Source organism: Photobacterium gaetbulicola (assembly GCF_003025515.1).
Classification (GTDB): Bacteria; Pseudomonadota; Gammaproteobacteria; order Enterobacterales; family Vibrionaceae; genus Photobacterium; species Photobacterium gaetbulicola.
The window spans coordinates 1-57671 of the sequence record NZ_PYME01000034.1 but is presented as its reverse complement, the minus strand read 5'-3'; the positions used below and the strand labels follow the sequence as shown (position 1 = coordinate 57671).

At 52.8% G+C, this 57671-nt stretch carries 48 protein-coding genes, 3 tRNA genes and 2 pseudogenes (1 of these 53 running past the window's edge); 16 read left to right on the top strand and 37 right to left on the bottom strand.

Translation table 11 applies throughout. The annotated features are described in order from the left end of the window. Nucleotides 1–1050: the final stretch of a type I restriction endonuclease subunit R gene (locus C9J03_RS22760; protein WP_044622085.1), read on the top strand. Its footprint begins 2178 nt before the window's first position; only the last 1050 of its 3228 coding nucleotides appear in the window; its start codon lies beyond the left edge, outside the window; it ends in the stop codon at nucleotides 1048–1050. A 3-nt stretch (nucleotides 1051–1053) separates the two neighbouring features. Continuing rightward, complete coding sequence (locus C9J03_RS22755; protein WP_044622084.1) at nucleotides 1054–1785, top strand: M48 family metallopeptidase; 732 nt, start codon at nucleotides 1054–1056, stop codon at nucleotides 1783–1785. Nucleotides 1786–1790: 5 nt separating this feature from the next. Here the strand turns inward: C9J03_RS22755 and C9J03_RS22750 are convergent, their stop codons facing one another. The 17 genes and pseudogenes from C9J03_RS22750 to C9J03_RS22675 all read right to left on the bottom strand — a co-directional run bounded on the left by C9J03_RS22750 (nucleotide 1791) and on the right by C9J03_RS22675 (nucleotide 16140). Continuing rightward, complete coding sequence (locus C9J03_RS22750; RefSeq protein WP_052260592.1) at nucleotides 1791–2159, bottom strand: hypothetical protein; 369 nt, start codon at nucleotides 2157–2159, stop codon at nucleotides 1791–1793. Nucleotides 2160–2207: 48 nt separating this feature from the next. Next, nucleotides 2208–2342, bottom strand: a pseudogene (locus tag C9J03_RS27330) (HGGxSTG domain-containing protein); the annotation flags it as partial. A gap of 197 nt (nucleotides 2343–2539) precedes the next feature. Next, nucleotides 2540–2851, bottom strand: a complete 312-nt coding sequence (locus C9J03_RS22745) for a hypothetical protein (protein WP_146149105.1) — start codon at nucleotides 2849–2851, stop codon at nucleotides 2540–2542. Between the two features lie 197 nt (nucleotides 2852–3048). Further along, entirely contained in the window at nucleotides 3049–3381 is a 333-nt protein-coding gene (locus tag C9J03_RS22740; protein ID WP_052829703.1) for a hypothetical protein, read from the bottom strand. 71 nt (nucleotides 3382–3452) lie between these two features. Next, nucleotides 3453–3674, bottom strand: coding sequence for an AlpA family phage regulatory protein (locus C9J03_RS22735; protein ID WP_044622082.1), 222 nt, complete (start codon nucleotides 3672–3674; stop codon nucleotides 3453–3455). A gap of 86 nt (nucleotides 3675–3760) precedes the next feature. Next, a complete protein-coding gene (locus tag C9J03_RS22730; RefSeq protein ID WP_044622081.1) occupies nucleotides 3761–4372 on the bottom strand; it encodes a hypothetical protein in 612 nt (203 codons plus the stop codon). Nucleotides 4373–4490: 118 nt separating this feature from the next. Next, nucleotides 4491–4787, bottom strand: a complete 297-nt coding sequence (gene fis, locus C9J03_RS22725; protein WP_005372656.1) for a DNA-binding transcriptional regulator Fis — start codon at nucleotides 4785–4787, stop codon at nucleotides 4491–4493. A gap of 22 nt (nucleotides 4788–4809) precedes the next feature. Further along, entirely contained in the window at nucleotides 4810–5775 is a 966-nt protein-coding gene (dusB, locus tag C9J03_RS22720; RefSeq protein WP_044622080.1) for a tRNA dihydrouridine synthase DusB, read from the bottom strand. Between the two features lie 149 nt (nucleotides 5776–5924). Beyond that, the gene (prmA, locus tag C9J03_RS22715) at nucleotides 5925–6809 is read right to left on the bottom strand and encodes a 50S ribosomal protein L11 methyltransferase (protein WP_044622079.1); all 885 of its coding nucleotides are present in this window, start codon (nucleotides 6807–6809) and stop codon (nucleotides 5925–5927) included. Nucleotides 6810–6915: 106 nt separating this feature from the next. Beyond that, nucleotides 6916–8373: a sodium/pantothenate symporter gene (panF, locus tag C9J03_RS22710; protein WP_044622078.1), complete on the bottom strand. Its 1458-nt coding sequence runs from the start codon at nucleotides 8371–8373 to the stop codon at nucleotides 6916–6918. Beyond that, the gene (locus tag C9J03_RS22705) at nucleotides 8366–8647 is read right to left on the bottom strand and encodes a YhdT family protein (RefSeq protein ID WP_039458683.1); all 282 of its coding nucleotides are present in this window, start codon (nucleotides 8645–8647) and stop codon (nucleotides 8366–8368) included. The genes panF and C9J03_RS22705 overlap by 8 nt, the downstream gene beginning before the upstream one ends. A gap of 186 nt (nucleotides 8648–8833) precedes the next feature. Beyond that, nucleotides 8834–10177, bottom strand: coding sequence for an acetyl-CoA carboxylase biotin carboxylase subunit (gene accC, locus C9J03_RS22700; RefSeq protein WP_044622077.1), 1344 nt, complete (start codon nucleotides 10175–10177; stop codon nucleotides 8834–8836). A gap of 12 nt (nucleotides 10178–10189) precedes the next feature. Further along, a complete protein-coding gene (gene accB, locus C9J03_RS22695) occupies nucleotides 10190–10651 on the bottom strand; it encodes an acetyl-CoA carboxylase biotin carboxyl carrier protein (RefSeq protein ID WP_044622076.1) in 462 nt (153 codons plus the stop codon). Between the two features lie 19 nt (nucleotides 10652–10670). After that, a complete protein-coding gene (aroQ, locus tag C9J03_RS22690; protein WP_044622075.1) occupies nucleotides 10671–11126 on the bottom strand; it encodes a type II 3-dehydroquinate dehydratase in 456 nt (151 codons plus the stop codon). Between the two features lie 352 nt (nucleotides 11127–11478). Further along, entirely contained in the window at nucleotides 11479–13428 is a 1950-nt protein-coding gene (gene acs / locus C9J03_RS22685; protein WP_044622074.1) for an acetate--CoA ligase, read from the bottom strand. 255 nt (nucleotides 13429–13683) lie between these two features. Further along, nucleotides 13684–14313 (bottom strand): 3'-5' exonuclease, encoded by a 630-nt coding sequence (locus C9J03_RS22680; RefSeq protein ID WP_044624332.1) that lies wholly within the window; start codon nucleotides 14311–14313, stop codon nucleotides 13684–13686. Nucleotides 14314–14337: 24 nt separating this feature from the next. After that, nucleotides 14338–16140, bottom strand: coding sequence for a putative nucleotidyltransferase substrate binding domain-containing protein (locus C9J03_RS22675; RefSeq protein WP_044622073.1), 1803 nt, complete (start codon nucleotides 16138–16140; stop codon nucleotides 14338–14340). 204 nt (nucleotides 16141–16344) lie between these two features. Here C9J03_RS22675 and C9J03_RS22670 point away from each other — a divergent pair, with 204 nt between their 5' ends. Next, nucleotides 16345–17529, top strand: a complete 1185-nt coding sequence (locus C9J03_RS22670; RefSeq protein ID WP_044622072.1) for a 3-phenylpropionate MFS transporter — start codon at nucleotides 16345–16347, stop codon at nucleotides 17527–17529. Between the two features lie 134 nt (nucleotides 17530–17663). Then, nucleotides 17664–21137, top strand: coding sequence for a hybrid sensor histidine kinase/response regulator (locus C9J03_RS22665; RefSeq protein WP_044622071.1), 3474 nt, complete (start codon nucleotides 17664–17666; stop codon nucleotides 21135–21137). Nucleotides 21138–21195: 58 nt separating this feature from the next. Here the strand turns inward: C9J03_RS22665 and C9J03_RS22660 are convergent, their stop codons facing one another. The 7 genes from C9J03_RS22660 to aspA form a co-directional block, all read right to left on the bottom strand. Further along, nucleotides 21196–22899, bottom strand: a complete 1704-nt coding sequence (locus C9J03_RS22660) for a sodium:solute symporter family protein (protein ID WP_039458662.1) — start codon at nucleotides 22897–22899, stop codon at nucleotides 21196–21198. Nucleotides 22900–22910: 11 nt separating this feature from the next. After that, complete coding sequence (locus C9J03_RS22655) at nucleotides 22911–23177, bottom strand: DUF4212 domain-containing protein (RefSeq protein WP_039458659.1); 267 nt, start codon at nucleotides 23175–23177, stop codon at nucleotides 22911–22913. Between the two features lie 209 nt (nucleotides 23178–23386). After that, nucleotides 23387–24022, bottom strand: coding sequence for a response regulator transcription factor (locus C9J03_RS22650; RefSeq protein WP_044622070.1), 636 nt, complete (start codon nucleotides 24020–24022; stop codon nucleotides 23387–23389). Nucleotides 24023–24282: 260 nt separating this feature from the next. Further along, complete coding sequence (locus C9J03_RS22645) at nucleotides 24283–26145, bottom strand: protein-disulfide reductase DsbD (protein WP_044622069.1); 1863 nt, start codon at nucleotides 26143–26145, stop codon at nucleotides 24283–24285. A gap of 130 nt (nucleotides 26146–26275) precedes the next feature. Then, nucleotides 26276–27181 carry a LysR family transcriptional regulator gene (locus tag C9J03_RS22640; protein WP_231580694.1) on the bottom strand — a complete coding sequence of 302 codons (906 nt, stop codon included), beginning with the start codon at nucleotides 27179–27181 and terminating at the stop codon, nucleotides 26276–26278. 554 nt (nucleotides 27182–27735) lie between these two features. Then, complete coding sequence (locus C9J03_RS22635) at nucleotides 27736–29043, bottom strand: anaerobic C4-dicarboxylate transporter (protein ID WP_039459785.1); 1308 nt, start codon at nucleotides 29041–29043, stop codon at nucleotides 27736–27738. A 103-nt stretch (nucleotides 29044–29146) separates the two neighbouring features. Beyond that, complete coding sequence (aspA, locus tag C9J03_RS22630) at nucleotides 29147–30610, bottom strand: aspartate ammonia-lyase (protein ID WP_044622067.1); 1464 nt, start codon at nucleotides 30608–30610, stop codon at nucleotides 29147–29149. A gap of 459 nt (nucleotides 30611–31069) precedes the next feature. Here aspA and C9J03_RS22625 point away from each other — a divergent pair, with 459 nt between their 5' ends. Next, entirely contained in the window at nucleotides 31070–31624 is a 555-nt protein-coding gene (locus tag C9J03_RS22625) for an FxsA family protein (protein ID WP_044622066.1), read from the top strand. A 108-nt stretch (nucleotides 31625–31732) separates the two neighbouring features. Here the strand turns inward: C9J03_RS22625 and C9J03_RS22620 are convergent, their stop codons facing one another. Then, the gene (locus C9J03_RS22620; protein ID WP_044622065.1) at nucleotides 31733–33124 is read right to left on the bottom strand and encodes an MATE family efflux transporter; all 1392 of its coding nucleotides are present in this window, start codon (nucleotides 33122–33124) and stop codon (nucleotides 31733–31735) included. Nucleotides 33125–33332: 208 nt separating this feature from the next. On the opposite strand from C9J03_RS22620, the gene C9J03_RS22615 reads away from it, so the two are divergent. The 4 genes from C9J03_RS22615 (at nucleotide 33333) to C9J03_RS26790 (ending at nucleotide 38261) form a co-directional block, all read left to right on the top strand. Then, nucleotides 33333–33623, top strand: coding sequence for a co-chaperone GroES (locus tag C9J03_RS22615; protein ID WP_036832752.1), 291 nt, complete (start codon nucleotides 33333–33335; stop codon nucleotides 33621–33623). A 41-nt stretch (nucleotides 33624–33664) separates the two neighbouring features. Next, on the top strand, nucleotides 33665–35311 hold the full coding sequence (gene groL / locus C9J03_RS22610) for a chaperonin GroEL (protein ID WP_044622064.1): 1647 nt from the start codon (nucleotides 33665–33667) through the stop codon (nucleotides 35309–35311). A gap of 1013 nt (nucleotides 35312–36324) precedes the next feature. Beyond that, on the top strand, nucleotides 36325–37983 hold the full coding sequence (gene ltrA, locus C9J03_RS22605) for a group II intron reverse transcriptase/maturase (protein ID WP_044622063.1): 1659 nt from the start codon (nucleotides 36325–36327) through the stop codon (nucleotides 37981–37983). A gap of 32 nt (nucleotides 37984–38015) precedes the next feature. Further along, nucleotides 38016–38261 (top strand): MarR family transcriptional regulator, encoded by a 246-nt coding sequence (locus C9J03_RS26790; protein ID WP_044622062.1) that lies wholly within the window; start codon nucleotides 38016–38018, stop codon nucleotides 38259–38261. Nucleotides 38262–39192: 931 nt separating this feature from the next. Here the strand turns inward: C9J03_RS26790 and C9J03_RS22600 are convergent. From C9J03_RS22600 to epmB, 3 genes and pseudogenes are all read right to left on the bottom strand, one after another. Continuing rightward, a pseudogene (locus C9J03_RS22600) lies at nucleotides 39193–39666 on the bottom strand (MgtC/SapB family protein); the annotation flags it as partial. 101 nt (nucleotides 39667–39767) lie between these two features. Then, a complete protein-coding gene (gene rimK, locus C9J03_RS22595; protein WP_039459779.1) occupies nucleotides 39768–40670 on the bottom strand; it encodes a 30S ribosomal protein S6--L-glutamate ligase in 903 nt (300 codons plus the stop codon). Nucleotides 40671–41286: 616 nt separating this feature from the next. Continuing rightward, a complete protein-coding gene (gene epmB, locus C9J03_RS22590) occupies nucleotides 41287–42309 on the bottom strand; it encodes an EF-P beta-lysylation protein EpmB (RefSeq protein WP_039459775.1) in 1023 nt (340 codons plus the stop codon). 33 nt (nucleotides 42310–42342) lie between these two features. Here epmB and efp point away from each other — a divergent pair, with 33 nt between their 5' ends. Together efp and C9J03_RS22580 are read left to right on the top strand one after the other, a co-directional pair. After that, the gene (gene efp / locus C9J03_RS22585; RefSeq protein ID WP_039459773.1) at nucleotides 42343–42909 is read left to right on the top strand and encodes an elongation factor P; all 567 of its coding nucleotides are present in this window, start codon (nucleotides 42343–42345) and stop codon (nucleotides 42907–42909) included. Nucleotides 42910–43105: 196 nt separating this feature from the next. Next, the gene (locus C9J03_RS22580; RefSeq protein ID WP_044622061.1) at nucleotides 43106–44497 is read left to right on the top strand and encodes an SPFH domain-containing protein; all 1392 of its coding nucleotides are present in this window, start codon (nucleotides 43106–43108) and stop codon (nucleotides 44495–44497) included. A gap of 65 nt (nucleotides 44498–44562) precedes the next feature. On the opposite strand, the gene frdD is transcribed toward C9J03_RS22580, so the two are convergent. From frdD to frdA, 4 genes are read right to left on the bottom strand one after another with little or no spacing between them, the layout of a single operon-like run. Next, nucleotides 44563–44925 (bottom strand): fumarate reductase subunit FrdD, encoded by a 363-nt coding sequence (frdD, locus tag C9J03_RS22575; RefSeq protein WP_039458945.1) that lies wholly within the window; start codon nucleotides 44923–44925, stop codon nucleotides 44563–44565. A 10-nt stretch (nucleotides 44926–44935) separates the two neighbouring features. Next, nucleotides 44936–45319: a fumarate reductase subunit FrdC gene (gene frdC, locus C9J03_RS22570; protein WP_039458941.1), complete on the bottom strand. Its 384-nt coding sequence runs from the start codon at nucleotides 45317–45319 to the stop codon at nucleotides 44936–44938. 2 nt (nucleotides 45320–45321) lie between these two features. After that, nucleotides 45322–46062, bottom strand: coding sequence for a succinate dehydrogenase/fumarate reductase iron-sulfur subunit (locus tag C9J03_RS22565; protein ID WP_039458938.1), 741 nt, complete (start codon nucleotides 46060–46062; stop codon nucleotides 45322–45324). After that, on the bottom strand, nucleotides 46062–47876 hold the full coding sequence (frdA, locus tag C9J03_RS22560; protein ID WP_044622060.1) for a fumarate reductase (quinol) flavoprotein subunit: 1815 nt from the start codon (nucleotides 47874–47876) through the stop codon (nucleotides 46062–46064). Before frdA ends, C9J03_RS22565 begins: the two co-directional genes overlap by 1 nt. Nucleotides 47877–48425: 549 nt before the next feature. Here frdA and epmA point away from each other — a divergent pair. Continuing rightward, nucleotides 48426–49397, top strand: a complete 972-nt coding sequence (gene epmA, locus C9J03_RS22555; protein ID WP_044622059.1) for an elongation factor P--(R)-beta-lysine ligase — start codon at nucleotides 48426–48428, stop codon at nucleotides 49395–49397. 427 nt (nucleotides 49398–49824) lie between these two features. Here the strand turns inward: epmA and C9J03_RS22550 are convergent, their stop codons facing one another. From C9J03_RS22550 to rsgA, 5 genes are all read right to left on the bottom strand, one after another. After that, nucleotides 49825–50550 (bottom strand): carbonic anhydrase, encoded by a 726-nt coding sequence (locus C9J03_RS22550; protein WP_044622058.1) that lies wholly within the window; start codon nucleotides 50548–50550, stop codon nucleotides 49825–49827. Nucleotides 50551–50773: 223 nt separating this feature from the next. Next, nucleotides 50774–52657 carry a methyl-accepting chemotaxis protein gene (locus tag C9J03_RS22545; RefSeq protein WP_044622057.1) on the bottom strand — a complete coding sequence of 628 codons (1884 nt, stop codon included), beginning with the start codon at nucleotides 52655–52657 and terminating at the stop codon, nucleotides 50774–50776. Nucleotides 52658–52898: 241 nt separating this feature from the next. Next, nucleotides 52899–54314 (bottom strand): SLC13 family permease, encoded by a 1416-nt coding sequence (locus tag C9J03_RS22540; protein WP_044622056.1) that lies wholly within the window; start codon nucleotides 54312–54314, stop codon nucleotides 52899–52901. A gap of 143 nt (nucleotides 54315–54457) precedes the next feature. Continuing rightward, a complete protein-coding gene (asd, locus tag C9J03_RS22535; RefSeq protein ID WP_044624330.1) occupies nucleotides 54458–55330 on the bottom strand; it encodes an archaetidylserine decarboxylase in 873 nt (290 codons plus the stop codon). 143 nt (nucleotides 55331–55473) lie between these two features. Continuing rightward, nucleotides 55474–56526, bottom strand: a complete 1053-nt coding sequence (gene rsgA / locus C9J03_RS22530; RefSeq protein ID WP_044622055.1) for a small ribosomal subunit biogenesis GTPase RsgA — start codon at nucleotides 56524–56526, stop codon at nucleotides 55474–55476. Nucleotides 56527–56663: 137 nt separating this feature from the next. Between rsgA and orn the strand changes: the two genes are divergently transcribed. The 4 genes from orn (at nucleotide 56664) to C9J03_RS22510 (ending at nucleotide 57622) form a co-directional block, all read left to right on the top strand. Continuing rightward, complete coding sequence (gene orn / locus C9J03_RS22525; protein WP_044622054.1) at nucleotides 56664–57209, top strand: oligoribonuclease; 546 nt, start codon at nucleotides 56664–56666, stop codon at nucleotides 57207–57209. A gap of 132 nt (nucleotides 57210–57341) precedes the next feature. Further along, nucleotides 57342–57418 (top strand) — tRNA-Met (locus C9J03_RS22520). A gap of 18 nt (nucleotides 57419–57436) precedes the next feature. After that, a tRNA-Gly gene (locus tag C9J03_RS22515) sits at nucleotides 57437–57512 on the top strand. A 34-nt stretch (nucleotides 57513–57546) separates the two neighbouring features. Continuing rightward, nucleotides 57547–57622: transfer RNA gene (locus C9J03_RS22510), tRNA-Gly, on the top strand. Nucleotides 57623–57671 lie beyond the last annotated feature (49 nt).

Below are 57671 nucleotides of genomic sequence, written 5' to 3'. Positions count from 1 at the left end.
AACCGTACCTACAAGGGCAAGCGTTGTGGTTATGTGGTGGATTACTACGGTTTGGCTACCCATCTCACTGAAGCGTTGGAGCTGTTTAGTAGTGAAGATGTAGATGGTACTTACCAAAGCCTTAAAGACGAATTGCCTAAGCTGAAAGCCAAACACACTTTGGCCATGTCATTCTTCAAGCACGTCAAAAGTGATGATATTGATGACTATGTGCTGGCTCTGAAAAGTGAAACGGTACGGGCGCAGTTTGATATGGCGTTCAAGCAGTTCGCCAAACAGTTCAACGTGATTCTGCCAGACCCTTCCGTTGCCCCTTATATCCCGGATATGAAGCTGCTGGGTAAAATCCACAATGCAGCAAAGACTAAGTACCGCGACGAAGGGCTGGACATGCGTGATATCGGCGAGAAGGTGCGCCAGCTGGTGGATGAGCATATCCTCAGCACAGGGGTAGACCCAAAAATCCCGCCAATTGACCTGCTGGCAGCCAATTTCAAAGAGAGCATCAAGCCTGCCAAATCTGATGAGTCCAAAGCATCGGAGATTGAGAGTGCCATCAAGCACCATATCACCATCAACATTGATGAAGATCCGGAGTATTACCGTTCACTGAGCTTGCGCCTGCGCGACATTATCGAGAAGACTCACGGCCAATGGGAGCAACAGCTTGAGTTACTGCTGGAGATGACCGATGACATTAAAACCGGCCACCAGCAAGCCGCGCAGGATGTTGGACTATCTGAAACGGAGTTTGCCTTCTACAACATTCTAATGGCTGAGGTAGTGCAGGTTAGCGATGGCGATGTGATTGATGAAGCCACGCATGAGTCTATCAAAGATACGACGCAAACCTTGGTGCAGATGCTGGATGAAGCGACTAAGATAATCGACTTTTTCAATAAGCCAGACGAGATAAAGCGGATGAAGAAAGAGATTAAACGCACCGTGCTCGATCAGTCTTTCGGCAAAAGAGAACTGGTTAGTGTGTTACAAGAGCGTTTTATGGACTTGGCGAAAATCAAGTTCAGTCATCAGGCGGCAGGCTTGTAATCAATGAGCGTGAATACAAAATCATCAGATAGGCTAACGCAGGTAGTGCAGGGCGATGGATATGATGTGGTTATCGAGCGTTCATCTCGTCGCAAAACGGCTGCTTTGAAGATTGACGGTGGTTTGGTGACATTAGTAGCTCCCCGTCAGTTGCCGATAGAGCGTATCGAGCAGCTGGTGGCGGATAAACATCGCTGGATAATCGAGAAGCTGGCTCATGCGGCTCTCGCCAAGCCTGCTAGTAGCAATCAATTCGTATCTGGGGAGGCTTACCCTTACTTAGGGCGTAACTATCGCTTAAAAGTCCTTACAGGCGATTTGATTGCGCCAAAACTGGTAAACGGCAGAATTACGGTTACCGTACCAGCCCCTAAACAGCAACCTCACTACATTCGGCGCTTGCTGCAAAGCTGGTACAAGCGCAATGCAGACCGTAAGATCCGAGAGAAAGTTCGCCGCTATCGCAAGCTGGTGGGAGTTGAAACTGGTGTGGTTCGCATTAAGGATTTCAAAAGCCGCTGGGGCAGTTGCACGCCGTATGGCGACTTGGAGTTCAACTGGGTGATTGTGATGGCACCCAACCGAGTGGTGGACTACGTTGTTGTCCATGAGCTGTGTCACTTGCTGCACCATGACCACTCAACGCAGTTCTGGAAGGAAGTTGAAAGAGTTATGCCCGACTACAAAGAGCACCGGGAGTGGCTCAAGCAGCGCGGGCATGGGTTGGTAGTGTAGTATTACTAACCTTCCCAAGGGGCGGGGCGTTTCATCAGCCACTCGGTCAAATGGTCGCTTTGTGTTTTTGTGTAGCCACGTGCAAACTTCGAATAGGGCATTACAAGCTGGTGAATATGAAATTTCAGATGCTGGCTAGCCGTTTCTTTGTAATACTCGTCAAGGGCGCTCTGGATTATTAATAATGCGTCTTGGTCTTCGATTTCAAAGATTGAGTACTTAACAGATTCCAAGGCCATCCGATCTCGCTCTATGACACGAAATACCTTGTTCCATTCTATTTTCGGCTCTAGCATCAAGCGTTTGATAGAAAAGTAAGCGGCTCTTGCTTGCTCTACTATCCGCATATCATGCCGAACCTCAAACATCGTCATTGGCGGCTCTTTTCGAGCATTTTGCCGTGAGGCTAGCTTTCCTTCTTTGGTTCTTGGCCCCGTAGAGCCACCTCCGTGTAGTTTGCAACGTCCGTTATGTTTGTTACCTCTACGATTGCAAGGTGAACCACTGCGAGTTTTTGCCCCACAGAGGGGCAGAGTGTCTAGGTTGAATCTGGTCATTTAGTTTTGTCTATCACGTTGCGTAACTTGTTCAAGATGATCCATTAGTGCGACATGTAAGAAATTACCCTTTACTCAAAACCGCAGCTAATATCTTGTTAACTATGGCTTTAATGTCTTTTTCAAGAATTGCGCACTTTTCGGTTCATGGGGTTGGTTTCAGCCCCGAGAGGATTTCTGCGCAATAGCGACATTCTTTATCGGTGAGGTAGACGGTTTACTAGTTCTGTCACCATGATATCTAGTTGCCCTTCTACCAGCACCTTTGCCTGCTGAGTGGATTCGAGTTCAGCTTGGAGGCTGCTAATGCGCTCTTTTAGTGTTTTGATAACCTTATCTTTGACTCTGGACTCTTCTATGACTTTCGTATCTACAGGGCTTAGGTAGTATTTTATTGACTTGTTCAGTGTACCTAGTGTGATTTGTTCCCTTTCACAGAACGATTTTTTTGTGAGTTTAGGGTATGTTGTTTTCTCATCAAGGAATGCTTTTCCATATTTGTGCATCACTTCTTTACTCCTTTTGTGATACTTGTGATGGTAAATTTCTATAGATGAGGCGGATTTTCCGCCCTTAAATTGGTGCTATAAGGTCGTTTAATAGCGGTTTTTTCGCCATTAAATGACTAAAAGGAAAGGTGTTTGATGTTTTAAGGTTGGTTTTACCGCCCTTAAAGTGTTTTTAATGGTGTTTTTTCTTACCCTGATTATTTTAGTGAGCGTTTTGGATAAGCTTTAGCACCTTCGTCCATACCATCTTTATCGGAGTTGATTTCTTCCCAAGATAAAGCATATCGATAAGGATCTTTGGGGTATCGTGGGACACGAGTGACTCTTAACCAATCTTTGTCTTTTAGTTCTTTTAAGCATGCTTTCAGTCGGTCTTTCTTCCATCCCCATGGTTTTAGAATCTCTAATGTTCCTTTCAACCATCCATTGTTATAGCCGTTGTACTGGCGTGCTATAGTCCACAACAATGACTGTGCAGGGGCAGATAAAGATTGGTAGTCTTTGTGGTCAATAATTGCGTGCAGTGCCATTACAAATCCTCCTTTGGGACCGCGACCATTTGGCCGCATGCCCTTACTGTTTGTCTTTCTGCGATGGTTCACTAACTATTGTCCAGCCACGTCAGAATTTCGCTCAATTTCCACGCAACAGATCTTGGGCCTAGAACCACGCGCTTAGGGAATCGGTCATCTTGTTCAAGCTTGTAGCAATGGCTCCGACTAATAGACGTGATCAGTCGCCGCTCGCGCTCTCGAATGAGCCGATCGGTTTGCACTATTTGGTTTGTGGGTGCAGCGGGCAGGTGTTGAAGTGCTTTTGCCATCAATCTTTCCAGAATGTTGTCTTGAATTGACCTCATTCTGTCTGATTGGGATACCTCAATAAATTGGCTGCTAGTTTATTGGTGGTTTAAACAAGCTGAGAGATGAATACCTCAATAGCTTCATGTTCGGCTTGTCGTGCTCGCCCCTTTCTGAATGCCGTTTTGGGTGCAAAGCCTGCTGTATATTTCATGATGGTATTGAACGCTGGCTTGAGCTTGTCTTTGAATGCGTCACGATTTAAAATTTTGTTGACTAATGCTCCGATCTGACACTCTTTGTGTCTAACTACCTCATAGAAGGTTTTTACCGCCCTTATTATCCAGTCTATTGCTGCATTGGTTTGGCGCTTACTCTTCATTCCCCCATGGATTTTGGCTACTCGATCTTTGACTATATCGTTTAGGAGGCCTTCAGCGATATCGCACTGTTCCAGTTGCTTTATATGACAGTTATCCAAGGCCGCTTTGATCAATCTTTCTAGATATTCCTTGGATTCTTGGCTAGCAATCTCTTGAACTGCCTTGTTCACAGCCTTGGCTACTGCATTTAGTGGGAAAATGTCAGTGAGCTGAGAAAGTTCGGTTGAATGTAAAGTATCCAGCCCTTCCATTATTTTCTGGAGGCCGCCTAATGGCTGAACCTTTCCTTCGTGTCCTGCAAGTGTTTCTTTGTCGAGCTGAATGATCACTGGTTTCAAAATGCTACTAATCCAATGCGATTTGAGAGTTGGGGTACATGTGGGGGTACATGTATAAAAAAACCGCGAACTCAAAAGTATTGAATTCACGGTTTTTCAATTGTTTACGATAGAACTATCAGTTCATGCCGTATTTTTTCAGTTTCTTGCGAAGAGTACCGCGGTTGATACCCATCATGGTTGCCGCGCGCGTTTGGTTACCGCGGGTGTACTGCATGATGGTGTCCAGTAGTGGCTGCTCAACTTCAGCAAGCACTAGCTCGTACAGATCATCGACTTCCTGACCGTTTAGTTGAGCCAGGTAGTTTTTCAGTGACGCCTTAACAGAGTCACGAAGTGGCTTCTGTGTGATTTGGTCCTGTGAAGTAACAGTAGTTACTGTCAATGCTTCGGAAGTCAGATTTTGTTCGAACATATTCTGTAAGCTCTTCTCGTATTTATGCAACGTTGTCGAAGTAGCCTTGCAGCGCATCGAGTTGCTGTTGGGCATCCTCGATTGCGTTGAAGGTCCGGCGGAAATCACCTGCTGGGGCATGCTCTTTCAAATACCAGCCCACGTGCTTGCGTGCGATACGCAAGCCTAGGTACTCGCCGTAGAAGCGGTGGAGTTCCTGAACATGGCCCAGCATGATGCTACCAACTTCATCGAATGATGGAGCCGGCAGGTGTTCGCCAGTTGTTAAGTAATGGTGGATTTCCTGGAAAATCCACGGCCGACCTTGCGCAGGGCGGCCAATCATCAAGCCATCGGCACCGGTGTAATCCAGTACAAAGCGTGCCTTCTCCGGTGAGTCGATATCACCGTTCGCAATCACCGGAATCGAGATCGCTTCTTTCACTGCCTTGATGTAATCGTATTCTGCCTCGCCTTTGTACATACAGGCTTTGGTCCGGCCGTGCAGAGCCAGCGCCTGGATGCCACATTGTTCGGCACGTTTGGCAATATCGACACAGTTTCGGTTTTCAAGATCCCAGCCAGTACGGGTTTTGAGCGTCACCGGAACATCAACCGCCTCGACGACGGTGCGAAGGATATCTTCGATCAGTTCGGGATACTGCAGCAGGGCTGAGCCTGCTAGGCGTTTGTTGACCTTCTTGGCTGGACAGCCCATGTTGATATCGATGATTTGCGCACCGTTTTCAACACTGAACTGTGCCGCCTCGGCCATCAGTTTGGGATCAGCGCCAGCGATTTGCACCGAGCGGATCCCCGACTCGCCTTCATGTACCATGCGGTTCTGGGACTTGGACGTTTTCCACAGGTCTGGGTTAGACGACATCATTTCGCTTACAGCCATGCCTGCCCCGTAGCGCAGGCATAGTTCACGAAATGGCCGATCGGTCACACCTGCCATTGGGGCGACTATCAGCTGGTTGTTAAGTTGATAAGGACCGATCTTCAAACGTCTATTCCTGACTATGCCAGTAAGGGCGCGCATTTTACGCATTTTTTCCCCTTCTGAAAAGGCCAATAATTGAGCATTTAGGTTTTGACTTTCAAAACTGTACTTTTTTCAATCAATTGACTGTTAATCGAAGAGGAAAAAGTCGATTATGCTTTGCGCCCAGAGATGCGGCACCACTCTTCGCGGGCGGCAATTGGGTCAAGCGATAGCTCGTCGCTGTAATAGGTCGCGACATCTTCTGCCTGGCTCTCAAGCACGCCGGAGATAGCCAGCAGGCCGTTGTCTTTGACCAGGCTCTTGATCACCGGCGATAGCTCGCGCAGCGGGCCAGCCAAGATGTTGGCGACAACCACGTCAGCCTGGATACCTTCTGGCTGATCCTGAGGCAGGTAAAGCTCGAGGTTATCTGCCACGCCATTGCGTTCGGCATTGTCGCGGGAGGCTTGGATTGCCTGCGGATCGATGTCAATACCGATCACCTTCTTGGCACCCAGCTTCAGAGCGGCAATCGCCAGGATGCCCGAGCCACAGCCGAAGTCGATAATGGTTTTGCCTGCCAGATCCTGGCCGTCCAGCCACTCAAGGCAAAGCGAGGTGGTCGGGTGGGTACCGGTCCCGAACGCCAGGCCCGGATCCAGCATCACGTTTACTGCATCTGGCTCTGGGACTTCACGCCAGCTTGGGCAAATCCACAGGCGACGGCCAAAGCGCATTGGGTGGAAGTTGTCCATCCACTCGCGCTCCCAGTCCTTGTCTTCCAACTGCTCGATCTTGTGAGCAAAATCGTCGGCAATCAGCGGGCTGTTGTTTAGCATCTCCAGGACAAAGTTCATATCCGTTTCTGCATCGTACAGGCCGACCACATCGGTATCGCCCCACAAGCGGGTTTCACCCGGCAGAGGTTCGAATACCGGCGTGTCCTGAGCATCAAGGAAGGTTACCGAGACTGCGCCCGTCTCTTCCATCAGCATGTCGCCGATAGCTTCAGCATTCTCAGCCGTCGCGTTCAGTTTGATTTGAATCCAAGGCATGGTTATTTCGCTTTTAGGTTAGCTAAATTCAAGGATGCGGAGTCTAGCATGATTTTTAGCCAGTTAAAAAAAAGATAGCACCCGAAGGTGCTATCAGTAGGCTGTTTTAGACCTGTTGCAGGGTCTGCTGCGGTACTGGCCTCGCCAGGCTCCCCCCAACGAAGGTGACAAGGCTAATTGCTAGCGTTGGCACGATGGCATGGATACCGCCTAAGTCGGGCTTAAGCAGCGATAGGGCAATATAACAGGCCAATCCGCTGACCATTGAGGCGAAGGCTCCAGTCGCTGAGGCCCTTTTCCAATAGAGGCCCAGGACCAGCGGCCATAGGAAAACTGCCTGCATGCCGCCAAAGGCGAGCAGGTTGAGCCAGATGATCATATCCGGCGGATTGGTGGCAGCGACGAAGACCAGCAGTGAGAAAATGCCGGTGACCCATAGCGATAGCTTCGGGAGTCGGCTTTCCGCTTCTGGTCCGTGAGCGGCTTTCGGGTTGATGTAGTTGAGGTACAGATCCTTGAGCAGGGTGGCCGAGGCCTGGATCAGCTGGGAGTCAATAGTCGACATAATGGCTGCCATCGGCCCGGCGAGGAAGACGCCGGCGACCACAGGCGGCAGCACCGTTATCATCAATGTCGGCATGATCTGATCCGGGCTGGCAATATCCGGCACGATGGCTCGGCCCAGCGCGCCGGCGAGGTGCATGCCGAGCATCAGGAAGGCCACCATGGCGGTACTGATCACCATGCCCTTGTGCAGGGAGTCGGTCGATTTATAGGACATGCAGCGCACCGCCGCATGGGGCAGGCCGATGACGCCGAAACACACCAGCACCCAGAAACTGAGCATGAAAGGTTGGCTGAGGAAGTTGTCAGGGCCGAATGGGGTGATCAGAGCCGGATCGATACGGTGGAGCTCGCCCATCATTTCGCCAATGCTGCCCCCGGCGTGGACGATACCAACCAGCAGCGCAATGGTGCCGATGATCATCATGATCCCCTGCACGGTATCGGTCATGACCACGGCGCGAAAGCCCCCGATAGTGGTGTAGAGGCCGACGGTGGCGGCAAACAAGATCAAACCGTGGTGGTAGGACAGGCCTGTGACGGTTTGCAGCAGGCGCGCACCGCCGACAAACTGCACCACCATGGTGCCGAAGAACGCCAGCAATAGTGCTAGTGAGGCAAAGATCACCACGGCCCGGTTTTTATAGCGGGCATAGAGAATATCGTTCAGCGTCAGGGCGTTGTGGCGGCGCGCCTCGATGGCAAATTTCTTGCCCAGTACTCCGAGGGTCAGCCAGGCGGCCGGTAGCTGGATCATTGCCAGCAGTACCCAGCCGAGGCCCATTTTGTAGGCCGCACCCGGTCCGCCGATGAACGAGCTGGCACTGGCATACGTCGCTGCTAGCGTCATCGCCAGGACAAAGCCGCCCATGCTGCGGTTGCCGACCAGGTATTCGTTGAGAAAGCCGCTGCCACTGCCGCGGTGGCGGCGGGTGTAGATCGCAAGGCCGAACACGGCCATCAGATATAAGACGAGGGGGATCAGCAGTTGGCTATTCATCATCCGCCTCCTGTTCGACTTCAAGCGACATGTCGCGGTAGAGATATTTCACCATCAGGCCACAGAGCACGGTGAACAGGACAGGGCCGATGATACAGGCCAGGAGGAACCATAAAGGAAATCCCCAGTACAGGGTAGGCAGGCTTTCGTCTATGCCGCTAGGGGCAAAAGCATAGGCCGAGATATACCACCAGGCGAAGTAGGCCAAAGCGAGGCCGACTGCCCATTTGGCTTCCTTGTGGGCCTGGCGATAGCGCGCAGACAGCGTTTTCATGGTGTTGTTTCCGGTTGATGGGCAGCGAAGGGGCAATCAAAGGATGCGCCTTTGCTCATTCTTCATACAAATTTAAGGAGGCTATTGTGGCAAAAGTTAGCAGGGAGCGCTAGGAAGTGAGCGAAAATGCGATACAAAGAGATAAAAAAAGCTGCCGAAGCAGCTTTTTCCTTGAAGGTGTCAACCTTATTGCAGGCCGAGTTTCTTCTCGAGGTAGTGGATATTGGCACCACCGTGCTGGAAGTTCTCGTCTGCCATGATTTCCTGCTGAAGGGGAACGTTGGTCTTGATACCGTCGATGATCATCTCACCCAGCGCGTTCTTCATGCGGGCAATCGCCACGTCACGGTTCTCACCGAAGGTGATCAGCTTGCCGATCATTGAATCGTAGAATGGCGGTACACTGTAGCCGGTGTAGATGTGCGACTCCCAGCGTACGCCCATGCCGCCAGGCGCGTGAAAACGTTCGATTTTGCCTGGGCAAGGCAGGAAGCGCTCAGGATCTTCGGCGTTGATACGGCACTCAACCGCGTGGCCTTTGATCTTGATGTCATCCTGAGTGTATGACAGTGGCTGACCCGCGGCGATGCGCAGCTGCTCTTTGATCAGGTCAACGCCGGTGACCATCTCGGTCACTGGGTGCTCAACCTGGATACGGGTGTTCATTTCGATGAAGTAGAATTCACCGTTCTCGTAAAGGAACTCGAAGGTACCGGCACCGCGGTAGCCGATTTCGATACAGGCGCGGGTACAGCGCTCACCGATGTACTTGCGCATTTCCTCGGTGATGCCCGGAGCCGGGGCTTCTTCTACCACTTTCTGGTGGCGGCGCTGCATTGAACAGTCACGCTCACCCAGGTGGATGGCACCGCCCTGGCCGTCAGCCAGTACCTGAACTTCGATATGGCGTGGGTTTTCCAGGAATTTCTCCATGTAAACCATATCGTTGTTGAAAGCTGCCTTGGCTTCGGCACGGGTCATCTGGATAGCTTCGATCAGCTCAGCTTCGCTGCGTACCACACGCATACCACGGCCACCGCCGCCGCCTGATGCCTTGATGATCACCGGGTAGCCGATGCGCTTGGCAAAGGCTTTGTTCTTGGCTTCATCGTTATCCAGTGGACCGTCAGAGCCTGGTACACAAGGAACGCCGGCTTTTTTCATCGAGGTGATCGCAGAAACCTTGTCACCCATTAGGCGGATGGTCTCGGCTTTCGGGCCAACGAAAATAAAGCCAGAGCGCTCTACCTGCTCGGCAAAATCAGCGTTTTCAGACAGGAAACCGTAACCCGGGTGGATTGCCACCGCACCGGTGATTTCTGCCGCACTGATGATGCGCGGAATGTTCAGGTAGCTCTCGGTACTCTTGGCCGGACCGATGCAGATCGCCTCGTCAGCCAGCAGTACGTGTTTGAGATCGCGGTCAGCCGTGGAGTGCACCGCGACCGTCTTGATACCGAGCTCTTTACATGCGCGCAGGATACGCAGCGCAATCTCGCCTCGGTTAGCAATTACAATTTTATCTAGCATAAAAGGCCCCGGTTACTCGATGATAACTAGCGGCTGGTCGAACTCAACGGCATCGCCGTCTTCTGCCAGGATAGCTACAACCGTACCGGCTTTGTCAGCTTCGATCTGGTTCATCATCTTCATCGCTTCGACGATACATAGAGTATCACCGGCATTGACAGTCTGGCCGACTTCAACAAATGGTTTCGCATCAGGGCTAGGCGCACGGTAGAAGCTACCTACCATTGGCGATAGGACCTGGTGGCCAGCAGGCGCGGCAGCAGCGGCCGGTGCTTCGGCAGCAGGAGCTGCGGCTGGAGCGGCAGCAGCTGGAGCGGCAACCGGTGCTGGAGCGGCGATCACCTGAGTCGGCGCTGCTACTGGGGCAGTGGCACGGCTGATGCGAACGGACTCTTCACCTTCAGAGATTTCCAGCTCGGCAATACCAGACTCTTCTACTAGCTCAATCAGTTTTTTGATTTTACGAATATCCATTTATCTTTCTCTTTTATGTTCAGTTGGCGTCTGCTTGCAGGCGGCGAACCGCAGCTTGCAGGGCGAATTCATAACCATCTGGGCCCAAACCGCAGATCACCCCAACAGCCTTATCTGACAGGTAGGAGTGGTGGCGGAATGGTTCCCGGGCATGAACATTAGACAGGTGTATTTCAATGAACGGGATGCTGACCCCCAACAGGGCATCGCGGATAGCAACGCTGGTGTGGGTAAAGGCAGCCGGATTGATCAGGATGAAATCGACCGTGCCGTGGGCCTGGTGGATCGCTTCGATAATCTCGTGCTCCGCGTTCGATTGGATGTGGTCTAGCGTCACGCCTAACTCGGTAGCTTTGGCAGTTAAGTGCGTTACGATCTGTGCCAGTGACTGCTGGCCGTAATGCCCCGGCTCGCGTAAACCCAGTAGGTTCAGGTTCGGGCCATTGATCAGTATAATTCGTTGAACGGTCGACATCTTGACGTTATATCACTTGTATTTGAGGTTTTACTCTAGCAACGTGCAAAAATCTGAAAAGTTGCTTCCCTGTGTTCCGATGTTATCTGCCAAAACATGCTTGATGTGCAATTATAGAGAATTCACCGCAAATCGCAGCAAAATACTGGTCTAATCACCACATTTTAATTTGTACACGTGTACGCTGCTTGGCGCTCGAGGGGGGTGAATGGAATTTGTCGCAGCTGACACTATGCGTGACCTATGGGCAGGAGACAACAGCTAGTTGCGACAGAAGTGTAACTTTTAGCACTGGATCAAAAAAGCCGCCGGCAAGCTGAGCTTGGGCGGCTTTGATTCATTTACAGAGGACTTATAGCACTTTTTGCTTTTCTGCGATCAGTTTCTCCACCACGCTTGGGTCGGCCAGGGTGGACGTATCACCCAGGGTTGCCGTGTCGCCGGTGGCAATCTTGCGCAGGATACGGCGCATGATTTTGCCCGAGCGGGTCTTCGGTAGTGCATCGGTCCAGTGCAGGAAGTCCGGTGTCGCGATTGGGCCGATTTCCTTGCGCACCCAGTCTTTGACTTCTTTGTGCAGCTCCGCCGATGGGATTTCGCCATCGTTGAGGGTGATATAGGCGTAGATAGCCTGGCCCTTGATATCGTGCGGTACCCCGACAATCGCCGCTTCGGCAATCTTGTCGAAGGCCACCAGTGCCGATTCGATTTCAGCCGTCCCCATGCGGTGACCGGAAATGTTCAGTACGTCATCGACACGACCGGTGATCCAGTAGTAACCGTCTTCATCGCGGCGGGCGCCGTCACCGGTAAAGTACATGCCTTTGAAGGTCGAGAAGTAGGTTTGCTCGAAGCGGTCATGATCGCCCCACAGGGTGCGCATTTGGCCTGGCCAGGAGTCGATCATCACCAGGTTACCCTCGGTAGCACCATCAAGGATGTTACCCATGTTATCGACCAATGCCGGCTGAACACCGAAGAACGGACGGGTTGCCGAACCTGGTTTAAGGGCGGTTGCGCCCGGTAGTGGCGTGATCAGAATACCGCCGGTTTCGGTCTGCCACCAGGTGTCGACAATCGGGCAGCGGCTGTCACCGATGGTGCGGTGGTACCACTCCCACGCTTCAGGATTGATAGGCTCGCCGACTGATCCCATGATACGCAGCGATGAACGTTTGGTGCCAGCAATGGCTTCATCGCCTTTTGCCATCAGGGCACGGATAGCGGTCGGTGCGGTATAAAGGATGTTGACGCTGTGTTTGTCGACCACTTCGCTCATGCGGCTGGTCGATGGGTAGTTCGGTACACCTTCAAACAGCAGGGTAGTCGCACCGTTGGCCAGCGGGCCATAGACAAGATAACTGTGTCCGGTGATCCAGCCCACATCGGCGGTACACCAGTAGATATCGCCTTCTTGGTAGTCGAAAACATATTTGAAGGTCATGGTGGCGTATACGAGGTAGCCGCCGGTGGTGTGCAGTACGCCTTTCGGCTTACCGGTTGAACCCGAGGTGTAGAGGATGAACAGCGGGTCTTCGGCATTCATTTCTTCTGGTTCACAGTGGGAAGAGGCAACGGCTGTCGCTTCATGCCACCAGACATCGCGGCTGCTGTCCCACTCAACGCTGCCGCCGGTGCGCTTGAACACAATCACTTTCTCGACGCTGGTGACTTCGTCGTTGGCCAGCGCATCATCGACATTTTTCTTCAGCGGTACCGCACGGCCGCCGCGGATCCCCTCATCGGCCGTGACCACGACCTTGGCATTGGAGTCGGTAATACGGCCGGCTAGGGCTTCTGGCGAGAAGCCACCGAATACAATGGTGTGGACCGCACCGATGCGGGTACAGGCCAGCATGGCAACCGCGGCTTCGGCAACCATTGGCATGTAAAGGCAAACCACATCACCTTTGCGTACGCCTTGGCTCTTCAGGGCATTGGCAAACTGGCACACTTGCTCGTGCAGTTCGTTATAGGTGAGGGTGGCATCATCAGCCGGGTCATCGCCTTCCCAGATAATGGCTGGCTGGTCGCCGCGGGTCGCCAGGTGGCGGTCAATACAGTTGGCTGACACGTTGAGGGTGCCGTCTGCGAACCAGTTGATGCTGACATGGCCGGTATCGAACGAGGTGTTCTTGACCTGGCTGAATGGCTTGATCCAGTCAACAATCTGGCCGTGCTCGCGCCAGAAGCCTTCCGGGTTGATCACAGACTGCTGGTACATTTCACGGTACTGCTCATCGGTAATATGGGCGTTGGCTGCGATGTCCTGGTTTACTGGATACACATGAACCTCACTCATTCTTTTCTCCTTGTGTTCCGTTAATGTCCGTACTGGACCGGATTATTCTGTATGCAGGTTTTGGCTTGCGTGGTTAATAACTTCCGACAGATCGCCGCAGGTCTCAATTAGACTTTAGGATGAGAGTGGGCGGAATGCGGGGAAAAGGCCGGTTTTGCAGCGCTGTTGCAGTCAAAAACTTGCGCTTTATCGCTGATAAAGCGCAAGAGATTAACTTTATAAGGTGTTGATTAGTCAGATTTCTTTGTCGGCCTGTCAGGCTTGTCTGGCAACAGGGTGAGGTAGATCACCGTGTTTTAGCCGAACGTAGATCATTGCAGCGGCAATGGCATCCTGCAGGGCATCGTGGCGCGGCGGTACCGGCAGGTCGAGGTGGCGGCTGATGGCCTCGAGGCTAAGGTCAAAATAGGCATTGGGCAGTTGGCGCTCGAGCTGCTCGTGGTAGAGGTGGCTGACCTCGACGGTCTTGTTGGGCAGCGGGAAACCGAAGTGGCGGCGGAAATAGCGGTCAAGGATCGTTTTGTCATAGCGGATATGGTAGCCGACCAACGGGCGGTTGCCGATAAAGGCCAGCAGCTTTTCCAGCGCCTGGCTTTCTTCCATGCCCTGGTTGAGATCCTGGTGGCGGATGCGGTGGATGGCCACCGAGCCGGCATCGAGGCTGGCCGGTGCGCGCAGGGTCAGGTGGATAGACTGGCTGGTCAGGATGCGGTTATCCTGGATCCGGGTCGCCGCGATGGTGACCAGCTCGGCACTGTGCGGATCTAAGCTGGTGGTTTCGCAGTCGAGCGAGACCAGCTCGGTGCCGCGGTAGCGGGAAAATAGGTCGCGGTACTCACTGTCCTTGAATTTATGGCGGTACCACCAGCGTTTGAGGGTATTGATCATCATTCTGCTCCTTGGCCGGTGCTAATCACGGATCTGGTAGTGGTACCCGAGCCATTCCTTGAATTTTTTCACCACATGCAGGCTATGGCGCAGCAAGTCACGGTCGGCACGGTTGAGCCGCTCGACATTGAGGTGCTGTTGCAAGCCACCGGCAGGAATATCCAGCTGCTGGCGCAGCCGCAATTTGATGAACAGCTTCAGCGCCTCGCTGAGGTTGGAGGCGGTCTCTGTTTCCAATACCTTGTGCTGTGCCAGCTGCTCGAGGCGGGTGAAGGTGTTGTTGTCCTCGATACCGTGCTCCAGCGCCAGCGCCCTCACACCGTGCACAATCGGGAAAATACCGCCACGCTTGATATCCAGCCCATCCTTGCCGGATTTCAACTTGCCGAACAAGGATAGCGGGACGCTAAAGCGCATGGCGGGGCGGGTGAAGGTGGCCAGCAGTAATTCCTGCTCGGCCATTTGCTGATGCAGTTGTTGTTTGATAGGGCGTAGCAGTTCGGGGTTGCCGGCGACGGCATGGCTGTCGGCGAGGATCGCCAAGTCCATCATTTCATTCTCGGTTCCCTTGCGGGCAAAGTCTTTTAGGGTATGTAACCACTCACTTTGGTGTTTGACCCATTTGGGGTTATTGACCATCACCTTGCCCGGGCAGAGCGGGTAGCCCAGCTGGTGCAGGGTGTGGGTCAGGGCTTCCATGGTGTCACCCAGCCCCGGCCATTCGACACCGTCTTCGATGATCAGGGCATTGTCCTGGTCGGTCTTGAGAATTTGCTCGCCGCGCCCTTCCGAGCCCATAACGACTAAGCAGCAGTGGTTCTGCAGTGCCTGCGGCACCACCAGGCGGAAGGCTTTTTCGATAATTTGCTCATTGACCGCCGCGATCAGCTCCATCACGAAACGGGTATGGATGCCGTTGTTGAACAGGGTCGCCACCAGCCGTGATTGGCTGCTGGCCGCCAGCGAGAGCTCCTCGACCGTTGTCGCGCGGGCGATCCGCAATGTCAGGACATGGGAATGGGTGGAAAATAGGCTCAGCACCTGGGTGAGATCCAGCATGCCCACCAGTGCTTCGCCGTCGGTGACGGATACCCGCTTTACCTTGTGCCGGGTCATCGCCAGCATCGCATTGAACAGGTAGTCGCCCTTGCTGATGCTGACTACCGGGCTGGTGGCCACCTCGCCAATCGCGGTGGTGGCTGGCAGATTGTCCAGCATCACCGCATGGAGCAAATTGGTGCGGGTAATTATGCCGTAGGGCTGTGTGTCACCGGCTTCGACCAAGGCGGCATCCATGCCCTGCTGCTGCAGTTTCACTGTCGCGGCGTGCAAATCACAGCTGCGCGGCAGGATCAGGCAAGGTTGGATATTGCTGTTGTCGACCCGAGTCAGGATGAATTCAGCCAAGTTCTGCTGGCGCTGCGCCTCTTCCAGCAACTGCTGGCGGCGGGCCAGGCTGGTATCGAAGTAGGCGGCAAACTGACTGTTGCTGCGGTAGAGATCGAGAAACAGCGGCTTGGGAAGCAGGTAGCACAAGGTATCTTCTAGCGCGGTATAGCGGTGGCGGCAACAAGATTCCAGCTGGGAGCGGACATCGAACAGATCATCGCTGGTGTAATGGGCATAGATTTCACGGCCGTCAGCGGCACTTTCCTCGACGCTTCCTTTGATGATGATGTAAAGCTGCTCGCTCGGTTTGCCGGCTTCGATCAGGATATCCCCGTGGCGGTAATAGGCTACATCGAGCGAGTCGATCAGACGCTGCTGCTGCGCGCTGCTGAGGCGGTCAAAAGGGGGCAGGGAGGTATCAAAGCTGTCTGACATGGCGCTCTCCGGAACGATTGGCACTGTATGCAGTGTCTGCCTGATGGCGCAAAAGCTCCAGACGACTTTAGTCTACTATCGGTAAAAAGGGTGGGCAGCAGGGGCGAAATGGGGGAAAGAAAAAGGGGGGAGAATTTCATTGGGGCGATGTTCCATTAAAGGCATAATAACGCCCAGATTATTTTCAGTACGATAGGACAAGGCATGTTTCGTAGTAGCCCTTACGGTTGGACCTCGCAGTACCTGCTGGGGTTTTTCTTTAATTATGGTGTTTATCTTCCGTTCTGGGCGTTGTGGTTGGCGTACCTTGAGGTCAGTGCCTCCAATATTGGCCTGTTGCTGGGACTGGGCTTTGGTGTCCGTTGCTTGGCTAATCTGGTGCTTACCCCGCGTATCCATAAAGTCGAGCATCTTATTCCTGCCCTGCGCGGCTTTAGTTTGGCGGCGTTGATCAGCTGTATTGCCTATATCTATTGTGGCGGAAGTTTGTGGGCACTTACCATCATAACAGTGATTTATAACATGATGGTCGGGCCGATTGTTCCGCTCTCTGATGCCTTGGCTAACCACTACGCCAAAGAAGGCCACCTCGACTATGGTCGAACCCGCCTGTGGGGCTCGATTGCCTTTATTGCTGGCTCTACCGTGGTGGGATTATTGGCGGCACAGTACAGCCCGGATGTGATCCCTTGGGTGGCGGCCGCGGGTTTGGTCGGGTCTCTACTGCTGGGGATGCGCCAGCCGACTATCCTGCCAGTTTCTGAGCCGGGTAGCCACGACCAGCCGCGTCCGGCACTGATGCAGCTCTTGCGTGATCCGGCGGTACTTCGTTTCCTGACCATTATTGCCTTGCTGCAGGGTAGCCATGCCGCCTACTACAGTTTCAGTGCTATTTACTGGAAGGAAGTCGGCTACAGCGAAGATGTGATTGGTTATCTGTGGAGCTTCTCGGTGGTGGCGGAAGTGGCGGTATTTGCCATGAGCAAACGCCTTTTTGCCGGTTGGTCAGTGGCGGGGATGTTCCGCCTGGCCGCTGTCGGCGTACTGATCCGCTGGGGGATCACTGCCAGTATGACCGAATTACCTTTGCTGATCGCAGCTCAGGCCCTGCACGGTGTGACGTTCGCCGCTTGTCACCTGGCCACTATCCGTTATATCCAGAAAGCACAGAGCAACCAGATGGTTGCCTTGCAGGCATTGTATAACGCCTTGCCGATGGGCGCTTTCATGGCCCTGATGACCGCGTTGAGCGGCTGGTTGTACGGCCTTTGGGGAGCCAATATCTTCTGGCTGATGGCGGCGATGGGGATCCCGGCGCTGCTGATGAAAGTCGAGCCCAAGGCTAGATGCCAGTTTGCCCAAGCGGGTGAAGTGGCCGATAACCAGTAATCCGGGCTTGGTTGTAGCACGCTGCAACCAAGAACTGTGATCCTGCTGATTGGTGAGTGCCGGTGGTTTGGTTACACTGGTGCTCACAATATATTCAAATCATTTGGGTATTATCAATTAGTTGGAGATAACACATGGCACAGGGATGGATTGTCGTGCCGGTCACTTTGGCTTATCTGGGGCTGTTGTTCTGGATAGCTTGGTACGGAGACCGAAAAAAACAGTGGATGTCACGCTGGCGGCCGTGGATTTACTGCCTGTCGATTGCCGTGTATTGTACTTCCTGGACCTTCTACGGCACGGTTGGCCAAGCCAGCCAGAATATCTGGTCCTTCCTTCCAATCTATATTGCACCGATTTTGGTGTTCACTTTCTTCTGGCGGGTACTCGCTAGGCTAATACTGATTGCCAAGCGCGAACATATCACTTCCATTGCTGACTTTATTGCGGCCCGTTACGGTAAATCGCAAGGCCTTGCGGTATTGGTCACGCTGATTGCCGTTGTCGGGATATTACCGTATATCGCCCTGCAGCTGCGTGGGATCACCATGGGGCTGGAGTTGGTTGCACCGGGACTGGGCCAGGATGTGGGTGTTCGCGGTGGGAATCACTCCGTCGATACGGCCTGGGTGGTAACGCTGGCGTTGGCGGTCTTTACCGTGTTGTTCGGGACCCGCCATATCGACAGTACCGAGCACCACCGTGGCATGATGATGGCGGTCGCGTTCGAATCCATTATCAAGCTGGTGGCGTTTTTGGTGGTCGGGGTGTTCGCGGTTGTATTGCTGTTTGATATTCCGGATCTGACAGCGGCCAGCCGCGAGTTGATCCAACCGGTGGCCCCTCATGTCGGCAGTTTGCTGATCCATACCTTGTTCACCATGGCTGCTATTATCTGTCTGCCGCGCCAGTTCCATACCACGGTGGTCGAGAACGAAAGAGCGCAGGACTTGCACCGGGCACGCTGGGTGTTCCCAGGCTACTTGCTGCTGATGGGGATTTTTGTCATTCCGCTGGCGCTGGCCGGGCAGGTTTGGCTGCCCCATATCGCCGCCGATACCTATGTGATTAACTTGCCGCTGCTGCATGGCGCTGAAGGCATCGCCTTGCTGGCCTTCCTCGGCGGAACCTCGGCCGCGAGCGGGATGGTGATTGTCTCGACCATCGCTCTTGCGATTATGGTCTCGAACGATCTGGTGCTGCCGATGCTGCTTCGCCGTATGCGTATCTCCGGCCGTAACCACCACGCCTTTTCGGGGATCCTGCTCAATATCCGCCGTGGTTTGATCTTGCTTCTGTTGTTGGCGGCATGGGGCTTCTACCAGATATTGGGCGAAATCCCATCGCTGTCGGCCATTGGCTTGCTGTCATTCGCGGCGATTGCCCAGTTTGCCCCGGCGCTGCTCGGCGGGATTTATTGGCGCGAAGGTAACCGCAATGGTGTCTATGCAGGCCTGCTCGGCGGCATCGCCATTTGGGGGGTGACCATGATGGGCCAGACCAATATGCTGGCAGGTACGGCGCAGACCAATATCTTGCTGTGGCTGCTCGCACCGCCGAACTGGCCGCTGCTTGGCGAGCTGTCCAGTGTTGACTGGGGCATGCTGCTGAGCCTGCTGGTTAATATCGGTCTTTATGTTAGTGTGTCCTTACTTTCTCGTTCAACCCTGACAGAAAGACTGCAGGCGGCCTCGTTTGTCGGTGCGCCGCTGCCGGAGAGTGGTGACAGCAGTTTGTACCAGACCCGGGTAACCGTGGCCGAGTTGGAGATGCTGGCGGCGAGGTTTGTTGGTCGCAAGCGTATTCGTCATGCCTTCCGTCAGTTTGGTGAGCAGCGCCATGAAGCCCTCCTGCCGCAGCAGCAAGCACCTTCCACCCTGATCCGCCATACCGAACGGGTATTGGCGGGGGTGTTCGGGGCTTCTTCTGCCCGCTTGGTCCTGACATCGGCGTTACAGGGACGCAAAATGCAACTGGAGGAGGTGGCGACGATTGTCGATGAAGCCTCAGAGCTGTTTGATTTCAGCCGCGGTCTGCTGCAGGGGGCAATTGAGCATATCAGCCAGGGCATTGCCGTGGTCGACAAGCAGCTGCGGCTGGTGGCCTGGAATCAGCGTTATACCGAACTGTTTACCTTCCCGCCAGGCTTGATCCAGGTCGGCAGGCCGATTGCCGATGTGATCCGCCACAATGCCGAACTGGGGCTGTGCGGCCCGGGCGATCCGGAAAGCCATGTCGCCAAGCGGGTCGAGCACCTGCAGCGCGGCACGGCACATACCTCTTCGCGCATCCGTCCCGATGGCCAGGTGATTGAGGTACAGGGCAACCCGATGCCCGGTGGTGGTTTTGTGATGAGCTTTACCGATATCACCGAGTTCCGCAATGCCGAGAAAGCCTTGCAGGAAGCCAATGAAACCCTGGAAGAGCGGGTCAGGCAACGAACCAGTGAGCTTGAGCGTCTTAACCGTCAATTGGTCAGTGCCACTCAGCAGGCAGAGCTTCAGGCCCATTCCAAAGGGCGGTTTTTGGCTGCGGTGAGTCATGACTTGATGCAGCCGCTCAATGCCGCCAGGTTGTTTTCTTCCTCGCTGGCGGAAGTCGCGAAAGAACAAGAAGCTGCCAAGTTGGCCCGCCATATCGAGAGTGCGCTCGGCGCGGCGGAAGATTTGATTGGCGATTTGCTGGATGTGTCACGGTTGGAGTCCGGCAAGCTGCAGGTCAATGTCCATGCGTTCCGGATCTGTGAGGTGCTTGATACCCTGAGTGCCGAGTTTGGCGCCTTGGCCCGCGAGCAGGAGATCACGTTCGAGGTCGTGCCCTGTAATGCGGTGATCCATTCAGACCCCAAATTGTTGCGCCGGGCACTGCAGAACTTTCTCACCAATGCGTTTCGCTATAACCCGAAGGGTAAGGTGGTGCTGGGCGTTCGCCGCCGTGGTAGTGAGCTTCAGGTCGAGGTATGGGACAACGGCCCGGGTATCCCCGAGGAGAAACAAGCTCATATTTTCGATGAATTTACCCGTATCGAACGCAGCGGGGTCGATCACGGTCTGGGGCTGGGCCTTGCCATTGCCCGCGGGATCAGCCGGGTGTTGGAGCATACCTTGTCTCTGCGTTCATGGCCGGGCAAGGGCACGGTGTTTTCCCTCGGGGTACGCCGGGGGGTGTTGGTTGAGGCCAAGGCGGCGAAGAAACCGGTGGCGACAGACAAGCCCCCAGCCCCACTGGCTGAGCTCAAAGTGCTGTGCGTCGATAACGAGCCGGATATTTTGCTGGGGATGGAAACCTTGCTGGCTCGCTGGGGCTGCGAAACCCGCCTGGCCGAAACGGTCACCGCCGCGATGCAGCAGTTGGCCGATGGCTGGCAGCCCGATTTTGTCTTGAGCGATTACCATCTCACCGGAGGTGAAACCGGCTTGCAGGTCTTGCAGCAGTGCACCCTGAAACTCGGTAAGTGTTTCCGTGGTGCGGTGATCAGTGCCGATAGAACCGAGGAGACCAAGGCGATGATTGAGGGGCACGGTTTTAGTTTTATCAGCAAGCCGGTCAAACCGCTTAAGCTGAGGGCGCTGCTTAACCAGCACCAGAAGGCGAGCGCTAAAATGTAGGAAAAGAAAAAACGGAGCCATGAAGGTTCCGTTTTTATTTGCTTTTCAGGACGTTTGATTAGTGATCGTGCGCAGCACCGGCACCTTTCGGATAGCGGATGGACTCCACCATATCCTGCACGTCTTTCGGTACTTCAGCGGTGAACTTGTTCACGACAATCGAGACTACGAAGTTCACACACATACCTAGTGTACCGATACCCTCAGGGCTGATACCGAACCACCAGTTTTCAGGGGTGCTTGCCGCTGGGTTAATGAACTTGAAGTAAATGATGTAGCTGGCGGTGAAGGCAATACCTGTCAGCATACCGGCAATCGCCCCTTCCTTGTTCATTTTCTTGTAGAAGATACCCAGGATAATCGCTGGGAAGAAGGAAGCGGCTGCCAAGCCGAAGGCGAAGGCCACAACCTGTGCCACGAAGCCCGGCGGATTGATACCCAGGTAACCTGCCCCCACGATGGCGACAATGGCAGCGACACGGGCGGCGAGCAGCTCCTGTTTGTCGGTCATATTGGGCTTGAAGCCTTTTTTCAGCAAGTCATGGGATATCGAGGTCGAGATCACCAGTAGCAGACCTGCCGCAGTCGATAGCGCTGCTGCCAGACCACCGGCTGCCAGTAAGGCAACCACCCAGTTCGGTAGTTTCGCCAGCTCGGGAGAAGCCAGTACGATGATGTCACGGTTAATGGTCATCTCGTTGCGCTCATCGCCCGAGTAGAACATCTTGCCGTCGCCGTTCTTGTCTTCCCAGCCGACTAGGCCAGTACTTTCCCAGTTTTTATACCAGCTTGGTGCATCTGCCGCAGCAACCCCCTGCATGTCCGGACCATTGATGGTCTCAATCATGTTGACACGGGCAAACGCGGCCACACCCGGTGCTGTGGTGTATAGCAAAGAGATAAACAGCAGTGCCCAGCCAGCAGAGATACGAGCATCACGCACTTTAGGCACGGTGAAGAAACGGATGATAACGTGCGGCAGGCCTGCAGTACCGACCATCAGGGCGGCACAGATGAAGAAGACATCCACCATGCTCTTGTTACCTTCGGTATAGGCGGTAAATCCGAGCTCTTCGGTTAAGCCATCGAGTTTATCCAACAGATAGACGTCGGTGCCCGAGATGGTCGACCCCATACCAATTTGCGGGAACGGATTGCCGGTCATCATGATTGAGGTGAAGATAGCCGGGACAAGGAAGGCGAAAATGAGCACACAGAATTGAGCAACCTGCGTATAAGTGATGCCTTTCATGCCACCCAGTACGGCGTAGAAGAACACAATCCCCATACCGATGATGATACCCAGGTTGATATCCACCTCGAGGAAACGGGAGAACACCACGCCCACCCCACGCATCTGACCCGCGACATAGGTAAAGGAAACGAAGATGGCACAGAAGACCGCCACCATACGCGCGGTTTTGGAGTAGTAGCGCTCACCGATGAAATCAGGCACGGTGAACTGGCCAAATTTACGCAGGTAAGGTGCCAGGCAAAGTGCCAGCAGCACGTAGCCCCCGGTCCAGCCCATCAGGTATACCGCACCGTCGTAACCGACGAATGAGATAATACCGGCCATCGAGATAAATGAGGCCGCCGACATCCAGTCTGCCGCGGTCGCCATGCCGTTGGCGACAGGATGGACACCGCCTCCGGCGACGTAGAATTCACTGGTAGACCCGGCGCGGGCCCAGACAGCGATACCGATGTACAGTGCGAATGTGATGCCGACGAGAATAAACGTCCAAGTTTGAATATCCATGTTCTAAACCCCTAGTCTTCCTGTACGTTGTATTTCTTGTCGAGCGCATTCATACGCGCTACATAGACAAAAATCAGGGCAACAAAGGTATAGATTGACCCTTGTTGAGCGAACCAAAACCCAAGCTTGAAACCGCCCAGTTGAATGGTGTTGAGCGCATCGACAAATAAGATCCCTGCGCAGTAAGACACTACAAACCAGATGGCCAGCAGCGCGCCCATAATTCCCAAGTTTTCCTTCCAGTAGGCTTGAGCATGTTCTGTTGATTCGAACGCCATTGCCTTCTCCTTTCACGTCGTCATAAATCACGTTAATGAAATGTTACGTGTTGACAATAGCAATGAATGGCTAAGGAAACAGTGCAACTTTAGTCGAGCGGAAAACGGCAAAATCGCTGACTTGGCAGCGATTTTGTGAACTCAGGCGGAAATTGAGGATGTTGAGAAAATGTTACGTTAGCCGAAAGTCTAACGGGGCAATGAATAAATTACGGGTTGATATCCATTTGCTGCAGCAAAATGACTGCCTGGGTGCGGTTCTTGACCCCGAGCTTGCGGAAAATGGCGGTCATATGGGCTTTTATCGTGGCTTCGGAGACATTGAGTTCATAGGCGATCTGCTTGTTGAGCAGGCCGTCGGAGAGCATCCCCAATACCTTGTATTGCTGTGGGGTGAGGGCCGCGATTTTATCGGTCAGCTCGCTCAACTCTTCGTTGTCTTCTCCTAGCCCTTCCGGGAACACCGGCTCGCCATCAAGCACCTGGTTGAGCGAACTGATCAGCGCCCGCATATCACTGGACTTGGGGATAAAGCCAAATGCGCCGTGGCTGCGCACCTGACGGATCACGCTGGCCTCTTCGCTGGCGGAAATTACCACGATCGGCAGATCAGGGTATTGGCTGCGGAGCTGGATCAGTCCCGACATGCCGTTGGCTCCGGGCATCTTGAGATCGAGCAGGAGCAGGTCGACATCGTCTTCTTTATCGAGCAGGGTGAGCAGGCTGTCGAGCGAGTCGGCTTCGAGCAGGTTGGCCCCGCTGAACGCCATATGCACGGATTGAAACAGTGCATTACGGAACAGCGGGTGGTCATCGGCAATCACTATCGTGTACTGGGCGTCCATGGCAATCACATCTTGTTGTTTTTAATAACGCTATCACTGCCTTGAGAGTAGATCAATTTGTTAACACTCAAGATCTGAACTGGATCAGACCAGTGTGTCAGTGTTGTGCAACCGGCGCAGCAATAGCGGGAGAGAGAGTGGTGAAATCGGAGGGGTAAGCTGGCGGAGGATGGTACCTGCGATATGATGGGGTAGGGGGTGAGATGCGGTCTCCGGTAGCAAAAACCGCATCGCCAACAGGGCTCGTTAGCCAGACACGCTTAACGGGTCAGCTGGTGGTTGACCAGGTGGGCAAGGAAAGGCTCGGCCTTCATAAAGCCGGTCAGGCGTGCGCCCTCCATCCGGTTGCCATTGCTGTCCCAGAAATCCAGGGTCGGCAAGCCGAGCACATCCATGGCTTGCAATAGCTCGATATCGGCCGGCGAGCTCTGGGTGACGTCGGCCTGCAGCAGGATGAAGTGACCGAGCTGTTTGGCCACGGCCGGATCATGGAAAGTGTACTTCTCGAATTCCTTGCAGGCCACGCACCAGTCGGCGTAGAAATCCAGCATCACCGGCCGTTGCTGGGCTTTGGCTTCTTCAAGCGCCAGAGTCAGATCATCGATACTGCTGACGCGCTTGAATTCGACGCTGACGGCCTGCTCCGTGGCCATGCGCGCCGTGGAGCCTTTTAGCATGAGGTAGAGCGGCTGGACCGAGATAAACAAGCCGACAATCGCCACGACCGCCAGGGTGCTGCTGCGCCACGATACCGCCAGGGTATTTTTGACATGGTAGAGCCAGCCAAAGGCGGCAATACCGAGCAGCGACCACAGGTAGGGCATCAGGTAGCCTGGCAAGATACGTTCAAGCAGGAACAGCGGCACCGCCAGCAGGACAAAACCGAAGAAGGTTTTGACATGGTTCATCCAGTTACCGGCTTTGGGCAGCAGCTTGTTGCCGAACATCGCAGCGAGGATCAGCGGGATCCCCATACCGATAGCTAGGGCGTAAAGGGTCACGGCCCCGGTCAGCAAGTCGCCGCTCTGGGCAACATAGATCAGGGCGCCGGACAGCGGCGCGGTGGTGCATGGCGAGCAGACCAGCCCGGAGATCGCCCCCATGGCGAACACGCCGCCAGAGCTACCGCCTTGCTGCTTGTTGCTCAGGCCGTTGAGCCAGGTTTGGATGCTGCTCGGCAGTTGCAGGGTGTACATGCCGAACATCGACATTGCCAGCGTTACGAACAGCACACTCAGGCCGATCAGGATATACGGGTGCTGCAGGGCGGCTTGGAACTGCATCCCGGCAGAGGCAACCACCAAGCCGAGCAGGGTATAGGTCAGCGCCATGCCCTGGACGTAGATAAAGGCGAGGCGGAAGGCGCGGCCGTGGCTGAGCTGGCCGTTGCCAAGCACGATACCGCTCAGGATCGGGTACATCGGTAGCACGCAGGGGGTGAAGGCCAGACCGATCCCCAATGCCAGGAACACCAGCGGCGTCCACCACCGCTCAGCCAAATCGCTGGCGAGCCTGTCCTGCGTTGACACAGGTGCGACGGTTGCCGGTGAGGAGTCAGTACTTACTATGTTTTCGTCGGCTACCGAGGCGGCCGGCTGGCTTGCTGGCACCTGCAGGGCTGTGTTCGCGCCCGCGGCGACAGCGCTGAGCGGCACTTGGCGGATCTCCGGCGGGTAGCAGAAGCCGGCTTCGGCACAGCCCTGGTAGCGCACGGTCAGGGTATCGTTGTCGTTGGCTTGCTGCACGGGGACGGTCAGGGTCAGCGGCTCGGTGTAGATGTTGACCTCACCGAAGAACTCATCGTGGTAGGGTTTGCCGGCAGGGATGTCGATGCGGCCAAGCGAGGCCGCGTCCGAGCTCACCGAGAGCTGGTGCTGGTAGAGGTAGTAACCGGGTTTGATCTGCCAGTCGAGGTAGACCCGGTCTCCCTGCTGGGTGAAGTTGAAGCGGAAGGCTTCATCGACGGTCACAAAGGTGTTGGGGGCGCTGTTAAAGCCTGTCAACTTGAACGCTGAGGCGGGGAGGCTGAGCACCAGCAGGCTGAGCAAGGCCAGTAGCGACAGGCTCCAAGCTGAAGCTAACCGACCTGCCGCGCGATGGAGTTGTTGTCGTAATCGTGTCATAGATTCTGGCTCGTCGATGAGTTGCCCGGCCAAATAGGGTGGCAGGGAAAGAATAGCAAGTTTGGCGCAGTGAAATCGTGCGCCGTAAAGTAACTATACTCTGTCAGACCGAGTTAATCAGTGTTTGGTTTCACTTGGTTGCTTGTTGAGTGTGCCCGAGTGCATCACGCATGAAATCGGTGAAGATCTGGATGTGGGCGGGAACATAGCCCAAGCGCTGGTAGAGCATGTATATCGGGCGTGGTGGCGAGTACCAGCTTTCCATCATGGGCGAGAGTTGCCCGGAGGAAAAGGCGTCGGCCACCACATAGTTGGGCAGGCTGGCAATCCCCAAGCCTTGGATGGCGGCTTGCTTGATGCTATTGAGATCGGCAATCGCCATTCTGACCGGGGAGTTAATCCAGATGGTTTCCTGACTATTTCGCTTGTTAGTTAGTGCCCACTCGAATTCTGGCACGCTGGCGAGGCGGGCATGGTCGTTGAGCTCGTCGGGATGGGCCGGTGCGCCTTGGCTGGCGAGGTAGGCCGGGCTGGCGACTAGCACCCGCTGCGACTCGCCGATATTGGCGGCGGCGAAACTGGAATCCGGCTGCTGGCCGACCCGGAAGACTACGTCGTACTGTTCAGGGCTGTAGTCATGGTGCTGGTTGGACAGGTGGGTCAGCGACAGGGTGATCTCTGGGTATTGGGCCAGGAACTGGTTGAACAGCGGCATCAGCCGGTAGGTCAGCAGGCCGACCGGTGCAGAGACACGCAGCGCGCCCTGTGGTTGGTTGTGGCTGCTGTCGTGTAACTCGGCAGTCGCGGACTCGAGTTGTGCCAGCAGCGGCTGGCACCGTTCGAAGTAGTCCCGGCCGAGCGGGGTCAGCGACACATTGCGGCTGTCTCGGATCACCAATTGGCTGCCGAGGGTATCTTCCAACCGCTGGAGCCGCCGGCTCAGGGTGGTGGGGGGAATATCTAATGCACTGGCGGCTGCTCTGAAACTTCCGTGTTGGGCAATCGCTATCAGGGTGCGCAGGTCATCTAGCTTCATACCATTTTTGCATCGCTGCATAACACTTTTACCTCTATCACCAAGTGGCCTCAATGGCTACTATTAGCGGGCAGGCTTTCCTGTCTTGGCCTGCTCTGTAGCAAAATGAGACATGAATCCGGTCGGGATGTTGGGATTGACGTCACTACCGGAATGAGCAAATACGTCGGGAATCCGTATCTGCTCTGAGTCTTCGCCCTAGGACGGGGCGGAGACATTAATTACCATTCTAACGCTTCTTCTCGGTTCAAACCCTGAACCAAACATCGCATATTGTTATTTATATCATTTGTCTTGGCTATTGGTGCCGAGTTGCTTTCGTATACCTAAATCTATTCACTGCAAAGTGACGCATTGTTAGCGAATCTATTGCGTGTCAGCGTAAGTAACTATTTACTTTCTGCCTCAAGCCTCAAGCCTCAAGCCTCAAGCCTCAAGCCTCAAGCCTCAAGCCTCAAGCCTCAAGCCTCAAGCCTCAAGCCTCAAGCCTCAAGCCTCAAGCCAATAAAAAAGGCCGCCCGTAGGCGACCTTGATAGGGAGCAATTATCCTTAATTACAGGATGATGCCACCGAATACGAAACCTAGCGCCACAGACGTTGCGATAGTTACCACACCCGGGATGAAGAATGGGTGGTTGAAGACTAGGTTACCGATACGGGTAGAGCCTGTGTCATCCATCTCAACGGCTGCAAGTAGCGTTGGGTAAGTCGGTAGTACGAATAGCGCACTTACTGCCGCGAAAGAAGCGATAGCGGTCAGCGGAGCAACACCGATAGCCAATGCAGCAGGCATTAGCGCGGTAGTGGTTGCGCCCTGAGAGTAAAGCAGCATAGAAGCAAAGAACAGAACCAGTGCTAGCATCCATGGGTAGTCGCTCAGTAGAGAGCCTGCCACTTCTTTGATGCCGTCAACGTGGCCGTTAACGAACGTAGAACCAAGCCATGCCACACCCAGTACACACACACATGCAGTCATACCTGAGCGGAATGTTGGAGCCGCTGGGATTTTCGCTGCATCGATACCGGTAGTGAACACGATAGCCGCTGCTGCCGCTAGCATGAAGGTCATGATCGCTTCGTTACGACCAAGCGCTGGGTTCTCGATCAGGCCAACAGAGCTTGAGATAGCTGCAGCGTAAGCAACAACGATCAGGATTGCACCCAAGAAGATGAAGGTGGCTTTCTTCGCTGACGCTGGGATTTCACGCTTGGTTGAACCCTGTAGCTTGATCAGGCCTTTTTCCAGACGCTCTTGGTAAACAACGTCATCTTTTAGCTCACAGCCTAGGAAGTTAGCGACGAATGCACCCACCATACAAGCAATGAAGGTTGTTGGGATACAGATAGCCAGCAGGGTTAGGTAGCCCACTCCGAGCGGTTCTAGAATGCCAGAGAAGAAGACAACCGCTGCGGAGATAGGCGATGCGGTGATCGCGATTTGAGAAGCAACAACAGCGATAGATAGCGGACGCGAAGGACGGATACCTTGCTCTTTAGCTACTTCAGCGATAACTGGAAGCGTTGAGAACGCCGTGTGACCAGTACCTGCCATTAGGGTCATCAGGTAAGTCACGATAGGTGCGTAGAAAGTAATACGCTTAGGGTTCTTACGCAGGAAGTTTTCGGCTAGTTCAACCAGCCAGTCCATACCACCGGCAACCTGCATAGCAGCGATCGCAGTGATAACAGACATGATGATAAGGATTACGTCAATTGGGATATAGCTTTGGCTTGTTGGCATACCCAACAGCAGGGAAAGCACGATAACACCGGCGCCACCTGCCAGACCAATACCAATACCACCAATTCGGGCGCCCAAGAAAATGAACGCGAGAACGACTAATAGTTCTACACCAACCATATGATTGTCCTGTCTTAAAGTTAAAAAATAAAAGGGGGAAATCTGTAGCAAAAAAGGCGGATCCTCATCCTGAAAATCCGCCGGGTTGTTTCTTGGTTAAGACTTAGTTGTAACGCTTAGCCTTGTATTCTGGGTGCATCAGGTTCTGTACCGAGAAGATGTCGTCTAGCTGCTCTTCAGTTAGAAGGCCACGCTCTAGAACGACTTCACGGACGCTCTTACCAGTTTCAGCACAGATCTTACCTACGATGTCACCTTCGTGGTGGCCAATGAATGGGTTTAGGTAAGTAACGATACCGATAGAGTTGAACACGAAGCTTTCACAGACTTCTTTGTTCACTGTGATGCCGTCGATACACTTGTCACGTAGGTTGATACACGCATTCTTCAGGATGTCGATAGACTCGAACAGTGCCTGGCCGATCACTGGCTCCATAACGTTCAGCTGTAGCTGGCCCGCTTCTGCCGCGAAAGTGATGGTTGTATCGTTACCGATGACTTTGAAGCAAACCTGGTTAACCACTTCTGGCACAACTGGGTTTACTTTTGCTGGCATGATAGAAGAGCCAGCTTGCATTTCTGGTAGGTTAATTTCGTTAAGACCAGCACGAGGACCTGAAGAAAGAAGGCGCAGGTCGTTACAGATCTTAGACAGTTTAACCGCGGTACGCTTAAGTGCACCGTGAACCATGACGTAAGCACCACAGTCAGAGGTTGCTTCGATTAGGTCTTCTGCTGGTACACATGGTAGGCCAGTTACTTCAGCTAGACGCTGAACGGCCAGCTCCTGGTAACCTGTCGCCGCGTTAAGGCCTGTACCGATAGCTGTGGCACCTAGGTTAACTTCTAGAAGTAGCTGAGCGGTGTACTGAAGGTTCTTGATTTCTTCTTTGATAAGTACGCCGAACGCGTGGAATTCCTGACCTACAGTCATAGGTACTGCGTCCTGAAGCTGGGTACGGCCCATTTTCAGTACATTAGCGAACTCTTTGTCTTTCGCATCGAAAGCACCTTTCAGGTACTCAAGTGCTTCAAGCATAGTCATGATGCTGTTGTATACCGCTACACGGAAACCAGTAGGGTAAGCACAGTTAGTAGACTGAGACTTGTTAACGTGGTCGTTCGGGTTAACGATGTCATATTCGCCTTTTTCTTTGCCCATTAGCTCAAGAGCAAGGTTGGCAATAACTTCGTTGGTGTTCATGTTGACAGAAGTACCGGCACCGCCCTGGTAAACATCTGACGGGAATTGATCCATGCACTTACCTGTTTCAAGGATCACATCACACGCCTTGATGATGTATTCGCCCACTTCTGATGGGATCACGCCCAGCTCTTTGTTCGCCATTGCCGCTGCTTTCTTGGTGAAAACCATACCGCGAACGAACTCTGGAACGTCAGAGATAGTCGTGTTAGAGATATTGAAGTTTTCTACTGCGCGTAGGGTGTGGATACCCCAGTAAGCGTCGGCTGGAACTTGGCGTTCGCCTAGTAGATCTTCTTCGATACGAGTAGCAACGTTGTTTGCCATTGCTTCATTTTTTTCTAGATCAATCATCTGAGACATGACGTAGCCTTAGTGGAATCTGCTAATTAAATTCAAATATTGAGCCAATTCTGAAACTTTAGAATCCATTCCGCAGAGAGTTTGGCTAGATGATCGTACCTGACACCTATTGTCTGCTGCCGATAATACTCCCCTTTAGGGGTAAAAACATAACCCAGATCACTTTTTTAAATGGACTGAAAACATTTGCACAGGAATGAGATCTTGCTCACAAATACTGTTAATAACTATTCTGTGCTTTATGATTAAAGATGACCAAATATGACAAAATGTGAAATCAGTGTTGGATCAACCGCAGTCGTCTTATTGTAATCAATCGTTACACTGAAACCCCACAGAAAAGAGTTGAAAAACGCCTATCAGCTCCCAATATTATCTAGAAGCGAGAGATATTTTGTGGTGTGGTCAAAACGTGCCACACTCAGGCTCTCATTATTGCTCACCAGCAAGGGGAAAACCGTGTTTCCGATTTTACTTTTTTTGTTTATCGTTGTGCCGATTGTTGAAATAGCGCTGTTCATCCAGGTCGGCGGCTTCCTCGGCCTGTGGCCGACCATGGGGCTGGTGCTGGTCACGGCGGTAGTGGGGGCTTCGTTGGTCCGCAGCCAGGGTATTGCCACGCTGATGTCGGTGCAAAATCGGTTGCAGCAAGGTGAGTTGCCTGCCCAGCAAATCGTAGAAGGGGTGATGCTGGCGGTATCGGGCGTGTTGCTGCTGACCCCGGGATTCATGACCGATGCCATGGGCATGGCGGTACTGCTGCCGGGCCCGCGTGCCTGGCTGGCCAAGCAATTGATGAGCCGGGTCAAGGTGCACGGGGTGTCATCCGGTGCCGGATTCAGTGCTGGCTTCGGTCCGGGCCAAGGGTTCGAACAACATGACCCGTTCAACCAGCAACGTGACCCGTTTAGTGGTAGTGAGCAAGATCGCCAGCAGGGTGGTGATGTGTTTGACGGCGAGTTCGAACGCAAAGACGACAAGAAGAATGACGACGACTCACCACGTCTTCATTAAGCGCGATAACGCATAGCAATAATAGACATAAAAAAGACAGCCTCGGCTGTCTTTTTTTGTTAATGCTGTTCATATTTGTTGCGGCATGTAAATGCGCTACAAAGTGAACTAGGAAATGGGTTCTGCATGCCAGCGCCGACGCAGCCGAACTGCATACAGGTAGGCAGTCAATCCGCTCACTGCATTGGCCACGGCAATACCGACAAATAGGCCTTTGGTGCCGTGAAGGGTACTGCCCAGCCAAGCCAGCGGTAGCAGCAGGGCAAACAGGCGCAGCAGGTTCCAGATCAGGGCATCAACCGGGCGGTGCATGGCGTTGAGGGCACTGATCAATAGCATGCAGACCGCTTGCAGGCCATAGCTGGCCGGGACCAACACTAGATAGTGCCACAGCTGTGACTGAACCGCCGGGTCTTGGCTGAACAGCGAAGACAGTGGCCAACTCAGCGGTACCATCATAATAAAGATCAGCAACTGAAATAGGATGGCAAAGCGCATGGCGGTAAACAAAGCGGCAAACGCGCGCTGGGGTTTATCGGCCCCGAGATTTTGTGCCATGAACGGCATCAGTGCCGATCCCAGCGCCATCATCACGGTGATTAGAATCGACTCGATCCGCATTGCCGCCCCGTAGGCGGCGACCGACGCCGTGCCCTGGATAGCCAGCAGTGCCATTAGCAAGGCGCCTGATAGCGGGTTGAGGGCGTTGGATAGCCCGGCCGGGGTACCTATTTGCAGGATTTGGCGCCAGTCGCCTACTAGGCGAGATAACTGTGGTGGCGCGACCAGCTTCTCGCGTTTGATAAGCACATGGAGCGAGCCGGCTAGGGCAAAGGCCCAGCTGATCCCGCTGGCAATAGCAGCGCCTTTCACTCCGAGTTCAGGAAACGGTCCAATACCGAAGATCAATAAGGGATCCAGCGCGCCGTTGATCGCGCCAGCAAGGATCATGATCTTGGCCGGGGTTTTGGCATCGCCGGTAGCGCGGATGGCACTGTTGCCTGCCATTGGGATCACCAGCAGTGGGATCGCCAAGTACCAGATAGACATATAATCGCTGATGATAGGCAGCAAGTCCGCCCGCGCGCCTATCAGGCTGAACAGCGGCTCGATAGTCAGCACGCCCAGGGTAGAGGCTAACACCATCATCATCACCGCCAGCAGCAGGCCGTGGGTGGTCAGCCGGGCTGCGCTGCGGGTATCGCCGCTACCGAGCAGGCGACCGATGCTGGTGGAGATGCCGACACTGATCCCCATGGTGATGCAGTTAATGGCAAAAGTGATCGGGAAGGTAAAGCTTACTGCTGCCAGCGCTTCGGTACCGAGCAGGGATATAAAAAAAGTATCGACCAGGTTGAACATCAAAATCGCCACCATGCCGAAAATCATCGGTACGGTCAGGCGCTTAAGTACATCTGGGATAGGCTCGGACAGCAGCCCGTGCTTGTCCGGCCGGCTGTCGCCAGCCTTGGTTATCTCTGGCTTGTTGTGATCTGCCATGGTCGTCTCGGGAAAAGAATGCCCGCCTACCCTAATGCAAAGAGTGTGATCGGGCAAAAAAACTGTCAGAAAATTTTGAAAAAATAGCGTCGCAGGGCTTGGGTTCTCAAAAAAAGACCCAACATGTCTATGTATCAGAAAAAGTAAATGGCCTTTCCATTTACTTTGTTAATCGTATGGATATTACCAAAATCAGGAGAGACGACCGATGAACATTCGTCCTTTACATGACCGAGTTATCGTTGAGCGCCAAGAAGTTGAATCTAAGTCTGCTGGTGGCATCGTGCTAACAGGCTCTGCTGCTGAAAAATCAACTCGCGGTAAAGTACTGGCTGTAGGCAATGGCCGCATTCTAGAGAACGGCACGGTTCAGCCGTTGGACGTTAAAGTTGGTGATACTGTGATCTTTGCTGAAGGCTACGGCACGAAGACTGAAAAGATCGACGGTAAAGAAGTCCTGATCATGTCTGAAAACGACATCATGGCAATCGTTGAATAATCCGTTCACCTCGAATATAGAATTAAGAAAGGAAGAAAGACATGGCTGCAAAAGACGTTAAATTTGGTAACGACGCACGTATCAAAATGCTAGAAGGTGTCAACGTTCTGGCTGACGCAGTAAAAGTAACCCTGGGCCCTAAAGGCCGTAACGTGGTACTGGACAAGTCATTCGGTGCTCCGACTATCACTAAAGATGGTGTATCAGTTGCGCGTGAAATTGAGCTGGAAGACAAGTTCCAGAACATGGGCGCACAAATGGTTAAAGAAGTGGCTTCGCAAGCGAACGACGCGGCGGGTGACGGTACTACAACGGCAACCGTTCTGGCGCAAGCTATCGTCAACGAAGGCCTTAAAGCCGTGGCTGCGGGCATGAACCCAATGGATCTGAAGCGCGGTATCGACAAAGCCGTTGTTGCTGCGGTTGAAGAGCTAAAAGCGCTGTCTGTGCCATGTGCAGACACCAAAGCGATTGCTCAGGTTGGTACTATCTCTGCTAACTCTGACGCGACTGTGGGTAACATCATTGCTGAAGCGATGGAAAAAGTAGGCCGTGATGGCGTTATCACGGTTGAAGAAGGCCAGGCGCTACACGATGAGCTAGACGTAGTTGAAGGTATGCAGTTCGACCGTGGCTATCTGTCTCCTTACTTCATCAACAACCAGGAAGCGGGCAGCGTTGATCTGGAAAACCCATTCATCCTGCTAATCGACAAGAAAGTATCGAATATCCGCGAGCTGCTACCAGCACTTGAAGGTGTAGCTAAGGCGTCTCGTCCACTGCTTATCATTGCAGAAGACGTTGAAGGTGAAGCACTGGCAACGCTAGTTGTGAACAACATGCGCGGTATCGTGAAAGTCGCTGCGGTTAAAGCACCTGGTTTCGGTGACCGCCGTAAAGCCATGCTACAAGACATCGCGGTACTAACTGCTGGTACAGTGATTTCTGAAGAAATCGGCCTTGAGCTAGAAAAAGTTCAGCTTGAAGATCTTGGTCAGGCAAAACGTATTTCTATCACTAAAGAAAACACCACTATCATCGACGGTACTGGCGAAGAAGAAATGATTGCCGGCCGCGTTGCTCAAATCCGCCAGCAAATCGAAGAAGCCACTTCAGACTACGACAAAGAGAAACTACAAGAGCGCGTTGCTAAGCTAGCAGGCGGTGTTGCAGTGATCAAAGTCGGTGCTGCGACTGAAGTTGAAATGAAAGAGAAGAAAGACCGCGTTGAAGATGCCCTGCACGCAACCCGTGCTGCGGTAGAAGAAGGCGTAGTGGCTGGTGGTGGTGTTGCCCTTATCCGTGCGGCATCTAAAGTTGTAGACCTACAGGGTGACAACGAAGAGCAGAACGTAGGTATCCGTGTTGCACTACGTGCCATGGAAGCGCCTATCCGTCAAATCACCAAGAACGCCGGCGACGAAGAGTCTGTAGTGGCAAACAACGTGAAAGCGGGTGAAGGTAACTACGGCTACAACGCTGCGACTGGCGAATACGGCGACATGATTGAAATGGGTATCCTAGACCCAACAAAAGTCACCCGTTCTGCGCTGCAGTTCGCGGCTTCTGTTGCTGGCCTGATGATCACTACTGAAGCGATGGTAACAGACCTACCACAGAAAGACGCTCCTGCAATGCCTGATATGGGCGGCATGGGCGGCATGGGTGGCATGGGCGGTATGATGTAGTGCGACAAGCGTCGCGCTGACCGTTCCTTGGCATACAGTGCCAAGGTGAGTGGAAATATTGTTTATATATAACCACTCTAGTTTGCTCCACGAGGATGTAACGGCAACGCTCTTCCCAAGAGCTCCTCGATAATTTACACCCGGTGAGAAATCACCACTAATTGAACGAGCCAGTCCAACTGGCTCGTTTAATCCCAAAGTGTTCAAGAGCCTATCTTGAGCATCCTCTCAAAAACTTCTTTCTCGGAAGTAGGTACTCTATTGCCTACGAAAAGCAAGAAACCCATCAATAATAACGGTCATCCGACTAAAGCTTGTATTCGTATTGTCTTACTCTCATTAATTTTGAGTTGATAAGACCAACTTTGTAGCAAGTTGTAGCCTAGGGATAGTGCGAGTCTGGTAACGGACTGGTGTGAAGCATCCTGACAATGTACCCCCTGCAAAGGTGCTATTCCTGCGTGAGCAGAATAGTAGATATCGATAATGACAATCGATTGAGGGGCTAGGCTCAGCTATACGGTTAACGTAAGTGAACTGTTGATAAACAACGTCAGCCGCAATGAGCGAAACGTCTTTGATACGCTCTAACCAAAAGGTATGTGGACAGGTTTTTCCTTTTACATCTGGGAAAACGCTACTGTAGTGCCACCGTTGAATAGACAGAACCTAACTAGCTGTTTGTATGAATATAAGAACTTGGTAAGCCCTACTGTTTGCCAGAAATGGCAGGGAAGTCGCAAGGCAACCTGATGAGCAAGAGGGTAAAGGAGGAAAGAAAAAGCGAATGTTTTACTGTAATGGTAAAAATAGAGGTTCAAAATTTGCCTCACGTGAAAACGGGCAGACTTCTTTCTGGTCTTTAATCGTGTGAAAGCATGTAAAGCCGCTAACAAGCGCCTAGGCGCCTAAAACTAATCAAACCCTTATGGGATGAAGAGTACTTTATCCCGTAAGGGATCATTGTGCCTTCTTTCTGTGGGATTGGTTATACCTACATGGAGAAAAGCAAGATGAGTAAAACTTCGGTAATACCTGCGTTCTCCCACTCGGCGGATGATTGGCACAGTATCAACTGGGAGCTAATGAATCAGAGAGTGAAGGGGCTACAGGTAAGGATCGCGAAAGCAACGCTGAAATCAAATTGGAGACAAGTAAAGCAATTACAACGCATGTTAACTCATTCGTTCGCTGCCAAAGTGCTCGCCATTAGGCGAGTCACAGAGAACCGTGGAAAGAGCACTACTGGTGTAGATGGAGAAATCTGGAATACACCTGCCTTGAAGTGGGATGCAATAAACACGCTAAAGCGAAAAGGCTATAAGCCTAAACCTCTCAAGCGAGTTTATATTCCCAAAGCCAATGGCAAACTGAGGCCGCTGGGGATTCCGACAATGCGCGACAGAGCGATGCAGGCACTATACCTGCTAGCACTTGAGCCTGTTTCAGAATCTACAGCGGACAGGAATAGCTACGGCTTTCGTCCTCATCGTTCTTGTGCTGATGCTATCGAACAATGCTTCGTAAACCTCAGCCGGAAATCAAGTGCTCAATGGGTACTGGAAGGGGATATCAAAGGGTGTTTTGACCATATCAGTCATAACTGGCTTATCGATAATATCCCTATGGATAAATCGATACTCAGAAAGTGGCTGAAAGCTGGGTTCATGGAATCAGGAAAACTTAGTCCGACTGACGCTGGTACACCTCAAGGGGGAATTATTTCACCCGTACTAGCGAATATGGCTTTGGATGGACTAGAAACAGTGTTGGAATCCCGCTTCGGGAAGAAAAACACCAAAGCTAGTTATAAAACTAAAGTTAACTACGTACGTTATGCCGACGACTTCATTATCACTGGGATCTCGAAAGAGTTACTAGAGACAGAAGTATTGCCATTAGTGAAAGCCTTTATGGCCGAGCGAGGGCTTCAACTTTCTGAAGAGAAGACGTTGATAACAAACATAGAAAAGGGCTTTGATTTTCTGGGGCAGAATGTACGTAAATACGATGGCAAGATGTTAATCAAACCATCGAATAAAAACGTTAAGACCTTTCTGCAAAGTATACGAGAGTACCTCAATAGCCATAAAACGGTGCCAGCTAGGGCAGTCATTGCCAAGCTAAACCCGATGATCCGAGGATGGTGTAACTACCATCGGTGGATATGTGCTAGCGAGACATTCAAATATATTGATTACAGAATCTGGAAAATGCTTTGGCAATGGTGCAAGCGAATCCACTTAAATCGCAGAAAACGCTGGATTAAAGAGAAATACTTTAAAACAGTAGGTGATAGAAACTGGGTATTTAGCGCACCGAAACCAAATGGGGAAGGCGGACACTATCGCTTGCTGAGTGCTGCGAGGGTGAAAGTCGATAAGCATGTGAAAATTCGGGCACTAGCGAATTGTTACCTACCAGAAGACGAACAATACTTTGAGCGTTTGAAGGTGCAAAGATTGAAAAAATCCTTGGCGGGCAACATGAAGCTCTGGAAGATTGCAATCAGGCAAGATTACAAATGTGCGATATGTAATCAGTCATTTCATTGGGAAGATAATTGGGATGTACACCATATTATCCGACGAGTGGACGGCGGGTCTGATAATAGCTCGAACCTCATGATGTTGCATATTAATTGTCATAGGCAGATCCATGGTATAACTTAGTTCATAACACCTATGAGCCCTAGAAGTTAACTATGGAAGCTAAAAATAAATCACAACAAGGACTTAAGCTGATAGAAGAAGCCGTTTTGCAGTTCATCGCAGAACACCCTAACGGGGTTAGCAATGCAACTATTGCTGATGAATTGGGATTACAGTCCGATATAGCGGGGAAGCATAAGAATTACCTATCTTGGTCAATTCTTGGCAATCTAGTTAATCGAGGCTTAGTGATAAAAAATGGTTCTAGGCATGATGCAAAGTACTTGGCTCGTGATTAGTTGCTGGTTCACACCTGTGAACTTATAAAGGCTTGAGCCGTATGCGGGGAAACTCGCACGTACGGTTCTTAGGGGGCGGTGGCGCAGTAATGCGTCGCTGCTACCCGACATACCCCTATCTCACTGAGATAGATATAAAATTTGAAAACGGAGGCGAAAGCCTCCGTTTTTTTATGGCTGGAAAAGGCAATATCATCTTGTAGGGACGTATTTTTCCCATGACGGGCTTGTCAGGAAAAAAGCTCAGAAAGCTGTACATAGTATATATTGTATAATATCAATAGCTTATGAGCGTTGGGTTTATCTTGGGTGAACAGGGTTGAGATTGCTTTGCTTTTTGGTGTCCAGCACGCAAAAAGCTGAACGCGTGAGACTTAAGGGAGGGGATCGCTGAGGCTTCTTGAGCGTGAGTGCTTGACGCTGAAAGGCAAAGCAAATGGCCTGCCTAGGTTCACTTGGCAAAAAGCCAGGGAAGCTGTACGCAAAATAAAACCCTTCATATCAACAGCTTACGTTTGATTATTGGCGGGATTTTATGGCGCCTGATTTTGAGCTGCTTTTGGCTGTTGTTTTGGCAAAAAGCTGTACGAGTGAAAGCGGCTTTTTCCCGTCTTTCTGCTGGAAAATGGCGAAAACAGCAGAAATGAGTTTGTCAGGGAAAAAGCCGAAAAAGCTGAACAATTATTTATGTCTTTACAATCAAGCGTTTGAGCTCAAATTAAGAGGTTGGGGATACAGGTGGTCAAACCGCTCACAAAAAAGCAGTTTGAGAGCCCTATTGCTGTACATCCTGGTTGGCTGCTGCCTCTTGCCGATTGCGATTGGATTTTTCTAAAACATGTTCCTCTGGGCTGGGCTCTCCCGTTGCCGCTATGGCCTCGGCTGCGCTCTTCGCCACATCCTGCCTGTCATCTCCTTCCTGGCGGTGGCGTTTGACCCTCTTCAGTTGGCGCCGGTCGCTCAGGTGGGCGTGGACACCTTTGCGTAATACACGCAGGCTATTTTCCAGCTTATCGACGCCGAGCAAAATCGCCACCACGATACCGGTCATGAGCACTGCCGTCTGGCCGTAGCCCAGACCAATGGTGATCCCGAGGGCGGCCAGCATCCATACCACGGCCGCCGAGGTGACGCCATGGATTTGCCCGTCCCGGGTCATCATCACACCGGCGCCCAAAAAGCCGATACCGGTGATCACCTGTGCCATGACCCGGGAAATGTCGGCGTTGTTGGTCGATAACGTCTCACCCAGGGTGATGAAAAAATAGGTTCCCATGATGATTAAGGTTGAGGTGCGGATCCCGACCGGTTTGCCCCTGATCTGGCGTTCCACCCCAATCACCGTACCGCAAATGGCGCATTGCAAAAGGGCTGGCCAGGCAAAGGGCGTAATATCAAGCCACATAACCGTTGTCGCTCCTGTCTTTGAATGTGTTGGCTGATGAAAAAAGCAGCCCGGGAGCTGCTTTTCATCTGAGTTCTCTGTATGCCGCAGGCGAGAGGGAATTACTGGTGAGAATTGCGGCGGCTTTTTTTGCCGGCATTTTTCTCGATGTATTCCACAATCATCCCGGCGATGTCTTTGCCGGTCGCCCCTTCAATACCTTCCAGGCCCGGAGAGGAGTTGACTTCCATCACCAATGGCCCGCGGTTGGAGCGCAGCAAGTCAACACCGGCAACGCTGAGTCCCATGGCTTTGGCGGCCGCCACGGCGGTTTTGCGCTCTTCCGGGGTAATGCGGATTAATGATGCACTGCCACCGCGGTGTAGGTTGGAGCGGAACTCGCCTTCTGCGCCCTGGCGCTTCATTGCGGCAATCACCTTGTCGCCGATAACAAAACAGCGGATGTCGGCACCACCGGCTTCCTCGATGAACTCCTGCACCATGATATTGGCTTTGAGCCCCATAAAGGCTTCAATCACACTCTCGGCGGCCTTTTGCGTCTCGGCCAATACCACACCAATGCCCTGGGTGCCTTCCAGCAGTTTGATCACCAGCGGCGCACCGCCGACCATTTTGATCAGATCCGGCACATCGTCGGGTTTGCTGGCAAAGCCGGTAATTGGCATGCCGACGCCCTTGCGGCTGAGTAACTGCAGCGAGCGCAGCTTGTCCCGAGAACGCGAAATCGCAATCGATGGGTTCACCGAGAACACATCCATCATTTCGAACTGACGCAGTACCGAACAGCCGTAAAAGGTAATATCCGCACCGATACGCGGAATAATGGCGTCAAAGCCCGTCAGATCTTGGCCTTCGAAGTGAATCGACGGCTTGACCGAGTTGATATTCATATAACAACGCAGCGCGTTGATGATCACAGCTTCGTGGCCGCGCTGTTCAATGGCTTCCCGCAGGCGGCGGGTTGAGTACAGGTTTTCGTTCTGGGAGAGAATGCCAATTTTCATTGCGTTACTCATTAATAAGGTGATGGATTGCCTGCAGGGCGTGAAGTTTGGCTGCCTTCCTCGCCAGCAGATTGGAGCGCGACTATGCGCTTACTTGGTTTAAAAAGCGAGCGATTTGACGATGATCTTTTTTAATCGCATCCATCAAATAATTTTCTCAATCCGATACTAATTTACCTACTGTGTTCGTTTTTGTTGCGTGGGTTTTCCTGGCAGAAAGCGCGAAAAGCTGTACATGATAATAAGTTATTTAATATCAGTTACTTATCTGCTTGCCTTTGATTTTAACATGGCTGGTCAAATACTTGCTCATGTTTTATCTGCACATGACAGGGTTTGCTGTACGCTTTGCGGGTTTTGACCGAAAATGAGACCTTTTTGGTTGTTGTGAGCTTGCCGGTAAAAAAGCCAGAAAAGCTGTACATAATTAAACTCTTTAAAAACAACAGCTTACAATGTTTATGGTGAGCACTGTCTTGAAGGTTGGTTTTGAGCACCTAAAAGGTGGATGTTTGTTGTTTTGCTGTACGGTTTGGGCGGTTAGCAACGTGAGGGACGACTGCAGTACACAACGGCACTGCAGTAGGTGACAGAAAAGTATGTGCTGCGCTAAGGGTTACTCGAGGTGCAAATCCAACGGGGTCTTGCTGCGGCGGCCGCCGATTTCGCGGGTCAGTTTCGGCACCATATAGCCCGACACATTCTCCATCAGGCCAGCCATCAGCTGGCGAGCAGCGTGGTCGTCGACCATGAAGTGCGCCGCACCCTGGACTCTATCTAATACATGGAGGTAGTAGGGCAGGATACCCGCATCAAACAGCGCCTCGCTGAGCAGGGTCAGGGCTTCGACGTTGTCGTTGACACCTTTTAGCAGCACCCCTTGATTGAGCAGCGTGACATCGGCCTGCTTGAGCCCCTGCATCGCCTGCTTTAATTCCCTATTGATCTCGTTGGCATGGTTGATGTGCGTTACCAGTACGGTCTGTAGGCGGCTCTGAGCCAGCATTTGGCATAGCTCTGGGGTGATGCGTGATGGCAGTACCACCGGCAGGCGGGAGTGGATACGTAGCCGCTTGATATGCGGAATGGCACTGATGGCATCGATCAGCCAGGCCATTTCGCTGTCTTTAGCCATTAGCGGATCGCCGCCAGACAGAATGATTTCGTTGATTTTCGGTTGGGCGGCAACATAGTCCAGCGCGACTTGCCAGTTGCGCTTGCCGCCCTGGTTATCCTGATAGGGGAAGTGGCGGCGGAAGCAATAGCGGCAATTGACCGCACAGCCGCCTTTGACAATCATCAGTGCCCGGTTCTGGTACTTGTGCAGCAGGCCGGGAATGGCGTTGTCCTGCTCCTCGAGCGGATCTTGCGAGTAGCCCGGGTGAACCTCGAACTCTTCAGCTAGTGGCAATACCTGTCGCAATAACGGGTCGTGGGGGTTGCCAACTTCCATTCTTTCGACAAAGCTCAAAGGGACACGCAGCGCAAATAACTTCCGGGCCGCCAAGCCTTCTGCCCACGGGGTGGGATCGATTTTCAGGCTATTTAGCAGTTGAATCGGATCAGAAATCGCATTAGCAAGATCATTCAGCCAGTTTTGCTCAACAGATGAGGCGTTTCGGGTTATTATGTGCGGCATTAAATACAACTCGAAGATGTTAAGAGGATAAAAATGGCGTCTTTCAGCACCAATGAATTCCGCGGCGGAATGAAAATTATGCTAGATAATGAACCATGTGTCATTATCGAAAACGAATTTGTTAAGCCAGGCAAAGGCCAGGCGTTCAACCGCGTTAAAATCCGTAAGCTGCTTTCAGGCAAGGTACTGGAGAAGACTTTCAAGTCTGGTGAAAGCGTTGAAGCTGCAGACGTAATCGATACTGATCTTGATTACCTATACAACGACGGTGAGTTCTACCACTTCATGAACAGCGAGACGTTCGAGCAGATCGCTGCAGACGCAAAAGCGGTAGGTGACAACGCGAAGTGGTTGGTAGAAAACGACTCGTGCACGCTAACACTTTGGAACGGCAACCCAATCGCCGTGACGCCACCGAACTTCGTTGAGCTTGAAGTGACTGAAACCGATCCTGGCCTGAAGGGTGATACCCAGGGCACAGGTGGTAAGCCGGCAACGCTATCAACCGGTGCGGTAGTACGTGTACCTCTGTTCATCGCTATCGGTGAAGTGATCAAGGTTGACACTCGTTCAGCTGAATATGTTGGCCGTGTGAAGTAATTCGCTTTCGGTTGTATAAAGAGGTCGCCTAGGCGGCCTTTTTTATTTTTTAAACAAACACTTTGTGTAAATTTCAGCGCGCTTTTTGACCTGCGTTGGATTCAATGCGGTAAGTGCATTGTTTTGCTTTTATTTGTGCCTGCTATTTCATACCCTGAACCATACAGTGGAATAATAACAAGTTGGTTTAGGGAATATGGATTTTAAGCCTGAGGCGCAGAGTGCGCTCAAGAAAAAAGTGTCATTGCCCGTGGTTGGCGGCATCCTCGGGGCCGCTGCGTTGTTCGGCCTGGTCAATAACTCCGTGCTGATGACGGACGCAGGGTACACCTATGTGCACCAGAACAACCTGACCGGGGATCTGGATGTGTTCAACCAGCCCGGTATCCATTTTAGGATGCCGTTCTTGTCGAAAATCACTAAGTATGATCAGGTGATCACCGTCTCCTACGGCAATACCACCGGCGAGGATTTCTACCAGCGCCTACCGGCTATCCAAGTGCGCTTTGCCGATACCTATGTCGGTGAAATCCCGGTGACTTTCCGCTTCAAGTTATCGCAAGATCCGGAATCGATTATCAAGATGCACCGGGAGTTCCGCAACAACAGCAACCTGATTGATGCCCTGCTGGTGAAAAACGCCCGTAATGTGACCGTCATTACTGCCACCCAATACACCGGTGAGGAGTTTTTCCAGGGCGGATTGAACCAGTTTAAGTCCAAGTTGGGCGACCAGCTGCGTGACGGCATTTACATGACCGAGCGCCGCCAGGTCGAGGTCGAGCAGATTGATCTGGCGCCGGTCGGGGTGAACCAGAATAACTCCAATCAACTTCAGCGCACCCAGCAGCTGGTATGGAAGACGGTGCCGATGCTCGATGCCCAGGGTAACCCGAAGCGTCAGGACAACCCATTGCGCCAGTACGGTATTGCCGTGACCCAGGTAACGATTGGCGATCCCAAACCCGAGGGGCAGCTGGACAAGCTGCTGACCGACAAGAAGCGTTTGGTTGCAGACCGTATCCGTGCTATCCAGGAGCAGGAGACCTCGAAGGCACAGGCGGAGACCGAGCAGCTGCGCAAGGAAATCCAGCGTACCCGTGAAGTACAGGATGCCCAGCGCAACAAGGAGCTGGCGATTATTGCCCAGCAGAAGGAGGTCGAGGTCGCCCGCCAGATCGCTGAGCGGGAGATTGTCGAGGTCGAGAAGAATAAGCGATTAGCGGAAGTGGACAAGGAAAAAGAGCTGGCGATTGCCGAGGCAAACCTGGCTATCCAGAAAGCCAATGCCCTGTCGGCAGAGTACGAAGCCAAGGCGATTTTGGCCAAAGGACGGGCGGAAGCCGAAATCCTCAAAGCCAAATACGATGCCTATGGCGCCAACCGTGATGTTTATTTGGCTGAGCTGAACCGTGACGTCTCAACTGCCTTGTACAATAACCTGAAGAACTACCAGGTGGAGATGCCGAAAAACTATTTCGGCGGTGAGGGCGGCAAGATGACCACGAATCTGGATGTGATCACCGGCTTTGGCGCGTTGGGAATTTTGGAGCAGAGCGAGAAGCTGGCAAACCAAGCTAAGCCATAACGGACTCTTTCTATAGGCATAAAAAAAGCACCGCTAGGCGGTGCTTTTTTCGTTTCGCATCACGATTAGATCATGAAAACGAAAATCACAGCTAGCGCAGACACTAGGAATGCCGCTGCGTAGCATGCTACTTTACCTGCCACACCCGTGTGGAATTTCAGGTCGTGCATACCGTGGTGCAGACGGTGCATCGCGTGCCACATTGGCAGAGCCAGGGTCGCGATAGTAAACAGTGCACCGATGAAGCTGGTTACGAAGCCAGAAACGCGCTCGTAGCTCATTGCTTCAGCGTCTAGCATACCCAGTGGGACCATGATACCCAGTACCAGTACGGTCACAGGTGTTAGCATTGCAAACCAAGTACCGCCAGCACCGAACAGACCCCACCATACTGGTTCGTCAGAACGTTTAGGATTTAGATTAACCACGTGGCTCTCCTTAAACTAGAACTAGTACGAACAGTGAAATTGCAGCAACCGCAGCCCACTGAGATAGAACAACAACTTTCTTATCCAGCGTTTTGCCTTTCAGTTTGATAGGCATCACCTGAGGCATCATGCTGAAGAAAGTCTGAGCGTGGAACAGGCTACCCAACAGTGCCAGCACGTTCAGGATAACAACGACTGGGTTCGCCATGAACTCAAGCCAGCCGGCCCATGCTTCAGGGCCTTTCACTAGGCTACCTAGACCGAAAGTCAGGCAGATAGTGAAGAAGATCAGTGGTAGTACAGTTGCTTCACGAACCATGTAGAAGCGGTAGAAAGGATGATCCTTCCACCAAGTGCGCTTCATTTCGCGAACGTAAGGTTTACGATTGCTCATCCTTATGCCTCCTGAGGTTTCATCATGGCGATAACGAAATCTTTAGAAGATTCCACTTTGCCTTGGTTAACCGCTGCTGCTGGGTCTACGCTCTTCGGACAAACCTCAGAACAGTAGCCAACAAACGTACAGCCCCATGCACCGTTTTCACCGTTGATCAGCTTCATACGCTCATCAGAACCGTTGTCACGGCTGTCTAGGTTGTAGCGGTGTGCCAGGGTAAGTGCTGCAGGGCCGATGAACTCAGGGTTCAGACCGAACTGAGGACATGCTGCGTAGCAAAGGCCACAGTTGATACAACCTGCAAACTGCTTGTACTTCGCCATTTGCTCTGGCGTCTGGTTGTTTGGACCGTCTTCTGGCTTGCGATCGTTGCCGATGATGTATGGCTTGATAGCTTCTAGGCGCTCGATGAACGGCGTCATGTCTACCACAAGATCTTTCTCGATAGCGAAGTTAGACAGCGCCTCGATTTTCAGGCCGTTCGGGTAGTCACGCAGGAAGGTCTTACAGGCCAGTTTTGGCACCTTGTTGACCATCATGCCGCAAGAACCACAGATTGCCATACGGCAAGACCAGCGGTAAGCCAGATCTTTGTCTAGGTTGTCCTTGATGTAACCCAGGGCATCAAGCACAGACATAGTTTCGTTAAACGGTACTTCGAACATTTCGAAGTATGGTTCTGCATCTTTCGCTGGGTCATAACGCAGAATTTCTACTTTTTGGATGCGATTGTCTGACATTACGCCTGCTCCCCTTTCTTCGCTGCCGCTTCGGCTGCTTCTTTCGCTGCCGCTTCTTCTGCCGCTGCACCGTATAGACGGGCTTTTGGCTGAGACTTGGTGATTGTTACGTCGCTGTACTCGATACGAGGTGCGTCGTCACCGTTGTAGAACGCCAGTGTGTGTTTCAGGAAGTTCACGTCGTCACGCTCAGTGCAGCCATCGTCAAGACGCTGGTGAGCACCGCGAGACTCTTTACGCTGAATCGCAGAGTGAGCCATCGCTTCTGCAACTTCAAGGCCGTAACCTACTTCGATTGCGTATAGCAAGTCAGTGTTGAAGACCTTGCCTTTGTCTTTGATGCTGATGTTCTTGAAGCGAGCACGCAGTTCGGCCAGCTTGTCGATAGTTGCCTGCATCAGGTCTTCTTGGCGGTAGATACCACAGCCCGCTTCCATGGAGTGACCCATTTCAGTACGGATGTCAGCCCAGTTCTCGTCGCCTTCTTGTGCCATTAGGGCATCAATGCGGTCCTGAACAGCCTGAACCTGTGCAGTGATCGCTGCATCGTTCCAGCCTTTGAATTCTTCAGCGCGTTTAGCCGCACCTTCACCGGCTAGACGACCGAATACCACAAGCTCAGCCAGTGAGTTAGAACCTAGACGGTTAGCACCGTGCAGGCCTACAGAAGAACATTCACCCACGGCGAATAGGCCCTTGATGCGTGTTTCGTTGTGCTTGTCAGTCTCGATACCACCCATGGTGTAGTGAACCGTTGGACGGATTGGGATCGGCTCTTTAGCAGGGTCAACGTTAACGTAAGCTTTTGCTAGCTCACAGATGAACGGTAGACGCTCGTGCAGGTACTCTTCACCCAGGTGGCGAAGGTCAAGGTGTACCACGTCACCCAGTGGGTGCTTGATGGTGTTGCCTTTCTGCAGCTCGTGCCAGAATGCCTGGGAAACTTTGTCACGAGGACCTAGTTCCATGTATTTGTTCTTCGGTTGGCCAACTGGTGTTTCAGGGCCCATGCCGTAGTCTTGTAGGTAACGGTAGCCGTTCTTGTTGACGATGATACCGCCCTCACCACGACAACCTTCGGTCATCAGGATACCTGTGCCTGGTAGGCCAGTTGGGTGGTACTGAACGAACTCCATGTCACGCAAAGGAACACCGTGGCGGAAGGCCATAGCCATACCGTCACCGGTTACGATGCCGCCGTTGGTGTTACAGTTGTAAACGCGGCCAGCACCACCTGTTGCAAGAACAACAGACTTCGCTTTAATGCAGATCAACTCACCTTCGGCCATGTGGATAGCCACAAGACCCTGCACTTCACCTTCTTCAACCAGTAGGTCTACAACAAAGTATTCGTCGAAACGCTTGATTTGATCGTATTTGATAGACGTCTGGAACAGGGTGTGCAGCATGTGGAAGCCGGTTTTATCCGCGGCAAACCATGTGCGCTCAACCTTCATACCACCGAAGCGGCGTACGTTCACGTCACCATTTTCTTTACGGCTCCAAGGACAACCCCATTGCTCTAGCTGGGTCATCTCGCGGGTCGCGTTTTCTACGAAATATTCAACAACGTCCTGTTCACATAGCCAGTCACCACCGCCAACGGTGTCGTTGAAGTGGTTGTCCAAGCTATCCTCATCCTTGATGACGGCAGCGGAGCCACCCTCTGCAGCTACGGTATGAGAGCGCATTGGGTAAACTTTAGAAATAAGAGCAATTTCCAAGTCTGGGTTTGCTTCAGCAGCAGCGATGGCAGTACGAAGACCTGCACCACCCGCGCCGATTACAGCGATATCTGTGGTAATTGTTTTCACAGCTATCCTCCGGAGGTAAGACGATAAAATTTAAAAAAGTACGCCTGAGCGTACTTAACCTTGAAATCCTAAAGGCATTCTATGAAACAATATCGATAGAAAATTTGATTTAGACGCAGCTTTTTAAATGAAATAGCCCAAAAGTATAAGGGGATTACATAAAGTGTGATAATTGTCACAATTTGTAATGTTTTATGGTTGTTAATTAAACGAAATGAAATGTGTTATTTGTTTCTGGCTCATTAATGGCGTGTTTCGGGTATACTTGCTAAGTAGCTAATAAAGAACAGGTTATTGAGCGGGTAAATGTTTGCTTTGGCGGTGAATGTTGTTTTAATGCGACTTTTGTGGTTATTTTGTTGTGGTGGTGTTTCTTGTTATCGATTGTTTTGCGAATGATTTGATAGCCCGTTGAACAGGGTTTTTCATAATATGTCATATTCCATTCACCCTCTAACGGCTTGCCCGTCTACTGGAGCGAATAGCGCTGTGAGCCGGCGGGGAATGGGGTAAAATAGCCCTTCAATCCACCCAACCATTTTTCAGGCTATGACTACCCATTGGCAACCAACAGCCCCTCTTGGCCGCCTCAAGCAACGAGCGGCGATCCTGGCGACGATCCGCGATTTCTTCGCTCTGCGTGAGGTGATGGAAGTCGATACCCCGGCGATGAGCCAGGCAACGGTGACCGACATCCATCTTCACACCTTCCAGACGACCTTTGTCGGCCCGGGTTATGCCGACGGTCAGCAGCTATACCTGATGACCAGTCCTGAGTTCCACATGAAGCGCTTGCTGGCGGCTGGAAGCGGGCCTATCTATCAGATTTGTAAGTCATTCCGTAATGAAGAGTCGGGGCGTTTCCACAACCCGGAATTCACCATGCTGGAGTGGTACCGCCCGGGCTTCGATCACCATGCACTGATGGACGAGATGGATGACTTGCTGCAATTGGTACTGAAATGTGATGCCGCCGAGCGAATGACCTACCAGCAAGCCTTTGTTGAGGTGCTGGGCGTCTGCCCGCTGGAAGGAAGTATGGCTGATCTGAAGGTTGTCGCTGCTGGGTTGGGGCTGGCCGATATCGCCGAGCCCGAGCAGGACCGCGATACCTTGTTGCAGTTGCTGTTCAGTGTGGGTGTCGAGCCGAACATTGGCCAGCAAAGCCCGGTCTTTGTCTATGACTTCCCGGCTTCTCAGGCGGCACTGGCCCAGATCAACCCGCAGGACAGTCGGGTTGCCGAGCGCTTTGAGGTGTACTTCAAGGGCGTTGAGCTGGCCAATGGCTTCCACGAGCTGTCCGATGGCGACGAGCAGCTGTCCCGATTCGAAGAAGATAACCGTAAGCGCGAGAAAATGGGACTGGCACCCCAGCCAATCGACATGCACTTGGTGTCGGCATTGCGTGCCGGGTTCCCGGATTGTGCTGGAGTCGCTTTGGGCGTGGATCGTTTGATCATGCTGTCGCTGGGCGTGGATCATATTGATCAAGTCAGTGCGTTTCCGATCACCATAGCCTAAATGCTGATCTTGAGGCTGGGCTGCATATCCTAGCTGTTTTGCGAACAGCCAGACCAATGAACCGCGCGGCAAGATTGCCGCGTGGTTTGTTTCTGCAGGCAGAAAAGGTTCATATATCTGGTGGCAGGAGGGTATCGCTGCCGCGGCCAAAGCTGGGGGAACAGCCAGTATTGCGAGTGTTATCGTATCTCTCTTGTTTTGGCGTTGTCGCAGGGTAGGATTCCAAGGCGCCTTAACCAAACAGGTCAAATCATAATCAAATCACACTTTAAATGCAAATGGTTATCACTTGCGGTTGGTGGTATCAGTATCAACCTAGTTCCCAGCTCCGCCATGAGAGCCCCGAGCCACGCTGCGGCAGGGGGCGCTGACGAGTGTGTAGCCGCAACAGCGCCGGTTATCGTGGCAATGCACCAAGGTTAGGCGTTTATTCCAGCACAACCCGGGCATTGAGCGGCTGCAGCGGGCGGGCATTGTCGCCCATAACGTTGTGCAAGCTGTCGATTTGCTGCGCGCTACTGGTTTGGGCTTCACGCATGACAAACCAGCGCACCCCTTCGCTGCACGGTGGGGTGGTCAGCGAGCCGCTGAAGCGGTAATACTCACGCTCCCTCGGCAGCAGATCCGCCGGGTTCAGGACGTTGTCGAGTGGTACGGTTTGGTTTTTTTCGGGAACGGTTGCCAGCAGGCCATCGAAAGCCTCGTTGCCCCTAGGACCTGTCTTGAACATCGCGGCGACCACTGCCAGTTGGCCCTCGGCATTGGCATGGACAAAATGCACCTCAAGCGGGAATTGCTTGCCGGCAATAAAGTTTTCCGACGGGGTATGGAAGTGGAACTGCTGGAGATCGAAGGTTTGGCCGTCGATGATCAACTGGTTCTTGCCCTCGACATTGGCCTGCACGGTATGGCCGTTGTTGATCACCTCACGGACCTTGCCCTGGTAGTCGATATGCAGCGGGGCCAGCTCCGCCTTGATGGTACGCTTGATATCGATCGGGGTCTGGTTGGCTCCCTCGCCGCAGGTGGTAAAGTGTTTGCCCCAGTGATCAACGCCGTGCTCTCCCGTATAGCTCCAGTCCGCCGCTTGGGCATTGGTCAGTGATGCCGCCGCCATGGTGAGCAGTAGGGCTTTGAAAGGCCATGGTTTCATGTTCGATCCTCGCTGTATGTTCTGTTTAATTCGCCTCCGTGCATAGTGTAGTGGTTGCGGGCGACTGTGGAGGGGAAGGCGTCGGAATTGGCAGCCATATCCAGTAATGGAGAAAAAAGCGGAGGGGAAATGAAAACCTATTTTTTGGATTTGCGAGGTAACAGGCAAAAAGAAAGCCACCCGGCAGGGCGGCTTTGGAAAGTAAGAACAATACCGGGGGACATCAGACCCTAAAGCGCGATACATCACGGCACATGCTCGCGGCGGTGGCATGCATTTCCTTGGCACTTTCGGTCACGGCATCAGTTTGGACCGACAGGTGATCGGACACATCTTTGATGGCCTGGGTGTTACGGCTGATGTCTTCGCTGACGGCACGCTGCTCTTCGGCGGCGCTGGCAATTTGGGTTGCCATATCCGAGATTTCACTGATCGCCTGGGTGATTTGGCTCAGGCTATCGCTGGCGGCTTCGGCAAACCCCACACTTTCACCGGCCAGATTGGTGCTGGCCTGCATACTGTCGACGGCCTGGCGGGTGTTTTGCTGCAGGGTTTCGATCATCGCGCGGATTTCCTCCGTCGAATCATGGGTGCGCTGGCTCAACACTCGCACTTCATCGGCAACAACAGCAAAGCCGCGTCCTTGCTCGCCCGCCCGGGCGGCCTCAATGGCGGCGTTGAGTGCCAGCAGATTGGTCTGCTCGGCAATGCCTTGGATAGTCGACAGAATTTGATTGATGTTCTGGGCATTATTTTCCAGTTCGTGGATCACGCTGGCTGCATCTTGTACCTGTGTGGCCAGCGAGGTAATGGCATTGCGGTTTTGGCTGATCACTTCCTGTCCCTGTTCGCAAGAGCTGGTGGACGCCTGAGCCGCAGCCGCCGTCATTTCAGCATGGCTGGCCACTTCGGCGGAGGTGGCTGACATCTCATGGATCGCGGTGGCAATCTGGTTGATGTCGTTTTGCTGCTCGTTGACCTTCTGGTTGGCTTGCACAGTTTGTTGGGCTGATAGCTCAGCTTGCTCTCCGAGACGATCGGATTGGGTGACCACGCCTTTGATCATGGTCTGTAGCTGGCCAAGAAAGCGGTTCATGTTATCGGCCAAGACACCAATTTCATCCATCCTTTCAATATCAATACGCTGGGTCAGATCGCCTTGGCCTTCCGCCAGTTGGGCTACCGATTCATTGAGGCGTGATAGCGGGCGAAGCAGGTTGTTGATAATCAGAGTCGCGATTGCCGAAATGACAATATACAGACCGACAGAAGCCAGCAGGATAAAGGTGATCTGCTCGCCGATGGAGGCAAAAGCCAGGTTCTTGTCTTCCACCAGGGCCAAGGTCCAATCGGTACCTGCGATAGGGGTGGCGTAGATCAACTTGTCGTTGCCGTCGCTGTCGAGATGGAAAGTGTGGATGGTTGGGCTGGCGATCAACCGCTGCAACAGCTGTGGGGTTAACTCGTTATCGAGCTGGCTGAGCGGCTGTTGGCTGAGTGACTCATCGCGGTAGGCGACGATATTGTTGTTACCGTCAACCAAGAAGGCAAAACCGTTGTTGTCCAGTTGCAGGTTAAGGACCTGGTTGATGATATCGGTGATGGTCAGATCCGCCGCCAGTACGCCGCGGTGCTCCCCCGCAAAGGCCTTAGCAAAGCTGACGACCATGCTACCATCGAAATCCTCGTAGGGCTCGGTCAGGATCAGACCATTTTGGCGCATGGCATCCTGGTACCAAGGGCGGGTGCGCGGATCATACCCATCAGGCCAATCCTCGGTTTTGTCACCATAGGCAATCGTGCCGTCATTGAACCCGGCGTAGACCGACAGGAATTGCCCAGCCCGCTTGGTCAGCAATAGCTCGCGATCGACATTGTCCTGATTGGCGATCAGGCTTTCGTTGGCCAGCATCATATCGCTGCGGATGGCGAGCCAGTCACTGATATTGCTGCTGGTGCCCTGGGCAATATCACGCATCTGGTTATTGATGGCCGTGTAGGTTTCCTGCCTGAGCTGGGAGATGGAAATCCAGGCCTGGACGGCACTGACGGTGGCGATAATCACTGCAATCGCCAGTTGTATCTTGTGTTTGATCGTTAGCTTCATGGTTATCTCTCTCGGCTGCCTAATATTGGTGTTATTGAGGTGGCATTTCCGGTGTGGTTAGTGGAGCGATGTGAGCCTTGGGTAAAGCGAAAACCCCCTTGGCGGAAGGTGAAATATCATCATGGATAATTGACGGAAATAAAGTGATCGTGTTAACAGAAATGTGCTCCTGATGCTTCAAAGTCGTCAGGTTGTGAGAAGGCGGCATATGCCGCCTTCATACTGCCGAAGCGGGCATTCGTCAGGTAAGTACCATCGCGCCGAGATAGACTACAGCAAGGCCGACCACGCCGATGATCAGACCGGTTTTGGCCATGTCTTTGCTTTCGATGAGTCCCGTTGAGTAGGCGAGGGAGTTCGGTGGCGTCGATACCGGTAGGATCATACCGAGCGAGGCCGAGAAGGCCACGACGACCAGCACGCCCTGCAGGCCGCCTAGTGATGCCAGGCTCTCCATCGATGCTGCTACTGCAGCAGCAATAGGGATCAACAGGTTAGCCGTCGCTGTGTTGGACATGAAGTTTGCCATCAGCCAACAGATAACCGACAGAGTCAGTACCACCGCAATCGGCGAGAGCGCGTCGTAGTCCACCGCATGAGCCAGGGCACGAGCCAGGCCAGTCTTATCCAGCGCCAAACCGATAGCGATACCACCGGCAACCAGCCACAGTACTTCCCAGTTGATCAACTTGATTTCGTCTTTGCCCATGATCCCAGTTAAGGTGAACACCGCCAACGGGATAATCGAGACGACATAGACATTCATGCCGTGGAGTGAGCTGGTCATCCAGAGCAGAATGGTCAAGGCGAAGGTAATGTACACCACAATGGCCTGCCAGCTTTTCTGGAACTGACCGTTGAGTTCGAGCTGCATGTGGGTCTGGGTTGATGGGAACATTTTCTGCAGCAACCACCAGGCAAAGGCCAACTGAAGGATCACAAATGGCAGGCCGATCATCATCCAGCCCAGGAAGCTGATGGCGTTCTCGCCAGTTAAATACTGCAGGGCGATGGCGTTTGGTGGGGTGCCGATTGGTGTCGCGATCCCGCCAGTGTTGGCGGCGATCGGGATACACAGTACCAAGGCCTTGATACCGATATCCCCTTTCGGCACGGAGGCCACGATAGGGGCCAATAAGGCTAGCATCATCACGGTGGTAGCGGTGTTGGACATGAACATCGAGAACACCGCAGTGATCAGCATCAGGCCGAGCATGATGTATTTCGGCTGGGTGCCAAACGGCCTGAGTAGAACCCGTGCTAGATTGTTGTCCAGTTCATACTTGGAGGCGGCAATCGCCAGGGCAAATCCCCCCATGAACAGGATAATGATAGGGGATGAGAACGAGCCGAGGATATCGGTGTACTTGAGCACTTCCCCCATCTCGTGCCCGGCGGGGGGGGTACGGAAGGTATGCAGCCCGCTGTCGGAGATCATGATCAGTTGTGAGGTAATGATCAGGATCGAGGTGGCAAAGACGGGAACGGGCTCGAGTACCCATAACAGGGCGGCCAGGGCGAAGATGGCCAGCAGGCGATGTTGGGAAACGGTTAATTCAGCAATTGGAATGGCATCGATAGGCAGCATCAGTATCCCGAGCGGGATCACGAATGCGACCAGCAGTTTTACGAGCTGGGAGACAGAGATTTTTTTCATAGTATGTTGGTTTGCTTATATTATTGACTGAGCCCAGCATACTATTTGGGTGGTGATATTTTCCTCGATATGGTCAATTTTTTGCATAAAAAAAGGGCCGTCGAAGGCCCTTTTTGTTCAAAAATGTTAACCGTTTAGACTTATTATTGCTCACCGGAAACGCGCGTTGCGTAGGCGCTGCCCATTTTGGTCGGGACACCGGCTTCCAGACCGTCGACAAACTCGATGGCATTTTTCGGGAATAGGTTGATCACTGTCGAGCCTAGCTTGAAGCGGCCCATCTCCTCCCCTTTCTTGAGAGTGATGGCCTGCTCTCCCTCGGCAGGGTAGTTCCAGCGGTGGATTTCCGGGCTGCGCGGTGGGGTAATGGTGCCGGCCCACACCGTTTCAATACTGCCGACAATGGTTGCACCGACCAGCACTTGGGCCATCGGGCCAAATTCGGTATCGAAAATACACACTACACGCTCGTTGCGGGCAAACAGGTTCGGTACATTTTTTGCCGTTAGTGGGTTGACCGAGAACAGCTCGCCCGGAATGTAGACCATATGGCGCAGGATGCCGTCACACGGCATGTGGACGCGGTGGTAGTCTTTAGGGGACAGGTACAGTGTGGCAAAGTGGCCGTCCAGGAACTCTTCGGCCAGGGTCTGGTCGCCACCTAGTAGCTCTACGGCTTCATAGGTGTGGCCTTTTGCCTGGATAAGCTCGCCACCGGTGATTGGGCCCAACTGGCTGACACAGGCATCGGCCGGATGGCAGATAACCGTGGCAGTGTCATCGATTGGGCGGGCGCCGTCTTTGAGTTCACGGACAAAGAAGTCGTTGAAGGTATCGTAAGCCGCCGGATCAGGGTTACGTGCTTCATTCATATCAATGCCGTACTGGCGGATGAACCAACGGATCACCGCGGTAGTGAGTTTGCCAGCCTTCAGGGAGGCAAGTTTGCCAGCGAGCTGAGTCAGGGTTTGCTTTGGCGCGCAGTACTGCAAGCCGATTTTGAAATTGTCGTGCACGGTATCGTCCAGAAACAGTGAGTCTTTCAACAAGGTGGTTACGTAATTATAACTTTGGCTCGTCATAATACCTAACTTACCGGGTAAAGTCAGTTACTTGCTGTCGTGGTTGCGGCTCCCTACATAAAGGGAGCCGCCAGCTATCAATCAGGCTTATTGCGCGAGAACTGCCGGTTGGCGACATTCTCCGACATGCTGTCGATGATTTTGTGGTAGCTGTCGTAACGGGCCTGATGGATCTTACCCTCCTCGACAGCTTCGCGAATGATGCAGCCCGGATCATTGCCGTGTTTGCAGTCACGGAACTTACAGCCGCCCAGGTAATCGCGGAACTCAACAAACGCTTCGGTCACCTGCTCCGGCTCAAGGTGCCAAAGGCCAAACTCTCGTACCCCCGGTGAGTCGATCAGATCGCCCCCATCAGGGAAGTGATATAAGCGCGCGGCGGTGGTGGTATGCTGACCAAGGCCAGAGTTCTCTGACACATCCCCCACTTCGGCGTCTACTTCTGGCATCAGGGCGTTGACCAGGCTCGACTTACCGACACCAGACTGGCCGGCAAAGATGCTGATATGACCTTTGAGATCTTCGCGCAAGCCATCTAGGCCTTCACCGGTCTCTGAGCTGACCAGGCGTACTTCGTAGCCAATTTCTTGATACAGCGACAGGGTCTCTTCGACCTGTTTGCGATCGTCCGCTTCAAGTAGATCGACTTTGTTGAGCACGATCAGCGGTGGGATCCCTACCGTTTCGGCTGCGATCAGGTAGCGGTCAATAATATTGAGTGATAGCTCGGGCAATACCGCCGATACGATAATGATCTGGTTGACGTTGGCCGCCACGGCTTTGACGCCATCATAGTAATCGGGACGGGTCAGCATCGACTCGCGCTCATGAACGGCTTCTACCACCCCGGCAATGCCCTGCAGCGCCTCAACGCCCGGACGCCAGACAACGCGGTCGCCAGAGACTAGGCTCTGGATACTCCGGCGCAGGTTGCAGCGATGAATGATCCCGGTTTCCGGATCTTCGACATCGGCATGCTGGCCGAATCGGGTGATCACCAAGCCTTCACGAGCAGACTCCAGCAGGGTTTCATCCCACTGGACATCATCTTTTTCGCGCTTCAGTCGTTTGTTTTGGTTAGAGCGCACGCGGCGGCTCTGACCTTTAGTAAGCTTTTTCTTTTTTGCCACAAGAATATCGTTCAGTTAAGTTGGCTTACGGTAATATACCAATGTGTCGCCAGCCGAAAACCTATAGTGGTAGCCTCGGCAACGGCGCTAGTTTGGTATTATCATACATGGTTTACTCATAGAATAGGCAATATCCGATGATGATCAGCGATCAGAACCTTATTTGGATCGACTTAGAAATGACTGGGTTGGATCCCGAAACCCATAAAATCATTGAAATTGCGACAATTGTGACCGATGCGCAGCTCAATGTCCTGGCTGAGGGACCGGTACTGGCGATTCACCAGCCTGAAGCTGAATTGACCAAGATGGATGAATGGTGCACCACCACCCATACCAACAGCGGTTTGGTTGAGCGGATCCGTAAGAGCCTGGTTAGCGAAGACGAAGCGGTACGCCAGACCATCGCCTTCCTGGAGCAGTGGGTTCCGAAAGGGGCATCACCTATTTGTGGTAATAGTATTGGTCAGGATCGTCGTTTTCTCTATAAGCACATGCCTGAGTTGGAGCAGTATTTCCATTACCGCTATTTGGATGTCAGTACCCTTAAGGAGCTGACGCGCCGCTGGAAACCAGAGGTGTTAGATGGTTTTAGCAAGAAGGGCAGCCACTTAGCGTTGGATGATATTCGCGACTCGATCGCCGAATTGCGCTACTATCGTGAGCAGATCATGAAAATTTGACGAGGAAATAGACGGTTGGATGGGAAATATCAAATTTTTTTTGAGATCTATTGCATCCGTCTCATTTCCTCGTATAATGCGCAGCCTCGAAAGGCAATTCTTAGTTTGGTTTGCCTTTCAATATAATACGGACGCGGGGTGGAGCAGCTTGGTAGCTCGTCGGGCTCATAACCCGAAGGTCGTCGGTTCAAATCCGGCCCCCGCAACCAATTCTCTTTTGAGAAAATGCGACACTAGCTCAGTTGGTAGAGCGCAACCTTGCCAAGGTTGAGGTCACGAGTTCGAACCTCGTGTGTCGCTCCAGATTTATGGCTTTCATTGTGCCTAACAGTGACATGCGACACTAGCTCAGTTGGTAGAGCGCAACCTTGCCAAGGTTGAGGTCACGAGTTCGAACCTCGTGTGTCGCTCCAGATTTATGGCTTTCATTGTGCCTAACAGTGACATGCGACACTAGCTCAG

Bases quoted from the DNA above. Each gene is read 5' to 3' on its own strand.
- C9J03_RS22755 (WP_044622084.1), top strand. From the start codon at position 1,054: ATGAGCGTGAATACAAAATCATCAGATAGGCTAACGCAGGTAGTGCAG.
- C9J03_RS22750 (WP_052260592.1), bottom strand. From the start codon at position 2,159: ATGACGATGTTTGAGGTTCGGCATGATATGCGGATAGTAGAGCAAGCA.
- C9J03_RS22740 (WP_052829703.1), bottom strand. From the start codon at position 3,381: ATGGCACTGCACGCAATTATTGACCACAAAGACTACCAATCTTTATCT.
- C9J03_RS22735 (WP_044622082.1), bottom strand. From the start codon at position 3,674: ATGGCAAAAGCACTTCAACACCTGCCCGCTGCACCCACAAACCAAATA.
- fis (WP_005372656.1), bottom strand. From the start codon at position 4,787: ATGTTCGAACAAAATCTGACTTCCGAAGCATTGACAGTAACTACTGTT.
- prmA (WP_044622079.1), bottom strand. From the start codon at position 6,809: ATGCCTTGGATTCAAATCAAACTGAACGCGACGGCTGAGAATGCTGAA.
- panF (WP_044622078.1), bottom strand. From the start codon at position 8,373: ATGAATAGCCAACTGCTGATCCCCCTCGTCTTATATCTGATGGCCGTG.
- C9J03_RS22705 (WP_039458683.1), bottom strand. From the start codon at position 8,647: ATGAAAACGCTGTCTGCGCGCTATCGCCAGGCCCACAAGGAAGCCAAA.
- accC (WP_044622077.1), bottom strand. From the start codon at position 10,177: ATGCTAGATAAAATTGTAATTGCTAACCGAGGCGAGATTGCGCTGCGT.
- accB (WP_044622076.1), bottom strand. From the start codon at position 10,651: ATGGATATTCGTAAAATCAAAAAACTGATTGAGCTAGTAGAAGAGTCT.
- aroQ (WP_044622075.1), bottom strand. From the start codon at position 11,126: ATGTCGACCGTTCAACGAATTATACTGATCAATGGCCCGAACCTGAAC.
- acs (WP_044622074.1), bottom strand. From the start codon at position 13,428: ATGAGTGAGGTTCATGTGTATCCAGTAAACCAGGACATCGCAGCCAAC.
- C9J03_RS22675 (WP_044622073.1), bottom strand. From the start codon at position 16,140: ATGTCAGACAGCTTTGATACCTCCCTGCCCCCTTTTGACCGCCTCAGC.
- C9J03_RS22670 (WP_044622072.1), top strand. From the start codon at position 16,345: ATGTTTCGTAGTAGCCCTTACGGTTGGACCTCGCAGTACCTGCTGGGG.
- C9J03_RS22665 (WP_044622071.1), top strand. From the start codon at position 17,664: ATGGCACAGGGATGGATTGTCGTGCCGGTCACTTTGGCTTATCTGGGG.
- C9J03_RS22660 (WP_039458662.1), bottom strand. From the start codon at position 22,899: ATGGATATTCAAACTTGGACGTTTATTCTCGTCGGCATCACATTCGCA.
- C9J03_RS22655 (WP_039458659.1), bottom strand. From the start codon at position 23,177: ATGGCGTTCGAATCAACAGAACATGCTCAAGCCTACTGGAAGGAAAAC.
- C9J03_RS22650 (WP_044622070.1), bottom strand. From the start codon at position 24,022: ATGGACGCCCAGTACACGATAGTGATTGCCGATGACCACCCGCTGTTC.
- C9J03_RS22645 (WP_044622069.1), bottom strand. From the start codon at position 26,145: ATGACACGATTACGACAACAACTCCATCGCGCGGCAGGTCGGTTAGCT.
- C9J03_RS22640 (WP_231580694.1), bottom strand. From the start codon at position 27,181: ATGAAGCTAGATGACCTGCGCACCCTGATAGCGATTGCCCAACACGGA.
- C9J03_RS22635 (WP_039459785.1), bottom strand. From the start codon at position 29,043: ATGGTTGGTGTAGAACTATTAGTCGTTCTCGCGTTCATTTTCTTGGGC.
- aspA (WP_044622067.1), bottom strand. From the start codon at position 30,610: ATGTCTCAGATGATTGATCTAGAAAAAAATGAAGCAATGGCAAACAAC.
- C9J03_RS22620 (WP_044622065.1), bottom strand. From the start codon at position 33,124: ATGGCAGATCACAACAAGCCAGAGATAACCAAGGCTGGCGACAGCCGG.
- C9J03_RS22615 (WP_036832752.1), top strand. From the start codon at position 33,333: ATGAACATTCGTCCTTTACATGACCGAGTTATCGTTGAGCGCCAAGAA.
- groL (WP_044622064.1), top strand. From the start codon at position 33,665: ATGGCTGCAAAAGACGTTAAATTTGGTAACGACGCACGTATCAAAATG.
- ltrA (WP_044622063.1), top strand. From the start codon at position 36,325: ATGAGTAAAACTTCGGTAATACCTGCGTTCTCCCACTCGGCGGATGAT.
- C9J03_RS26790 (WP_044622062.1), top strand. From the start codon at position 38,016: ATGGAAGCTAAAAATAAATCACAACAAGGACTTAAGCTGATAGAAGAA.
- rimK (WP_039459779.1), bottom strand. From the start codon at position 40,670: ATGAAAATTGGCATTCTCTCCCAGAACGAAAACCTGTACTCAACCCGC.
- epmB (WP_039459775.1), bottom strand. From the start codon at position 42,309: ATGCCGCACATAATAACCCGAAACGCCTCATCTGTTGAGCAAAACTGG.
- efp (WP_039459773.1), top strand. From the start codon at position 42,343: ATGGCGTCTTTCAGCACCAATGAATTCCGCGGCGGAATGAAAATTATG.
- C9J03_RS22580 (WP_044622061.1), top strand. From the start codon at position 43,106: ATGGATTTTAAGCCTGAGGCGCAGAGTGCGCTCAAGAAAAAAGTGTCA.
- frdC (WP_039458941.1), bottom strand. From the start codon at position 45,319: ATGAGCAATCGTAAACCTTACGTTCGCGAAATGAAGCGCACTTGGTGG.
- C9J03_RS22565 (WP_039458938.1), bottom strand. From the start codon at position 46,062: ATGTCAGACAATCGCATCCAAAAAGTAGAAATTCTGCGTTATGACCCA.
- epmA (WP_044622059.1), top strand. From the start codon at position 48,426: ATGACTACCCATTGGCAACCAACAGCCCCTCTTGGCCGCCTCAAGCAA.
- C9J03_RS22550 (WP_044622058.1), bottom strand. From the start codon at position 50,550: ATGAAACCATGGCCTTTCAAAGCCCTACTGCTCACCATGGCGGCGGCA.
- C9J03_RS22545 (WP_044622057.1), bottom strand. From the start codon at position 52,657: ATGAAGCTAACGATCAAACACAAGATACAACTGGCGATTGCAGTGATT.
- C9J03_RS22540 (WP_044622056.1), bottom strand. From the start codon at position 54,314: ATGAAAAAAATCTCTGTCTCCCAGCTCGTAAAACTGCTGGTCGCATTC.
- orn (WP_044622054.1), top strand. From the start codon at position 56,664: ATGATGATCAGCGATCAGAACCTTATTTGGATCGACTTAGAAATGACT.